Source organism: Streptomyces sp. NPDC001100 (genome assembly GCF_053598575.1).
In genome coordinates this window covers 1-54,578 of the sequence record NZ_JBSFKO010000037.1, presented here as the reverse complement: position 1 = coordinate 54,578, position 54,578 = coordinate 1, and the positions used below count along the sequence as shown (strand labels likewise).

General features: G+C 70.9%; 57 protein-coding genes and 1 pseudogene (1 of these 58 running past the window's edge). 26 read left to right on the top strand and 32 right to left on the bottom strand.

Annotation, left to right across the window (positions count from 1 at the left end):
• Positions 1-100, top strand: partial view of an XRE family transcriptional regulator gene (locus ACWDEW_RS38395; RefSeq protein WP_450519338.1) — the end only. Its footprint begins 1,496 nt before the window's first position; the window shows 100 of its 1,596 coding nt (coding positions 1,497-1,596); its start codon lies beyond the left edge, outside the window; its stop codon occupies positions 98-100.
• Between the two features lie 19 nt (positions 101-119).
• Here ACWDEW_RS38395 and ACWDEW_RS38390 read toward each other — a convergent pair whose 3' ends face one another.
• The 5 genes from ACWDEW_RS38390 to ACWDEW_RS38370 all read right to left on the bottom strand — a co-directional run bounded on the left by ACWDEW_RS38390 (position 120) and on the right by ACWDEW_RS38370 (position 4,897).
• Positions 120-740, bottom strand: coding sequence for a hypothetical protein (locus ACWDEW_RS38390; protein ID WP_450519336.1), 621 nt, complete (start codon positions 738-740; stop codon positions 120-122).
• The gene (locus ACWDEW_RS38385; RefSeq protein WP_450519430.1) at positions 737-1,306 is read right to left on the bottom strand and encodes an RNA polymerase sigma factor; all 570 of its coding nucleotides are present in this window, start codon (positions 1,304-1,306) and stop codon (positions 737-739) included. Before ACWDEW_RS38385 ends, ACWDEW_RS38390 begins: the two co-directional genes overlap by 4 nt.
• 97 nt (positions 1,307-1,403) lie before the next feature.
• Positions 1,404-3,932 carry an FtsX-like permease family protein gene (locus tag ACWDEW_RS38380; RefSeq protein ID WP_450519334.1) on the bottom strand — a complete coding sequence of 843 codons (2,529 nt, stop codon included), beginning with the start codon at positions 3,930-3,932 and terminating at the stop codon, positions 1,404-1,406.
• Between the two features lie 3 nt (positions 3,933-3,935).
• Positions 3,936-4,688, bottom strand: a complete 753-nt coding sequence (locus ACWDEW_RS38375; protein ID WP_450519332.1) for an ABC transporter ATP-binding protein — start codon at positions 4,686-4,688, stop codon at positions 3,936-3,938.
• The gene (locus ACWDEW_RS38370) at positions 4,685-4,897 is read right to left on the bottom strand and encodes a hypothetical protein (RefSeq protein ID WP_450519331.1); all 213 of its coding nucleotides are present in this window, start codon (positions 4,895-4,897) and stop codon (positions 4,685-4,687) included. The genes ACWDEW_RS38375 and ACWDEW_RS38370 overlap by 4 nt, the downstream gene beginning before the upstream one ends.
• Before the next feature lie 166 nt (positions 4,898-5,063).
• Here ACWDEW_RS38370 and ACWDEW_RS38365 point away from each other — a divergent pair, with 166 nt between their 5' ends.
• The 5 genes from ACWDEW_RS38365 to ACWDEW_RS38345 all read left to right on the top strand — a co-directional run bounded on the left by ACWDEW_RS38365 (position 5,064) and on the right by ACWDEW_RS38345 (position 9,676).
• Positions 5,064-6,359 carry a sensor histidine kinase gene (locus tag ACWDEW_RS38365; RefSeq protein WP_450519329.1) on the top strand — a complete coding sequence of 432 codons (1,296 nt, stop codon included), beginning with the start codon at positions 5,064-5,066 and terminating at the stop codon, positions 6,357-6,359.
• Positions 6,360-6,381: 22 nt separating this feature from the next.
• Positions 6,382-7,041, top strand: a complete 660-nt coding sequence (locus ACWDEW_RS38360) for a response regulator transcription factor (RefSeq protein WP_381246144.1) — start codon at positions 6,382-6,384, stop codon at positions 7,039-7,041.
• Positions 7,042-7,213: 172 nt separating this feature from the next.
• Positions 7,214-7,603, top strand: coding sequence for a hypothetical protein (locus ACWDEW_RS38355; RefSeq protein WP_450519327.1), 390 nt, complete (start codon positions 7,214-7,216; stop codon positions 7,601-7,603).
• 61 nt (positions 7,604-7,664) lie between these two features.
• Positions 7,665-8,309, top strand: coding sequence for a TOPRIM nucleotidyl transferase/hydrolase domain-containing protein (locus ACWDEW_RS38350; protein WP_450519325.1), 645 nt, complete (start codon positions 7,665-7,667; stop codon positions 8,307-8,309).
• A 530-nt stretch (positions 8,310-8,839) separates the two neighbouring features.
• Positions 8,840-9,676, top strand: a complete 837-nt coding sequence (locus tag ACWDEW_RS38345; RefSeq protein ID WP_450519323.1) for an alpha/beta fold hydrolase — start codon at positions 8,840-8,842, stop codon at positions 9,674-9,676.
• A gap of 276 nt (positions 9,677-9,952) precedes the next feature.
• Here ACWDEW_RS38345 and ACWDEW_RS38340 read toward each other — a convergent pair whose 3' ends face one another.
• Together ACWDEW_RS38340 and ACWDEW_RS38335 are read right to left on the bottom strand one after the other, a co-directional pair.
• Positions 9,953-10,138 carry a hypothetical protein gene (locus ACWDEW_RS38340; protein ID WP_450519321.1) on the bottom strand — a complete coding sequence of 62 codons (186 nt, stop codon included), beginning with the start codon at positions 10,136-10,138 and terminating at the stop codon, positions 9,953-9,955.
• A gap of 92 nt (positions 10,139-10,230) precedes the next feature.
• Positions 10,231-11,292, bottom strand: a complete 1,062-nt coding sequence (locus tag ACWDEW_RS38335; RefSeq protein WP_450519319.1) for a glycosyltransferase — start codon at positions 11,290-11,292, stop codon at positions 10,231-10,233.
• Between the two features lie 610 nt (positions 11,293-11,902).
• Here ACWDEW_RS38335 and ACWDEW_RS38330 point away from each other — a divergent pair.
• The 5 genes from ACWDEW_RS38330 to ACWDEW_RS38310 all read left to right on the top strand — a co-directional run bounded on the left by ACWDEW_RS38330 (position 11,903) and on the right by ACWDEW_RS38310 (position 15,392).
• Entirely contained in the window at positions 11,903-12,367 is a 465-nt protein-coding gene (locus ACWDEW_RS38330; protein ID WP_450519317.1) for a hypothetical protein, read from the top strand.
• 312 nt (positions 12,368-12,679) lie between these two features.
• Positions 12,680-12,820, top strand: a complete 141-nt coding sequence (locus tag ACWDEW_RS38325) for a hypothetical protein (protein WP_450519315.1) — start codon at positions 12,680-12,682, stop codon at positions 12,818-12,820.
• A gap of 58 nt (positions 12,821-12,878) precedes the next feature.
• Positions 12,879-13,058 (top strand): hypothetical protein, encoded by a 180-nt coding sequence (locus ACWDEW_RS38320; RefSeq protein ID WP_450519313.1) that lies wholly within the window; start codon positions 12,879-12,881, stop codon positions 13,056-13,058.
• 170 nt (positions 13,059-13,228) lie between these two features.
• Entirely contained in the window at positions 13,229-14,566 is a 1,338-nt protein-coding gene (locus tag ACWDEW_RS38315; RefSeq protein WP_450519312.1) for a lipase family protein, read from the top strand.
• A 463-nt stretch (positions 14,567-15,029) separates the two neighbouring features.
• Positions 15,030-15,392 carry a GMC oxidoreductase gene (locus tag ACWDEW_RS38310; RefSeq protein ID WP_450519310.1) on the top strand — a complete coding sequence of 121 codons (363 nt, stop codon included), beginning with the start codon at positions 15,030-15,032 and terminating at the stop codon, positions 15,390-15,392.
• 2 nt (positions 15,393-15,394) lie between these two features.
• Here the strand turns inward: ACWDEW_RS38310 and ACWDEW_RS38305 are convergent, their stop codons facing one another.
• The 6 genes from ACWDEW_RS38305 to ACWDEW_RS38280 form a co-directional block, all read right to left on the bottom strand.
• The gene (locus ACWDEW_RS38305; protein ID WP_450519308.1) at positions 15,395-16,588 is read right to left on the bottom strand and encodes a cytochrome P450; all 1,194 of its coding nucleotides are present in this window, start codon (positions 16,586-16,588) and stop codon (positions 15,395-15,397) included.
• On the bottom strand, positions 16,585-17,355 hold the full coding sequence (locus tag ACWDEW_RS38300; RefSeq protein WP_450519306.1) for a ferredoxin: 771 nt from the start codon (positions 17,353-17,355) through the stop codon (positions 16,585-16,587). The genes ACWDEW_RS38305 and ACWDEW_RS38300 overlap by 4 nt, the downstream gene beginning before the upstream one ends.
• 68 nt (positions 17,356-17,423) lie before the next feature.
• On the bottom strand, positions 17,424-18,419 hold the full coding sequence (locus tag ACWDEW_RS38295; RefSeq protein WP_450519304.1) for a 3-oxoacyl-ACP synthase III family protein: 996 nt from the start codon (positions 18,417-18,419) through the stop codon (positions 17,424-17,426).
• Positions 18,420-18,472: 53 nt separating this feature from the next.
• Positions 18,473-19,708, bottom strand: coding sequence for a beta-ketoacyl-[acyl-carrier-protein] synthase family protein (locus ACWDEW_RS38290; RefSeq protein WP_450519302.1), 1,236 nt, complete (start codon positions 19,706-19,708; stop codon positions 18,473-18,475).
• The gene (locus ACWDEW_RS38285; RefSeq protein WP_362980941.1) at positions 19,708-19,941 is read right to left on the bottom strand and encodes a phosphopantetheine-binding protein; all 234 of its coding nucleotides are present in this window, start codon (positions 19,939-19,941) and stop codon (positions 19,708-19,710) included. Before ACWDEW_RS38285 ends, ACWDEW_RS38290 begins: the two co-directional genes overlap by 1 nt.
• Before the next feature lie 152 nt (positions 19,942-20,093).
• Positions 20,094-21,182: a beta-ketoacyl-ACP synthase III gene (locus ACWDEW_RS38280; protein WP_450519300.1), complete on the bottom strand. Its 1,089-nt coding sequence runs from the start codon at positions 21,180-21,182 to the stop codon at positions 20,094-20,096.
• A gap of 278 nt (positions 21,183-21,460) precedes the next feature.
• Between ACWDEW_RS38280 and ACWDEW_RS38275 the strand changes: the two genes are divergently transcribed.
• Positions 21,461-21,799, top strand: a complete 339-nt coding sequence (locus tag ACWDEW_RS38275; RefSeq protein WP_450519298.1) for an antibiotic biosynthesis monooxygenase family protein — start codon at positions 21,461-21,463, stop codon at positions 21,797-21,799.
• A gap of 19 nt (positions 21,800-21,818) precedes the next feature.
• Here ACWDEW_RS38275 and ACWDEW_RS38270 read toward each other — a convergent pair whose 3' ends face one another.
• The gene (locus ACWDEW_RS38270; protein WP_450519296.1) at positions 21,819-23,357 is read right to left on the bottom strand and encodes a PH domain-containing protein; all 1,539 of its coding nucleotides are present in this window, start codon (positions 23,355-23,357) and stop codon (positions 21,819-21,821) included.
• 170 nt (positions 23,358-23,527) lie between these two features.
• On the opposite strand from ACWDEW_RS38270, the gene ACWDEW_RS38265 reads away from it, so the two are divergent.
• On the top strand, positions 23,528-24,652 hold the full coding sequence (locus ACWDEW_RS38265) for an acyltransferase family protein (protein ID WP_450519294.1): 1,125 nt from the start codon (positions 23,528-23,530) through the stop codon (positions 24,650-24,652).
• Positions 24,653-24,868: 216 nt separating this feature from the next.
• Positions 24,869-25,726, top strand: coding sequence for a calcium-binding protein (locus tag ACWDEW_RS38260; RefSeq protein ID WP_450519292.1), 858 nt, complete (start codon positions 24,869-24,871; stop codon positions 25,724-25,726).
• A 43-nt stretch (positions 25,727-25,769) separates the two neighbouring features.
• Here ACWDEW_RS38260 and ACWDEW_RS38255 read toward each other — a convergent pair whose 3' ends face one another.
• Entirely contained in the window at positions 25,770-26,132 is a 363-nt protein-coding gene (locus ACWDEW_RS38255; RefSeq protein WP_450519290.1) for a hypothetical protein, read from the bottom strand.
• 225 nt (positions 26,133-26,357) lie between these two features.
• On the opposite strand from ACWDEW_RS38255, the gene ACWDEW_RS38250 reads away from it, so the two are divergent.
• Positions 26,358-28,298, top strand: a complete 1,941-nt coding sequence (locus ACWDEW_RS38250) for a YncE family protein (RefSeq protein ID WP_450519288.1) — start codon at positions 26,358-26,360, stop codon at positions 28,296-28,298.
• A 116-nt stretch (positions 28,299-28,414) separates the two neighbouring features.
• Here the strand turns inward: ACWDEW_RS38250 and ACWDEW_RS38245 are convergent, their stop codons facing one another.
• Complete coding sequence (locus ACWDEW_RS38245) at positions 28,415-29,071, bottom strand: TetR/AcrR family transcriptional regulator (protein ID WP_450519287.1); 657 nt, start codon at positions 29,069-29,071, stop codon at positions 28,415-28,417.
• Positions 29,072-29,210: 139 nt separating this feature from the next.
• Between ACWDEW_RS38245 and ACWDEW_RS38240 the strand changes: the two genes are divergently transcribed.
• Together ACWDEW_RS38240 and ACWDEW_RS38235 are read left to right on the top strand one after the other, a co-directional pair.
• Entirely contained in the window at positions 29,211-30,779 is a 1,569-nt protein-coding gene (locus tag ACWDEW_RS38240) for an FAD-dependent monooxygenase (RefSeq protein WP_450519285.1), read from the top strand.
• Positions 30,780-30,789: 10 nt separating this feature from the next.
• Positions 30,790-31,164, top strand: coding sequence for a DUF6479 family protein (locus tag ACWDEW_RS38235; RefSeq protein ID WP_450519283.1), 375 nt, complete (start codon positions 30,790-30,792; stop codon positions 31,162-31,164).
• 31 nt (positions 31,165-31,195) lie between these two features.
• Here the strand turns inward: ACWDEW_RS38235 and ACWDEW_RS38230 are convergent, their stop codons facing one another.
• Positions 31,196-31,711 (bottom strand): DUF7144 family membrane protein, encoded by a 516-nt coding sequence (locus ACWDEW_RS38230; protein WP_450519281.1) that lies wholly within the window; start codon positions 31,709-31,711, stop codon positions 31,196-31,198.
• Positions 31,712-31,909: 198 nt separating this feature from the next.
• On the opposite strand from ACWDEW_RS38230, the gene ACWDEW_RS38225 reads away from it, so the two are divergent.
• Positions 31,910-32,398: a hypothetical protein gene (locus ACWDEW_RS38225; RefSeq protein ID WP_450519279.1), complete on the top strand. Its 489-nt coding sequence runs from the start codon at positions 31,910-31,912 to the stop codon at positions 32,396-32,398.
• A gap of 55 nt (positions 32,399-32,453) precedes the next feature.
• On the opposite strand, the gene ACWDEW_RS38220 is transcribed toward ACWDEW_RS38225, so the two are convergent.
• Both ACWDEW_RS38220 and ACWDEW_RS38215 read right to left on the bottom strand, forming a co-directional pair.
• Positions 32,454-33,149, bottom strand: coding sequence for a DUF6445 family protein (locus ACWDEW_RS38220; RefSeq protein WP_450519277.1), 696 nt, complete (start codon positions 33,147-33,149; stop codon positions 32,454-32,456).
• 127 nt (positions 33,150-33,276) lie between these two features.
• A complete protein-coding gene (locus tag ACWDEW_RS38215; RefSeq protein WP_450519275.1) occupies positions 33,277-33,804 on the bottom strand; it encodes a DUF1062 domain-containing protein in 528 nt (175 codons plus the stop codon).
• Between the two features lie 297 nt (positions 33,805-34,101).
• On the opposite strand from ACWDEW_RS38215, the gene ACWDEW_RS38210 reads away from it, so the two are divergent.
• Positions 34,102-34,575: a carboxymuconolactone decarboxylase family protein gene (locus ACWDEW_RS38210; RefSeq protein ID WP_450519273.1), complete on the top strand. Its 474-nt coding sequence runs from the start codon at positions 34,102-34,104 to the stop codon at positions 34,573-34,575.
• A 199-nt stretch (positions 34,576-34,774) separates the two neighbouring features.
• A complete protein-coding gene (locus ACWDEW_RS38205) occupies positions 34,775-35,503 on the top strand; it encodes a DUF4142 domain-containing protein (RefSeq protein WP_450519428.1) in 729 nt (242 codons plus the stop codon).
• Positions 35,504-35,520: 17 nt separating this feature from the next.
• Here ACWDEW_RS38205 and ACWDEW_RS38200 read toward each other — a convergent pair whose 3' ends face one another.
• Positions 35,521-37,182 (bottom strand): glycoside hydrolase family 13 protein, encoded by a 1,662-nt coding sequence (locus ACWDEW_RS38200; RefSeq protein WP_450519271.1) that lies wholly within the window; start codon positions 37,180-37,182, stop codon positions 35,521-35,523.
• Between the two features lie 160 nt (positions 37,183-37,342).
• Between ACWDEW_RS38200 and ACWDEW_RS38195 the strand changes: the two genes are divergently transcribed.
• Positions 37,343-38,293, top strand: a complete 951-nt coding sequence (locus ACWDEW_RS38195) for an LAETG motif-containing sortase-dependent surface protein (protein ID WP_450519269.1) — start codon at positions 37,343-37,345, stop codon at positions 38,291-38,293.
• Positions 38,294-38,385: 92 nt separating this feature from the next.
• On the opposite strand, the gene ACWDEW_RS38190 is transcribed toward ACWDEW_RS38195, so the two are convergent.
• The 4 genes from ACWDEW_RS38190 to ACWDEW_RS38175 form a co-directional block, all read right to left on the bottom strand.
• Positions 38,386-39,765: an AAA family ATPase gene (locus tag ACWDEW_RS38190; RefSeq protein ID WP_450519426.1), complete on the bottom strand. Its 1,380-nt coding sequence runs from the start codon at positions 39,763-39,765 to the stop codon at positions 38,386-38,388.
• A 176-nt stretch (positions 39,766-39,941) separates the two neighbouring features.
• On the bottom strand, positions 39,942-40,913 hold the full coding sequence (locus ACWDEW_RS38185; RefSeq protein WP_450519267.1) for a nucleoside hydrolase: 972 nt from the start codon (positions 40,911-40,913) through the stop codon (positions 39,942-39,944).
• A 42-nt stretch (positions 40,914-40,955) separates the two neighbouring features.
• On the bottom strand, positions 40,956-42,248 hold the full coding sequence (gene thrS, locus ACWDEW_RS38180; RefSeq protein WP_450519265.1) for a threonine--tRNA ligase: 1,293 nt from the start codon (positions 42,246-42,248) through the stop codon (positions 40,956-40,958).
• Between the two features lie 141 nt (positions 42,249-42,389).
• Entirely contained in the window at positions 42,390-43,085 is a 696-nt protein-coding gene (locus ACWDEW_RS38175; protein ID WP_450519264.1) for a type 1 glutamine amidotransferase domain-containing protein, read from the bottom strand.
• Positions 43,086-43,324: 239 nt separating this feature from the next.
• On the opposite strand from ACWDEW_RS38175, the gene ACWDEW_RS38170 reads away from it, so the two are divergent.
• Positions 43,325-44,107, top strand: a complete 783-nt coding sequence (locus tag ACWDEW_RS38170; protein WP_450519262.1) for a hypothetical protein — start codon at positions 43,325-43,327, stop codon at positions 44,105-44,107.
• A gap of 27 nt (positions 44,108-44,134) precedes the next feature.
• Here the strand turns inward: ACWDEW_RS38170 and ACWDEW_RS38165 are convergent, their stop codons facing one another.
• The 5 genes from ACWDEW_RS38165 to ACWDEW_RS38145 form a co-directional block, all read right to left on the bottom strand.
• Positions 44,135-44,869, bottom strand: coding sequence for a TIGR03943 family putative permease subunit (locus ACWDEW_RS38165; protein WP_450519424.1), 735 nt, complete (start codon positions 44,867-44,869; stop codon positions 44,135-44,137).
• On the bottom strand, positions 44,866-45,825 hold the full coding sequence (locus tag ACWDEW_RS38160) for a permease (RefSeq protein ID WP_450519422.1): 960 nt from the start codon (positions 45,823-45,825) through the stop codon (positions 44,866-44,868). Before ACWDEW_RS38160 ends, ACWDEW_RS38165 begins: the two co-directional genes overlap by 4 nt.
• A gap of 139 nt (positions 45,826-45,964) precedes the next feature.
• Positions 45,965-47,308 (bottom strand): helix-turn-helix domain-containing protein, encoded by a 1,344-nt coding sequence (locus ACWDEW_RS38155; RefSeq protein WP_450519260.1) that lies wholly within the window; start codon positions 47,306-47,308, stop codon positions 45,965-45,967.
• A gap of 48 nt (positions 47,309-47,356) precedes the next feature.
• Entirely contained in the window at positions 47,357-47,542 is a 186-nt protein-coding gene (locus ACWDEW_RS38150; protein ID WP_450519258.1) for a DUF397 domain-containing protein, read from the bottom strand.
• Positions 47,511-48,350 (bottom strand): helix-turn-helix domain-containing protein, encoded by an 840-nt coding sequence (locus ACWDEW_RS38145; protein ID WP_450519256.1) that lies wholly within the window; start codon positions 48,348-48,350, stop codon positions 47,511-47,513. Before ACWDEW_RS38145 ends, ACWDEW_RS38150 begins: the two co-directional genes overlap by 32 nt.
• 113 nt (positions 48,351-48,463) lie before the next feature.
• Between ACWDEW_RS38145 and ACWDEW_RS38140 the strand changes: the two genes are divergently transcribed.
• The gene (locus ACWDEW_RS38140) at positions 48,464-48,781 is read left to right on the top strand and encodes a DUF6401 family natural product biosynthesis protein (RefSeq protein WP_450519254.1); all 318 of its coding nucleotides are present in this window, start codon (positions 48,464-48,466) and stop codon (positions 48,779-48,781) included.
• Positions 48,782-49,025: 244 nt separating this feature from the next.
• On the opposite strand, the gene ACWDEW_RS38135 is transcribed toward ACWDEW_RS38140, so the two are convergent.
• Together ACWDEW_RS38135 and ACWDEW_RS38130 are read right to left on the bottom strand one after the other, a co-directional pair.
• A complete protein-coding gene (locus ACWDEW_RS38135; protein WP_450519252.1) occupies positions 49,026-49,628 on the bottom strand; it encodes a Uma2 family endonuclease in 603 nt (200 codons plus the stop codon).
• A 46-nt stretch (positions 49,629-49,674) separates the two neighbouring features.
• Complete coding sequence (locus ACWDEW_RS38130) at positions 49,675-50,472, bottom strand: membrane protein (RefSeq protein WP_450519250.1); 798 nt, start codon at positions 50,470-50,472, stop codon at positions 49,675-49,677.
• A gap of 281 nt (positions 50,473-50,753) precedes the next feature.
• Here ACWDEW_RS38130 and ACWDEW_RS38125 point away from each other — a divergent pair, with 281 nt between their 5' ends.
• The 3 genes from ACWDEW_RS38125 to ACWDEW_RS38115 all read left to right on the top strand — a co-directional run bounded on the left by ACWDEW_RS38125 (position 50,754) and on the right by ACWDEW_RS38115 (position 53,728).
• Positions 50,754-51,518: an NPP1 family protein gene (locus tag ACWDEW_RS38125; protein WP_450519248.1), complete on the top strand. Its 765-nt coding sequence runs from the start codon at positions 50,754-50,756 to the stop codon at positions 51,516-51,518.
• An 81-nt stretch (positions 51,519-51,599) separates the two neighbouring features.
• Positions 51,600-52,388, top strand: a complete 789-nt coding sequence (locus tag ACWDEW_RS38120) for an NPP1 family protein (RefSeq protein ID WP_450519246.1) — start codon at positions 51,600-51,602, stop codon at positions 52,386-52,388.
• A 98-nt stretch (positions 52,389-52,486) separates the two neighbouring features.
• Entirely contained in the window at positions 52,487-53,728 is a 1,242-nt protein-coding gene (locus tag ACWDEW_RS38115; protein ID WP_450519244.1) for an amidohydrolase, read from the top strand.
• On the opposite strand, the pseudogene ACWDEW_RS38110 reads toward ACWDEW_RS38115, so the two are convergent.
• A pseudogene (locus ACWDEW_RS38110) lies at positions 53,729-54,148 on the bottom strand (hypothetical protein); the annotation flags it as partial.
• Positions 54,149-54,578: the final 430 nt, after the last annotated feature.

Genomic DNA, 54,578 nt, shown 5'->3' with positions numbered 1-54,578 from the left:
CGCGATCCTGACCCGGGCCGACTTCCTTCCGGTGGCACGCACGGCCGCGGCCCGGTGGCTGGACATCCCCGGCCACCGGCGCGCGAGCGCACTGCGGTAGCCGGGACCGGGGCCGGTGGTCATTTCCCGTACGCCTCGCGGAACTTGGCGATGTCGTCGGCCGTGACGCCGTTCGCGCCGCACACGGGCACCACGCCGTCCTTGGCGGCCACGATGTAGCGCTCGCCGTTCGAGAACGTGAGCGCCTCCGGGCGGCTGGTGTCACTGTCGAGGACGACCGTGCGAGCGGTGCCGCCCTTCAGCCAGTGGTCGACGCGGAAGGTGACCACGGTGCCCTTGACGGACGTGACCGTTCCGATGAAGAGCGTCGGGTATCCGCGCAGGGTGTCGGGGGTCGGCGCCACGCACTTGGCGGAGCCGCCCGCGGCGGTGAGCCGCAGGGCCCCGGCGGCGGCCGAACTCCCGGCGCCTGCCTGATTGTTGGACGTACCACCGCCACCGCCGTTCGCCAATGCCCCCACCCCGATACCGCCGCCGAGCACGAGCAGCCCGACCGCCGCCACGAGTCCGAGGAGGTGCCGGCGGGGCCGTACCGAAGGCGCACCGGCGGTAAGAGGGGCTGTAGGTGTGACGGTGTTCAACGTGGCCTCCACGAGCTGATCGATGTCGGGCGCCGGAGCACTACGGGTCAGCGCGGGGTCCGCGGCCTTCAGCCGGGCCAGCAACTCGTCGTCGTTCACTGACCGCTCCTTCCTTCATCGCTCTTGTGTCCGGGCCGGTCGGCATTCTTTCGCCCCAGCCGGTCGGCGAGTCTCGCCTTCGCCCGGTGCAGCCGGATGCTCACCGCGTTGGGCGTCGACCCGGTCGCCTCCGCGATCTGCCGCGGTGCCAGCCCCTCCCACGCCCACAGCCGCACCACCTCACGGTCCGCCGCCCCGAGGGAGTCGAGCGCGGCATGCAGTTCGCTGTGCTCGGCGGCCTCCTCCGGTGCCCGCTGCTGGGTCCTGATCAGCCGCTCCACCAGCCGGAGCCTGCGCCCGTCGGCCCGGCGGGCGTTGGCGAGGCAACCCCGAGCCACCCCGTAGCACCAGGGAAGTACGTCGTCGGGGTCCGGCATGACGTCGTCACCGAGCCCGGGGACGTCGTCGAGGCGCCGCCACAGCACCAGCAGCGTCTCCGAGAGGACGTCCTCGGCCGTCTCGGTGCTCGCCCGCCGCAGCAGATACCGGTGCAGGGGTTCCACCACCACCCGCGCCAGCCCTTCGAAACGCGCCCGCCGCATCCGGCGCGTCTCCTGTTCCGTCATGGATTCCACGACCTGTCCTGTCCGGCTCCGGCCGGTTCCTTTCACCGCCGGGCCGGATCATCCCGTACTCACTTCACGCTCCCGTACCGCCCCTGGCTCACTGAGCGCGGATCGCGTCGGCCGGCGGGGTCCGCAGGGCCTGGCGGGTGGGGAGTTCGATGGTGAGGAAGGCCGTCGCCGTGACCGTGAGGGCAAGCGCGGGGAGCAGCCAGACGGGGCCTGCCGGCCAGGGGCGGCCGAGGAAGCCCTGGCCGAGGAGGGCGAGGGGCACCGCGGAGAGCAGCAGGGCGGCGGTGAGCGCGGTGGCGGCGGTGACCGCGGCCTCACGGCGCATCATGGCGCGGATCTGCCGGGGTGTGGTGCCGTTGAGGCGGAGGGCGCCGAGTTCGACCCGGCGCTGCGCGGTGGCCGCGACCAGTTTGTTGGCGATGCTCAGCAGGAGGTAGACGAGCAGCACCACGATGAGGGCGAGGTTGATCCACACCTCGGGCGGGGCGTCCGAAAGTCCGCCGGTGGAAGGGGAGTTGGCGGGCGCGAGGACCAGACCCGGGCGGTCGGCCGCGAGGGCGGTCAGGTGCCGGCGGGCCGCGGCCGTGCCGTCGGTGCGGATCAGGAGGGACTGGTCGAGCGCCGTCGTGGTGTGTCCGGCGGCGAGGTCGTGCGAGAGCACCACCGAGCCGAAGCCCAGGCCCCGCCCGTACTCGGCCACGACCCTCGCCTTCACGCGGGTGCCGTCACCGAGGACCAGGCTCACCGTACGGCCCACCGTCGCGGAGCGGCTGCGGGCGACATCGCTGCTGACGGCGACGGTCGCGCCGGTGAGCCGGTCGAGCCCGCCGTCCCGGACGTCGAGGTCGAGGACGCCCGCCGCGTCCGGGGTGAGGATCGTCGCGGAGCCGGACTCGCTCGCCTTGTCGCCGAACTGCTCGTACTCCCACACCACGGTCGTCGTGGTGACCGGCGCGGCGGCCCGCACCCCGGCCGTCTTCCGTACGGCAGCGGCCGTGCCGTCGGGCAGGCCGCCCAACCCCGGTGCGCCGAGCCGTAGTTGCGCCAGTGTTCCGGTGCTGGTGTCGTGCGCGGTGGCGGCCAGCACGGTGGTCTGGGTGAAGGTGTACGTCAGCACGAACACGACCGCCATGGCCAGCGTGGAGACGATGCCCGCGTTGCGCAGGGCGTAGGCGCGCAGGTTGGCCATCGCCAGCCAGGTCGACGCCGAACCGCCGTGCCGCGTCGCCCGGACCGCCGCACCGCCGATGCCCCGCACCAGCGCCGGACCCGTCAGGGCCAGGCCGATCGCCCCGACGATCCCGGCGATCGAGGTCGCCGTGGCGCCGATGACCGTGCGGGAGAACAACGGCAGCACCGACATCACCATCGCGACGGCCATCACGACGAGCCCGATCCGCGTCCGGGTCCGCGAGGGCTCGCGCGGCTCGCTGCGGGACTCGGCGACCGCCTCGGTGGCCGGCATCCGCGAGGTGCGCCAGGCCGAGCAGCGGGCCGACACCTGCACGGCGAGGACCAGCAGGACGATCGCCGCGAGAGCGGGCAACGGGCTGAAGGTGAGCGGGAGTTCGGGCGGTACGACCCCACGGTCGGCGAGCAGTCGCCGGAACTGTCCGGCGAGCAGATAGCCGAGTCCGACGCCGGGTCCCACGGCGACCGCCGCGACGACGGTGGACTGCGCGGCGGCCAGCCGCCGGATCTGCTTCGGGCTCGCCCCCACGGCCCGCATCAGCGCCAGGTCGCGGCGCTGCCCGCCGATCGACACGGCCAGGGCGCTCGCCATCACGAACCCGGTGATCAGCACCACGATCCCGGACAGCGAACCGGCCAGCAGCACCAGCAGCGAACGGGACGCCCCGGCCCCGGGCGCGGCCGTGTCGCCCCGCCCGGCCCCGGTGACGGTGAGCAGCCCGGTGCCCTTCAGCTTCGTACGCACCTCGGCGGCCACCCGCTCCTCGGCACCGGGCGCGGTCCGCAGCCCCACCAGGTCGACCCGGTCCGCGTGCTCGGAGAGTCGCAGGGCCGCCGTATCGGCGAAGTAGACGCCCGCGCCCGGCGCGTCGACCACCGCCGAGACCCGATAGCCCCTGGCCGGACGGGCGTTGACGACGACCTGGACCGTGTCGCCCGGCCCGATGCCCGCCGCCGCGGCGGTGGCGCTGTCCACGGCGACCCGGTCGGAGGCGGTCGGCGCGCTGCCGGTGACGCGCGGCGCACCGGCCAGCAGCCCGGTCGAGGACCAGCCGTGCCCCGCCACCTGCGGGTCCTTCACCGGTACGACCCGCCCGTGGGCGTCGAGGAGGGCGGCGGGAAAGCTCATGTCACCGACCGCTGCGGTGACGCCCGGCAACTCGCCCAGTTGGCGGACCAGTTGGGCCGAGACGCGGCGCCGCTCCGGGAGGGCGAGCGCGAGGTCGCCGGGCGGGTGGTACTCCTGGTCGGCGGCGACCACGACCGACGCGCCCGCGAGCCGGCCGGCGGGCAGGTGGGAGCGGAGGCCGGACTCGGCCAGGACACCGGTGGCGGTGAGCAGCGCGGCACCACCGAGGACCGCGCAGGCCACGGCGATCAGTGCGGTGATCCGGTGGCCGACCATCTGCAGCGCGAGACGGAACATGGCTCAGACCCTCCCCAACTCGACGAGGCGGCTTGCCAGTTCGGGGGCGGTCGGCGCCTTGAGGGCCTCGACCACCCGGCCGTCCGCCATCACCAGCACATGGTGGGCGCGCGCGGCGGCGGCCGGGTCGTGGGTGACCATCACCACCGTCTGGCGCAGATCGTTCACGAGGTCGCGCAGCAGGTCGAGGACTTCGTGGGCGCTGCGCAGATCGAGCGCGCCGGTCGGTTCGTCGGCGAACACGACGGCGGGCCGCGCCACCAACGCCCGTACTACGGCGGCCCGTTGCTGCTGACCGCCGGAGAGCTCGGCTGGGCGGTGGGACAACCGGTCGGCCAGCCCGACCCGCTCCACCAGCGTGCGCAGCCAGTCCCGGTCGGCACGGCGGCCCGCCAGCCGGAGCGGCAGCGTGATGTTGTCCTCGATCGAGAGGGAGGGGATCAGGTTGTAGGCCTGGAAAACGAACCCGACGCGCTCCCGCCGGAGTCGGGTGCGCCGGGTCTCGTTCAGTCCGGCGATCTCGTGACCGTCGATACGGACACTGCCCGACGTCGGCGAGTCGAGCCCGGCGGCACAGTGCATCAGCGTGCTCTTGCCGGAGCCCGAAGGGCCCATCACGGCGAGGAAGGTGCCGCGCTCCACGGTCAACGACACGTCGTCCAGGGCCCGTACACCTCCCGGGTAGGCCTTGCTGACGCCCTCCAGGGCGATGGCGGGGGCGTCCACGGCGGTCACAGCGGTACGGATGGTGTTCATCGCCGGCCCCGCAGGTTCCGTACGACGAGGGTGCCCGCGCACAGCACGGTGACCGCGCCGCACACCAGGTGCACCCAGGTGCCGGCGCCGCCGAAGGAGGCCGCCATGTTGGCGAGCGCGCTGGCCACCACCACGACCCAGAGCAGCGCGCGGGCGATGTCGCCGGCGCCGATCCGGTCGGCGGGATCGGGGATCGTCGTGTTCTGCATCGGGGCTGCTCCCGGGGTTTCGTACGGCTTCCGCTGTCGTCGTCGACGCTAGGGACCGGCACCCCTCCCGGCCGATCCCGCAGCCCACCGGATGCGGGGTACAGCAGGCTGTACTCCTACCGGTCCGCGCCCGCGCGGAGCTGCCGTACGGCATAGGGTCGTTCGCATGACAACGAGCACGAGCGAGGGCGGCGGGGCGGCCGGTGCCGGGGCGGCCGCCCCGCGCGAGAGCGTCCGGCACCTCGCGCTACGGGCCCTGAGCACCGCGGGCCAGTCCCTCGCCCAGCTCGCCTCCGGCCTCAACACGGCAGTGCTCGCGGGGCTGTTGCTGCTGTGGCTGGCCGTCACCGCCGCGACGAGTGTCGTAGGGGTCGGCCTGCTCATGGTGCCCGCGCTGCTGCGCGCCCTGCACGCGCTGGCCGGCCGGGAACGCGAGCGGCTCGCCCGCCGGGGTCCCGAGGTCGTCGCCCCGGAGCCGCCGCCCACCCGGCTGCGGCTCGCCCTCGCCGACGCCACCACCCACCGCGAACTGCGCTGGCTGGTACGGCACTCCACCCTGGGTCTGCTGCTCGGGCTGCTCGGCGTGCTGCTGCCGGTCCTCGCCGTGCGGGACACCGCGTTCCCGCTGTACTGGAGGTTCCTGCCCGCGAACACGACGGCCACCTCCCTGGGCGTCGGCAACGCGCACACCTGGGCGGACGCCCTCGCCGTGGCGCTGCTGGGCGTCGGCTGGATCGCGATCATCCTGGGGCTGACGCCCGGCATGGCCCGGCTCCAGTCGGACCCCGGACGAGGGCTCCTCGCGGCCGGTCCCGACGTCGATCTCTCCCTGCGGGTGGCGGAGTTGACCGCCACCCGGGCCGCCGCCCTCGACGCGCACGCCACCGAACTGCGGCGCATCGAGCGCTCGTTGCACGACGGCGCGCAGAACCGCCTCGTCTCCGTGGCCGTGTTGATCGGGGCGTCCCGCCGCATGGTCGCCCGCGACCCGGCCGGCGCCGACGAACTCCTCGAACGTGCCCAGTCCGCCGCCGAACAGGCCCTGGCCGAACTGCGGACGGTCGCACGCGGCATCCTGCCGCCCGTCCTGGCCGACCGGGGACTCGCGGGCGCGCTCTCCGGTCTCGCCGCGGACTGCGCGGTGCCGTGCCGGATCGACGTGGACGTGCCCGCGCGCTGTGCCGCGTCCGTCGAGGCGACCGCCTACTTCGTCGTCGCCGAGGCCCTCACCAACATCGCCAAGCACAGCGGCGCGCGGCACGCGACGGTCACGGCACGCGGGAGCGGCGGCAGGCTGATGCTGTCGGTCGAGGACGACGGGCGGGGTGGAGCCGACGAGGCAGACGGCTCCGGTCTGACCGGCATCCGCCGCCGGATCGCCGCCCACGACGGCGCCCTCACCCTGACCAGCCCGCCGGGCGGCCCGACCGTCCTGGCCGTGGATCTCCCCAGTGGCTCCTGACGTACATGAGAGGGACCGTGTCATGCGGATCGTGATCGCCGAGGACGACCCCCTGCTGCGCGAGGGGCTCGCGCTGCTGCTGCGCGCGGAGGGGCTGGACGTGGTGGCCACCGCCGGTACCCCCGACGAGGCGCTCGACGCCATCGACGTACACCGGCCGGACGTCGCCATCCTCGACGTACGGATGCCGCCGACGCACACCGACGAGGGCATCGTCGCCGCGGTCGAGGCCAGGCGCCGCCGCCCCGACCTGGCGGTACTGGTCCTCTCGGCCTACGTCGAGCAGAGCTTCGCCACCGAACTGCTCGGCGGCGGGGTGAACGGCCTCGGCTATCTCCTCAAGGAACGCGTGGGCCGCGTCGAGGAGTTCCTCGACGCACTGCACCGGGTGGCCGCCGGCGGCACCGCCATCGACCCCGAGGTCGTCGCCCAGCTCTTCACCCGCTCCCGCCAGGACACCCGCCTGGAGCGCCTCAGCCCCCGCGAACGCGACGTACTCGCCCTGATGGCCGAGGGGTTGGGCAACTCCGCCATCGCCGAACGGCTCGTCGTCACCGACGGCGCCGTCCACAAACACATCCGCAGCATCTTCGCCAAGCTCGACCTCTCCCCGACGGACCAGGTGGACCGCCGGGTCGCGGCCGTCCTGCGGTACTTGGAGGATCTGCGGCGACTGGTCTGAGGCTCCGGCGGGGAACGGCCCCGGTACAAGCAGAGAACGACGTCGATGAGCACTTCTGCGTCACCTGCACCGACAACGCGTTCGCTGTGCGGGTCGACCAGCACAGCGAAACGCGGGCCGATGGGAACATCCCCGCGCCGCCCCCGAACGCCGAACAGCGGAAGGGTTGTTGATGACCCGGTCGAGTCCCGACTGCATCGTGGTCACCCTGGTCGAGATCCAGGGAGGTCCGGCCACATGGGAGCGAGTCGAGCGGCACCTGGGTGAGCCGGCGTGGTCGTTCCGGACGCCGTCGGCGAAGGAACGCCGGACCGCCCGGCGGGCGTTCGGCGCCGATCCGGCGGACTCCCGCTTTCTCTGGGTCGATGTCCCGGTCACCGGTTCGCCCTGGCGCGCGGACCGGGAAGCGTCCTGGGCCGTGGCCGACGTGTGCCAGGCGACGCGGGTGGTCGTCTACGACCGTGTCCTCCGACGCGAGGAATCCGACCGGACGATACAGCCCGCGTGGCAGTCGTATGCGACGGCCTGGGAACACCTCGCGGGCTCACTGCCGGACGCGTAACCGGCCCGCCCTCCCGGAAAACCCCTACCGGATCGGCCGGGGCAGGACGGAGACTCATCTCATGGTCGGCATGGTGAGCACGGGGGAGATGGAGAGGTTCCGGGAGGCGGTCGCGGTGTGGGCGGCGGCCGGTGACCCCGGAGACGCGGCACGCGAGTTGGCTGCGGAACTCGGTGTCCGGGTCGCCGTACTGCTCGAAGGCCCCAGTGACGTCGCAGCCGTAGACGCACTCGCCACCGCCCGCGGCCGGGACCTGCCCGCCGAAGGGGTCTGCGTCCTGTCGATGGGCGGCGCGATGAACGTAGGCCGCTACGCCCGCCTCCTCGGCCCGTCCCCCTCCGGCCTGGGCCTACGCCTGACCGGCCTGTGCGACGAACGCGAACGCCCCTACTACACCCGGGCTTTCGACAGCGTGGGCGCGCCGCAGCAAACCTTCTTCGTCTGCGAGGCGGACCTGGAGGACGAACTGATCCGCGCACTGGGCCCGACCCGCGTCACCGAACTCATCGACGCGGAGGGCGACTTGCGCCCCCTGCGCACCTTCCTGAACCAGCCCGCCCAGCAAGACCGCACCGTCCAGCAGCAGTTGAGACGCTTCTTCGGCACGACGTCGGGCCGCAAGATCCACTACGGCCGGGTGCTGGTCGAGGCCCTCACCCCCGACCGCACCCCCACGCCCCTCGACGACCTGCTCAACACCCTTTAACCCGGGAGAGGTTGCCCCTGCCCCTGCCCATGCCCCTGATGCCGACACTGACGCTGACGCCGATCAGCAGGGCGAGCGCGGCGGTAGCCGAAGGGGCGTGGAAGCCGCCTCTGTATCGGCCGCCTGCGCACACGCGTCACCGCGGCCTTCGCCACCGCCTGCGCGGAACCGGTGGAGGGAGAACAGAGCTGGTACATCTTCGGACCCTGCGTGGTCCGGTGGCCGGCCGCGACGGAGACGGACCGAGGCCTGGGCGCGGCCCATCCCCGCTTTGACCTGTTCCTGGACACCCTCCTGCGCGGCCTGCCGACCCGCACCCCGGCCGAGCGCCTACACCCCGGCACTCCCCAGTAGCCGACCGGGCGCACCCCTCCCACCGCTTGGCATCCCGCACCCCCGCCCCTCCCTCGGCACACCAAACTCTCATCATGAGAGTTAACTTGCATAAAGAGAGTCAACCCCCTATCTTCATGAGAGCCAGCTCTCAGCAAGCACCAAAGCCCAAGCGAGCCAAGCGAAAAGGACTCACGATGCCCACCTCCGCCACGTCTTCCGCTCCCGTCCCCGCCCGCTCCGTCGCCCTCCCCGGCGGACTCACCGTCACCATCCAGGAGTTCGGCGAGAACACCGCGGGCACCGGCGTCCTGGTCCTGCACGGCGGCGCCGGCCCCCGCACGGTCGCCGGCCTCTCGAACGCCCTCTCCGAACACGTCTACGTCGTCACCCCGACCCACCCCGGCTTCGACGGCACCCCCCGCCCGGAACGCTTCGACACCGTCGCCGACCTGGCCATCGCCTACCTGGACCTGCTCGACACCCTGGACCTCAAGGACGTCATGGTGATCGGCAACTCCGTCGGCGGCTGGATCGCCGCGGAGATGGCCCTGCGCGACAACCAGGGCCGCATAGGCGCCCTGACCCTCCTGAACGCGGTCGGCATCCACGCCCACATGGTCGAGAACCGCGTCGTCGACCCCCGCCCCATGACCCCGGCCGACATCAGCCAACTCTCCTTCGCCAAGGCCGAGTTCCGCCCTGACTTCGCTTCCTTCACCCCGGAGCAGCGCGCCGCGGGAGCCGCCAACCAACAGACCCTGGCCGTGTACGGCGGCGAACACTTCACCTACGACCCGAAACTCCGCGCCCGCCTCCACCGCGTGACGGTCCCCGTCCTGGTCATCTGGGGCGAGGAAGACGGCATAGCCCCCCTCAAGTACGGCCGGGGCTACGCCGACTCCTTCCCCAACGCCCACTTCGTCCCGATCGCGGACGCGGCCCACTTCCCCCAGATCGAGCAACTGGGCGCGACGCTGGGAGCGATCGGCGACTTCGTGGACACGGTGATCAAGCCGGGGGCGACGGGCTGAGGGGGGGCTCAGCTGCACGGACAAGGCCCGGGTCGGTGACCTGGGCCTTTCTGCTCCACGCAACGACCAGCCGAGTTCGGCCGACAGCCACCGCATCGCGCGTCGTACCAGTCGTCGCGATATCAGGGCTCGTGCGTGGCCCTGTTCTGCCCTGCACCCGCAACCAGCGATCGGCCTCCCCTGAGTTCGGATCTCATACCGTCTGCCAATCCAGAGGGCTGGACCACAGAAAGTGGTCCAGCCCTCTGAACATGACGACAGTGGACGGTCTCCGGATCAGCGACTGGCCGCGTTGGCGTCGCGGCGTCGGCGGCGGACGGCCGCGGCGTAGGTTGTCAGGCCGCCCAGGACCAGGGTCAGGCTGGCTGCGATGATCAGGTGGGCGGTGGAGGATGCCCCGGTGGCGGCGAGAGACACGCCTCCGGCGACGATTCCGGTTCCGGTACCGCTGAGGTAGTTCATGATCGTTTTCCTCTCGGCGACCTGCCGGTCGCATCGGATCAGGTGTGTTCGGTGGATCAAGTTCTCGGGGCGCGTCGGTGCGGCGGTTCGGGTCACTTCCAGGCGGAGACGCGCGTGGCGTACGACTTCACGACCGAGGAGACGAACCAGTAGGCGCGCACCGTGGAGAAGACCAGGCCCGGCAGCATCAGTACGTCGACCAGGACGCCCTTCCAGCCGAGGTGGCGGGTACGGAAGGCGGCGTACGCGATCCAGAAGGCGACCAGGCACAACCAAACCGGGTCCATGACGAAGCCCGTGTGAGCGATCACGCCCGTCCAGGTGGCCAGCCAGCCCAGCGTGTAGAGGAAGCCGACGAAGCCGAACACCATGCTGGTGATGGAGAACCAGGTGTGCTTGGTCCAGCCGCGGCGCCGTAGGGTGTCGACCGTTCCCCGCCCCCAGCGTTCCCGCTGACCGATCAGCTCGCGCAGGGTCGGCATGAGGTCCGTGTAGGCGATGCAGTGCTGGTTGGCCGTGACCTTCCAGCCCGCTTCCTTCAACGCGAGCGTCGTCTCGTAGTCCTCCACGAGGTTGGCGTGGTCCTCCCAGAACACCTCGCCGCGCCAGCGCAGGATGCTCAGCAGCGCCTCGGTGCGGTAGAAGGAGCCGGCGCCCGACATGCTGTGGATACCGAGGCGGTAGCGGCCACGGGCGTAGCGCCCGTATTCCATGATCTGCATACCCAGCAGATAGCGCTGCCAGAGGTTCTTCCACAGTCCGGTGCGGCCGAGGCAGGTGGCGCTGAGTCCGCCCAGTCGCCGGTCGGAGGCCATGACGTTGCGCGCCCGTTCCAAAAATTTCGGGTGCAGGCTGGTGTCCGCGTCCATGACCAGCAGGTACTTTGCGGCCGATGCGAGTCCACCGGATGCACGGTTCAGCCAGTCGATGCCGTGGTTGAGGGCACCTGCCTTCTTGTGCGGGTTGTCCGGCAGATTGAAGACGACCGTGCGCGGCACACCGGGGCGGTCGGCGAATCGACGTGCGAACTCCTCGGTCCGGTCGGAGGAGTTGTTGACCACGACGACGATCAGGGCGGGTGGTGCGCTCTGAGCAGCCAGTGATTCCAGGGCAAGCAACACGCCTGCCTCCTCGTCCCGCGCGGGCAGGATCACGGCGGTCTCCAGCAACGGGGCCGCGCCCTGGGTGACCAGCCTTCGGCGGTGCGAGCCGTGTCCACGTCGACCTCTGCTGCGGTCGGAGCGGCCCTGACGGCGGCTTTCGTCAGTGGGCAGAAGGCCTGACAGGACCCTGACCGCTGAGCTTGGGCGTCCAGCGGTGATCATGTGGTCGGACATGGTGTGGTTGTTGCCCCCCGCGGCATGGGCGCCGCTTCTTTCCCCGACGGCCGTTGGGCCGCCCTGTTGCCTGCTGCTGCCCGGTACCGGTTCCCCCCGGCACGGAGCAAGCGCCACCACTGCGACGAGCGACGGCACGAGAGGCCATTGTTCAAGCACTGGTTACGGCCTCGGAAGAGTGATGGAGGGGCGTGCAGGAGCTTGGATGAGGGCAGTGGAGCGCAACAAGGATCGCGTAGTGGGGTTTGGGCGCGTATTTTCTCTGCGCGCTCCCTGCTCGCGGCCTGGAGCAGGAAGGAAACAGCGGGGAACCACGGTGAAAGCGACGAGGGTTGATGAGGCTTCGACCTGCCTGCCCGTCCAGGTCATCACTTGCGCCTCCCGCATACAGCGTGCCGAGGCCGACCTCGCGTGATCAGCTGGGCCCGTGGAGACCATCATCGCCAGTGGCATAGCCGTCCTGGGGACGCTGCTCGGGTCGGGGATCACTCTGGCGTTCCAGCAGCGCACCACCGACAGGAGTCACCAGTTCGCGCGCCGCGAGAAGCTTCGGCAGGAACGGCTCGATGCCTACTCCGTGTACGCCGGCGCACTGCTCAACTATCGGCGCTGCCTGGTCCATCTCTGGTTCTGCGAGCATGAGCAACCACCGCCGGAAGACCCGGACGCGGTGCGCATTCGTGCCTACGACCTGCGCTCCAACGCCCAAGAGGCCCTGTTCCGGGTGCAGATGCTCACGGACGACGAAGCCCTGAGCCGGGTCGCGGAGGACGTGCTCGCCGACATCACGGTGATACCCAAGGCCGACGGCAGGGACGAGTTCGACGCTCGGAGGGCGCGAACTCGCGCTGGCATCAGCCGACTTGTCAGCCGGGGCAAGCAACACCTGTGAGCCACCTGCCCCGAGAGGCAGGTAGTGCGCGGCCGGCGCTGGCAGGTCACTGCTTGGTCATCAGCTGGGCCCGGCCGTCGGTTGGGTCCCGGACGTGTTCTCCGGGCCGCCCCCGGACAGGTCGGGGATGCAACCATTCCCTACGGAGCTGGAACCCCCGGAAACCGGCCGCGCGCTTGCGACCATAGTCGTGGGCACTGACAACGTGCCCGAGGGTGATGTGTGCCAATGGCTCGGGCCGGCCAACCTTCCCCTCAACGAACGTCCCCCGGGTCAAAGACCCGGGGGACGTGTGTCGCCCCCTCCGGTGCCGTGATCAAGCTGGGCGCGGAGGGAGCCTTCGCGCTCCTCGACGGCCGCCCGCACCGCCAACCCGCGCTGCCCGCCCGCGTGTACGACTCGGTCGGCGCCGGGGACGCGCGGACACGGAGTTCGCGTATCAACTGGACCTGAACACCGGAAAGTTGAACCAGGTCGGCGCCTCCCGCCTCCGCCCCGGCTCGGGGCGGCGGTGCGCGCGCTGCCGCAGTCGCAGATCGTCTGCACCTCGACCCTGCCCTTCCGCGATCCCGCGGACCTCGAACCGGCGCGTGCGGCCGGGCGGTTGTGGGACATCGACAACGGCCACGACCTGATGGTCAGCGAGCCGGAAGCCGTCGCCGACCGTCTGAATCGGATCGCCGCGACTTGACAGTCAGTCACATTACCGAAACGTAACCTACCGACAGGTATCACGAGTAACTTACCCGCAGGTAAGTTCCAGGCGAACCACTTTCCGGCGGCGCCGGCGCACACACGTGGGACGCGTGTGTGCGCCACCGCGCCGCCGCTTCCTGACGGCCGCTCCACAGGAGGTTCGCCATGCCCGCACGCCAACGGCGCCTGCTCGGCGCCGCGTTCACCGTCGTCGCCTGCCTCGGGGCCCAGGCCCTGGTCATCGCGACCGCGACCGCCGCCACCGCCTCGGACGAGATCGTGTCCAGAGGTGTCACGATCCCCGCGTTCTACAACCCGCCCGCCACCCTGCCCGCCGCGAACGGCGCCCTCGTCCGCAGCGAGCCCCTCCCCCTCGCCCTCAGCCTGCCCGGCCTCGACGGCACCCTCCCCGGCACCGGTACCCGGCTGATGTACAAGTCCACCGACTCCAACGGGCAGCCCGTCGCCGTCACCGGCGCCTACATCGAACCCTCCGCCGACTGGTCCGGCAGCGGCCCGCGCCCCCTCGTCGCGGTCGCCCCCGGCACCGTCGGACAGGGCGACCAGTGCTCCGCCTCCATGGGCCTGGAACACCCCCTCGTCTTCACCAGCCAGACCGTCTCGGTCGGTTACGAGGACCTGTCGATCTACCGCCTGCTCGCCGAGGGCGTCGCCGTCGTCGTCACCGACTACGTGGGACTCGGTGCCACGGACCGGCTGCACACCTACGTCAACCGGATCGACGAGGCGCACGCGGTACTGGACGCCGTACGCGCCGCCCGTTCGCTCACCGGAACCTCGGTCACCGCGGACTCACCGGTCGGGCTCTACGGCTACAGCCAGGGCGGCGGCGCCACCGCCGCGGCCGCCGAACTCCAGTCCTCCTACGCCCCCGACGTCACCCTCTCCGGAACCTACGCCGGAGCCCCGCCCGCCGACCTGACCTCGGTCACCAAGGCCATCGACGGCAGCGAACTCGCCGGTGCGCTGGGCTGGTCGCTCAACGGCTTCCTCCAGTCCGACCCGGCGCTCAAGCCCCTGGCCGAGGCACACCTCAACGCCGCCGGGAAGGCCGCGCTCACCGACCTGTCGACCATGTGCGTCGGCGACGCGCTGCTCGGCTACGCCTATACGAAGAGCACCAGCTGGACCACGGACGGGCAGTCCCTCAGCGACATCATCGCCGCAACTCCCGCCTTCCAGGCCTACGTCGACGAACAGCGCATCGGCACGCTGAAACCGTCGGGGCCGGTCCGCCTCGCGACCGGCGTCAGCGACAACCTCGTCCCGCACGCCCAGGCCCGTCAACTCGCCGTCGACTGGTGCGCGAAGGGCGCCGACGTCACGTATAAGCCCGTCGTCCTGCCCAGTGTCGGCAGCGCGCTCGTCAATCACTTCGCACCCCTGCTCACCGACCAGGGCAACGCCATCTCCTGGCTCATCGACCGCCTCTCCGGCAGGCCGGCCACCTCCAACTGCTGGACCATGCCGGTACAGCTCTGAGACCTCAGCCCACCGGCAAGCGCTTCGCGATGTTCCGTACGACCTCGCCCGCCAACTCGGCCGACCTACCGCACAGTTGACTGCCTGCCCCGGTGCGTACACGGTGAGCCGGAACAGTTCGTTGGTCTCCTCGCCGACGGAGTCGGTGTACGTGCGGTGCGGGGTCCGTACGGTGCGACTGACCCCTACAAGTCCTCCCGTCTCTTCCGGGACGTCGCGCCGAGGGCCGACCTGACCCTGTTCAAGGTGCCGCTGCCCATCGACTGGGCCTATGTCCGGGGCGAGTTGGCGGGACTGTACGAACCGACGTACACCACCAGCGACATCGCGTTCGGCGTCGACAACGGCGGCAAGCACTCCATCGACGTCACCTATCTCGCGCAGGCGGAGTCCACCGGTCTGGTGCAGGTGGCGCCGCTGCACGTCGTCCGCGACCCTCGCGCTGGACGCCAACAAGAAGTGGGTGCTGTCCGTCGACCGCATCGACACCGGCGGCACGGTCCAGGAGCAGATCCGGATCACCGCGGACGCCGAACTCCAGGCACTGATCGCGGCCAAGATGCAGGACATCGCCACGGCGGGCGGCGGCTTCATGATCGACACCAACGCCGGGGCCCCCTCCACCTGGCACTCGCTGGGCGGCGTCCCGATGGGCGACGCCGTCGACCTCGCCGGCCGCGTCCTCGGTCACAAGGGCCTCCACGTCCTGGACGGCGCCCGCATCCCCGGCTCCACCGGCGCCTGCAACCCGTCCACGACGATCGCCGCGCTCGCCGAGCACAGCATGCGGACGATCGTGCAGCAGGACCTGGGGCGGGTTTTCTGACCTCAGCCCCAGGTCACCGGGAGCGCGCGCAGCCCGTACACGATGTTGTCCCGGTTGTAGGCGAGTCGACCGGCGGGGACGGCGAGCCGCAGGCCGGGCAGACGGCGGAGCAGGGTCGTCAGGACGGTCTGGAGTTCCACGCGGGCCAGGGTCTGGCCCAGGCACTGGTGGATGCCGTAGCCGAAGGCGACATGGCGGCGCGCGTCCCGGGTGAGGTCCAAGTCATCGGCGTGACCGAAGTGTTGGCGGTCCCGGTTGGCCGTGGACAGCATGCAGATCACACCGTCCCCGGCCGGGATCGTCACCCCGCCCACCCGCACGGTCTCGGTCGCCGCGCGCCCCAGGCCCAGGTGGATGATCGTGAGATGGCGCAGCAGCTCCTCCACGGCCCCACGGACCAGGCCCGGATCCGCGCGCAACAGGCCTGCCTGGTCGGGGCGTTGGAGCAGCGCGAGCACGCTGACGGCCGTCATGTTGGCCGTGGACTCGTGCCCGGTGACCAGCAGGAGGAAGCCGAGTGACGCGGTCTCCTGCGGGGTCAGGTCCTCGCGGGCGGCGAGCCGGCTGAGGATGTCGTCGGCGGGGCGGCTGCGCTTGTGCTCGGCCAACTCCGCGAGGTAGCCCATGAGTTGGGCGTGCGCCCGCTCCGCCTCCGGCCGGGTGGTCCGGTTGTCGAGGAGAGTCCGGCTGAGCGACTGGAACAGGTCGTGGTCCTCGTACGGCACCCCGAGCATCAGGCAGATGACCAGCGAGGGGATCGGCAGCGCGAAGTCCGCCACCAGGTCGGCCGAGGTGCGGCCCTCGGTCATGCGGTCCACGGCCCGGTCGACGATGTCCTGGATGCCCGGGCGCAGTTGCTCGATCCGCTTGACCAGGAAGTCCTTGCTGACCATGCGGCGCAGCCGGGCGTGCTCGGGGTCGTCCATGCGGATGAAACTCGGTTTGGCGGTGGCCAGTTCACGCTGCCCGGCGGAGAGGAAGGGGAACCCCGGTGTGCGTGCGTCGGCGCTGAACCGGGCGTCCGCCAGCACGGCACGGACCTCGTCGTAGCCGGTGACGAGCCAGCACGCGGTGCCGTCCGGCAGCACGGCACGGGTGACGGCGGCCTCGCGGGCGGCGTCGGTGTAGGCGGGCGGCGGGGAGAAGGGGCAGCTGCCGTAGGGGGCGGGGAGTTCGAGGGTGGTGGCGGTGGTCATGAGCGGGCCGGCTCCTCTTCGTCGACCAGCGTGATGGCGCCACTGGGGCACAGGTCGGCGGCGAACCGCACCTCGTCGGCGTAGCGCGCGTCCGGCTCCGGCACGAGCAGGGTGACCCGGCCGTCCCCCTCGTCCTGCTCGAACACCTCGGGCGCGGCGCCGACGCACTGGCCCGCGCTGCAACAGCGTTCGCGGTCCAGGCGGACGGTGAGCGTGGGCTGCTGGTCGGAGGGGGTGCGGAGGGTGTTGAGCGTGGCGCACATGGTGGCGGTCTGGCCCGCCAGGACGAGGAGCTCGACGAGTTGCCCGGGACTGAGGACTCGGGCGAGGCGGCCCCAAAGGACGTCGGGCAACGGGGAGTTGACGGCGAGCAGGTCGGCCGCCGCCAGGAGGTCGCCGTCCTCGCCCGCCCAGGCATGGGCGTCCAGGTCGGCGCTCGTCGCGTCGATCTCCGTGTCCGTGAGTCCGGCGTCCGCGGCCGGGGTGCGGTGCCGCCGGTGGACGTAGGGCGCGTCGAGGCGGTGGGCGACGCGCAGGACGATCAGCTCGCGTCTGCGGTGGCCGAGGGTGCCCTCGTGGGTGAGGACGCGGGCGAGGGAGAGCCAGGCGTGGGCGAGGACGGGGTGGTGGGCGAGGGTGCCGAAGAGGTTCTCCCGGCCGGGGCCGTCCCGGTGGGAGTCGGCGAGCAACGCCCGCAGGACCGGGGGCCATTCGGCGGGCGGGAGGGGAGGGATACGGGGAGTGCGGGGGACGCGGGTCGTGGTCAAGGCGCTTTCACCTTCGTATTCACCTTCGTACGGAGACACGGTGCCGTGGGCCGGGAAGTCGACGTGGTTCACCAGCGGGCGACGACCACTCCCGCGCTGGCCCCGCTCGCGAAGCCGAACATGCCGACCAGGTCGCCGCGTTGGAGCCGTCCGGCGTCGAGGGCGGCGGCCAGTTGCAGGGGGATGGTGTTGGTCGCCACGTTGCCGTGGGTGGGAAAGGTGGCCAGGACACGGCCCGGGTCCACGCCCACCCAGTCGCAGACGACCTTGGTGAACGGCACCGAGGGCTGGTGCACACAGACGAGGTCCAGGTCGTCGCCCGTGAGGTCCAACTCCCGCAGCGCGCCCCGCACTTTGTCCGGCAACCCGTCGAAGGAGCCCACCAACTGCGCCGAGTCGATGCGGAGATGGCCGAGTCTGCGGTGCTGGGCGTACGGGTTGGGCAGGGTCGCCGCCCGCCAGCCCCAGGAGTTGGCGAAGAACCGGGAGCCGAGGATGCCGGGCCGCTCGCCCGCCTCGACCAGGATCGCCGAGCCCATGTCGCCGGTGCTGAGGCTGGGCAGCGCGGTCGCCAGCTCGGCCGGGTCGTCGACCTGCCAGCGGCTCTCCCGGGTGCTGACCTCGGCGGTGGTCACCAGCACCCGGCGGTACCGACCGCCCCGGATGAACGCGTCGGCGACCTCCAGCGCGTTGAGGACTCCGTTGCAGGCGTTCTTCAGGTCGAACACCGGGCAGCCCAGGCCGAGTTTGTCGGCGACGACATGGGCGGTGGCGGGCTCCTCCATGTCGGCGAGGATGCCGGCGTAGAGGAGCAGGTCGATGCCGGCCGGGTCGGTGCCGGTGTCGTCGAAGAGGCGCCGGGCCGCGTGCGCGGCCAGGTCGGAGGGCTGCTCCAGGTCGTCGGCCACGGTGCGCTCGGCCAGCCCGTACATGCGCTGGAGCACCCCGCGCGCCAGCGGCACGGCGGGGCTGCCCGCCCGGAAGCGGTCCTCCACCGCGGCCACGCTCTGCCGTCCCTCGGGGATGTGGACGGTGGCGTGAACGATCGTGCTGTGAACGGTCATTGATCCTTCCTGTGGTGAGTCCCTCGGGGTCGTCGGTCCTCGGTCCCCGGTCGTCAGTGTTCGGCGGTGAACAGCAGCACCACGTTGTGCCCGCCGAACCCGAAGGAGTGGCTGACGGCGGCCCGGACGCGCTGCCGGCGGGGGAGGCCGGTCACGCAGTCCAGGTCGTAGGGGAGGTTGTCCGGGGCGAGGTTGGCGATCGGCGGCACGGTGGAGCGGTGCACGGTGAGGGCGGTGAGCGCGGCCTCGACCGCGCCGGCCGCGCCGAGACCGTGGCCCAGAACTCCCTTGGGCGCGGTGACACTTGGCCGGTGCGGCAGCACCCGCTGGATCAGCTCCGCCTCGGTCAGGTCGTTGAGCGGGGTCGAGGTGCCGTGCGCGTTGACGTGGTCGACGTCCCCGGGACCGAGCCCCGCTTCGGCGAGCGCGGCCCGCAGCGCGGCCTCGGCGTGAACTCCCCCTGGTGCGGGGGCCGTCGGGTGGAAGGCGTCGGAGGTCTGGCCGACGCCGGCGAGCCGGGCGTAGCGCCGCTGTCCACGGGCGCGGGCGTCCGCCTCCCGTTCCAGGACGAGCACGGCGGCGCCCTCGGCGATCACGAACCCGTCCCGGTCCGCCGCGAACGGCCGTGAGGCGGCGCCGGGTTCGTCGACGCGGGAGGACAGCGCGCCCATCCGTTGGAAGCCGGAGGTGATCACCGGGGTGACGGCCGCCTCCGCGCCGCCCGCCACCGCGATGTCGCACAGCCCGGCGAGCAGCAGCGCGCGTGCGGTGGCCAGGGCGCTGGCCCCGGAGGCGCAGGCACTCTCGGTCGCGAGCGAGGGGCCGTGGGCGCCGAGGTCCAACAGGACTTCTCCGGCGGCCATGTTGGAGATCAGCATGGGCACGAGCGCGGGCGACACCAGCTCCGGGCCGCCCTGGTGGTGGCGGAGGGTCTGGTCCTCCAGGTGGGCGGCCCCGGCCAGACCCGAGCCGATGACCACGGCGACCCGTGCCCCGTCCCATCCGGCGGGGTCGAGCCCGGCGTCGGCGACCGCCTCCCGCGCGGCCAGCACGGCCAGCTGGCTGAAGCGGCCCATGCGCCAGGCCTTGCCGCCGCCGATCCGGGCCTGTTCCGGTGTCATGAGGGGGATACGGCAGGACAAGTCGACGGCGCAGCCCTTGAGTTCGGGGTCGGTGGCGGCGGTGGAACGGCCGCTGAGAACCCCGTCCCAGGTCGCCGCACGGCCGACCCCGGCCGGGGTGATGAGCCCCAGGCCGGTGACGGAGACGGGTGCGCAGGGTGCTTTCATCACGCCCGCTTGGCGTTCAGCGTGGCGACGAGCTCACCCACGGTGCAGTGTCTGGCGGCCTCCTCCTCCGCCACCGGAACCCCCAGCTCTTCCTGGAGCGCCAGGGCGAGTTCGGCCAGCGCGAGCGAGTCGAGGTCGAGGCTCTCCAACGTGGCCTCCGGGCGGATGTACTCGGGGCTGACCTCGAACTTCTGGGTGAGTACGGCGGTCACGGCACTCTGGACGGGAGACATGGCGTTCCTTTCGACGAGTGAGCGGTGCTGCACAATCGGGGCGCTCGACCTGTTTCGCGGTACGCGGAGACGGCGAGCACCGGCGGACGGGGAACAGCGGGGCCGCCCGCGAACGGGCGAGGTCTCAGACGATCGGCATCACACGGCCGGCGTCACACGGCCGGGTCGGCACCGTCGGCGGTGCCGGCACTGCCGGTCCCGGGCACCTCCGGCAGCTCCGGCCAGACCAGGGCCGCCGAGCCCCAGGTGAGCCCGGCGCCGAAGGCCGTGAGCAACACCCGTTGCCCGGCGTGGAGTTCACCCCGCGCGGCGGCGTCGGCGAGGGCCAGCGGGATGGAGGCGGCGCCGGTGTTGCCGACCCGGGCGATGTTGGTGACATGCCGGTCGTCGGGCACGGGGACGCGGGCGCCGACGGCGGACAGGATCCGGGCGTTGGCCTGGTGGGCGCAGAACCGGTCGATGTCCTCGGCCGCCCAGTCCGCGCGCTTGAGCACGGTGTGGGCGGACTGCGTCATACGGGTCACCGCATGCTGGAAGACGTCGTGTCCCCGCATGCGGAAGTAGCGGTCGTCCGGGCCGAATTCGTCCGGTCGGGAGCGTTCCAGCGCACCGCCGCCGGGCACGTGGATCAGCTCGTCGCCCGAGCCGTCGCTGCCCAGGTCGAACGCCAGCACCGCGCCCGGCTCGTCCGGTGCCCCGCGCCGCAGCACGGCGGCCCCGGCGCCGTCGCCGAACAGGATTCCGGCGGAGCGGTCCTGCGGATCGAGGAGCGTGGAGTACACCTCGGCCGCGACCAGCAGGACCCGGTCGGCGCACCCCGAGGCCAGGGCGCCGACGGCGGCGGCGAGGCCGTAGACGAATCCGCTGCACGCGGCGGACACGTCCCAGGCGGCCGGTCCGCCGAGGCCGAGGCGGGTGGCGAGCCGGGGTGCCATGGCGGGCATCGGCCGGTCGGGGGTGGAGGTGGCGACGACGACGGCGTCGACGGGCGGCCGGCCTGCGGCCGAGAGGGCCCGGTCGGCGGCCTCCAGCGCGAGGTCGCCGGTGGTCACCCCCGGTGCCGCGCGCCGCCGTTCGCCGATGCCGGTGCGTCGGCGCACCCAGGCGTCGTCGACACCCCACGCGGCGGGCAGGGCGTCGTTCGCCACCGCGTCCGGGGGGACGTAACCGGCGATGCCCTCAAGGACGGCCGTCCGCGACGGCGTCAAGAGGGGGGCTGCGCTGGGCAGTCGGTGGGTCACACACGCCTCGTTCGTAAGTGATCTTGGACGAGCGAGCACGACTGTAGATCGGATCAAGATCGGGCCGGGAGCGTGACACGATGCGAACTGATGAGCCAAATCACCGTCCCCACCAGCAAAAACGCAGGTCGGCGGCCGAAGTGAGGAAACGTTACGGCCGTTATGCCGTCCACGGATCACCCGAAAGAGGACGGCCGGTGACCGCCGTTCGGCACACAACCGCCCCGGAGGACACGCCAGTTCACCGGGTCGGGTGACGGCGCTGGGACAATGGGCCCATGAGCATCGTCAAGATCAACGTACTCACCGTCCCCGAAGAGCAACGCGAGACGCTGGAGAAGCGGTTCGCGAACCGCGCCGGGACGGTGGACGGCTCGGACGGCTTCGAGTGGTTCGAGCTGCTGCGGCCCGTCGAGGGCACCGACACCTACCTCGTCTACACCCGCTGGCGCGCCGAGGAGGACTTCCAGAAGTGGATGTCCGGCATGGGCCAGGCCGCCCACCGCGGCACGCCCCAGGACGGATCCGCGCAGGGCGAACGCCCCAGGCCCGCCGCGACGGACGCCACGCTGTGGACCTTCGAGGTGGTCCAGCAGGCCGGCCCCAGGCAGGACTGAGGCCCACGGCGGCGGCGCGCTACGACGTCTCCCGCACCGCCGTCAGTTCGCGCAGGACGCGGGTGAGGTCGGCCGGTGCCGCCGCGAGGCGGACCGGGCGGCCCCCGTCGTCGAGTTCGGCGATGTGCCAGTCACTGGGGACGGTGTCGCCGTCGCCGCCCCGGGCCCGCCGTACGGCCTTGACGGTGAGCCGTTCCACCGGGATCCGGCGGGCCGCGAACCGGCCCGGACCCGGGGTCACCGCGGGCGGCCCGTCACCGAGGGCGATATGGGTGCCGAAGCCGTACGGGTTGTAGTCGGTGTGCTCCAGGAAGCGGGCGGACACGAACACCTCGCCGTCCAACTCGGGCAGCTCTGAGGCGCGTTCGGCCTCGTCGGCCGGGCGGACCCGGGTCTCGCGCCAGGCCCAGGCCAGGAGCGCGGCCGTGCCGAGGGTGCCCGCCGCCAGCCAGCCGATCGTGGTCGCGGAGGCCAGCAGGGTCGTCGGGTGGAGGTAGCAGAGCGGCACCAGCCACAGGGCCGTAGCGGCGAGGGGGAGCGCGAACGGCAGGGCGGAGGGCAGGACGTCGTCGGCGGGCAGTCGGCGTCCGCGCAGCCGCTGCAGGGTCAGCGCGCCGGGGTAGCCCGCGGCGAGGGCGGCGAAGGCCGCGATCACGGCCAGGTCCCCGGCGTCCTCGACATGCCGGTGCCACACGTACCGCGAGCCGGTGACCACCCTCACCTCGCCGCGCCAGAAGGTGAGTTGGACCTTGTCACCGGCGTGGAAGCCGTTGGCGGCCTCGACCGGGACCTCAAGGCGCGCCATCGGCCGGTTGTCGGTGAAGTACAGCCAGCTGAGCTTCCTGGGCCGGTTGGGGTCGGTCCGCGCGATCACCGCCGAGGTGTGGGTCAGACACTCCCGGCGGTCCGCGGCCGGGGTCGCGGCGGTGCACGGGGCGGCCGACCGCCACGCCCGCTCGTCGGCCGCGGTGTCCGACACGAACGCGGCGGCCACCCCCGCGCCCACCAGCAGCACCGCACACCAGACGACGGCCGGACCCGCCCAGCCGCTCCCGGCGGTGCGGTCGGAGATGACGGGGACGTCCGCCGACTCCCGGACGCCGGTCCCGTAGCGCCGGTGCAGCGCGCGGAGTGCGGTCAACTGTGCGTCGAATGCGGCGAGTTGGGTGGCACTGGCGGCCGGCAGGAGCAGCGTCGTGCTGTGCCCGTCCCGCAGCAGCACGCTGATACGGCGGCTCTGTCCGCCCCACGAGCTGTTGCCGCGCTCCAGCCGTACCCGCAGCTCGGCGACCTCGTGCCACGGCGCGCTCCAACTGCGCAGCAGCGTCCGGGACTTCAGGCCGTGCGCGTCGGCGCTCACCCGGGCGGTGACCAGGTACAGCGACACGAGACCGAGGAGCACGAGCGACCCGCCGCCGGTCAGCCACAGCACGTCCGGGCCCCCGTACACCGCGCCCAGCGCGGCCACGACGGCCCCCGCCGCCCCGAGTCCGACCCCGGACCACAGGCCACGCGCGGCGGGCATACGGCAGATCACCACGTCAGGGTCACCGGTCATAACCGGCACTCTCGCACCGCCCGCACGGCAAGCGCTTGTCCGTTCTCCGGCAACCTTCCGGCCTGCCACCCTGCCCGGGAAAGGCAAGAACACCCCCGCCTCTCCTGTGACGCGTACCACCTCTGCCCAGGAGGAGGTTTGCCGCGCCGGACAGCGGTGAGGCGGTCCGGATGCCGTACCGAAACACCACCGCGAAGGACGTCGTACAGGAAGGAACGGCGGCCCCGGCGCCGCGGGCGGGCGCCGGCCCCGAGCGGGCGGCCGGGCCGTCGGCAAGGCCGCGCGACCCGTTCTTCGACAACGCCAAATACCTGGCGATCGTCCTCGTCGCGATCGGCCACTCCTGGGAGCCGCTGCGCTCCGGCAGCCGCAGTGTCACCGCGCTGTACACGCTCGTGTACGCGGTGCACATGCCGGCGTTCATCGTCATCTCCGGCTATTTCTCCCGGAGTTTCCGCGCCACCCCGCCCCAGATCAGGCGGCTGCTGACGGGAGTCGTCGTGCCGTACGTCGTCTTCGAGACGGCGTACACGCTCTTCACCCGCTGGACGGACCACCAACCCGACCGCGCCGTCAGCCTGTTGGACCCGCTGTATCTGACGTGGTTCCTGGCGGCTCTGTTCGTCTGGCGCCTCACCACCCCGGTGTGGAACCACGTCCGCCACCCGCTGCCGCTCGCCCTGGCGATCGCGATGCTGGCGACGCTGTCCCCCTCCATCGGCGACGACCTCGATCTGCAACGCGTGCTGCAGTTCCTCCCGTACTTCGTGCTCGGTCTCTCCCTGAAGCCGGAGCACTTCCAGCTCGTACGGCGGCCGGAGGTACGGCAGTTGGCGCTCCCGGTGTTCGTGTGCGCGCTCGCGGTGGCCTACTGGTCGGTCCCGCGCTTCGACTACTCCTGGCTCTTCCACAACGCGAGCGCGGAGCAACTCGGCGCGCCCGGCTGGGAAGGACCCCTGATGACCCTGGCCCTCTTCGCCTGCTCGACGCTGCTGGTCGCCTGTTTCCTGGCCTGGGTGCCGCGCCGCCGCACCTGGTTCACCGCACTGGGCGCGGGCACGCTCTACGGCTATCTGCTGCACGGGTTTCTCGCGCAGGGCGCCAAGTCCTGGGGCTGGTACGGCCCTTCGTGGGTCCAGGGGCCGCTCGGCGAGCTCACGGTGACGGTGGTCGCCGCCGCCGCGGTGACCGCGCTGTGTACGCCGCCCGTCCGCCGGGCCTTCCGCTTCGCGATGGAACCGGAGATGCGGTGGGCGTTCCGCCGTGACGCGACGGAACTGGCCCGTGCCTCCTAGCGATGGTTGTCATTGATCAGCGGGCCATTGGATGAATTCGCGTTGAATCACGGCTGACGATTCATGCCGGGACGACACCCGCGCGAAAGGACGCACAACCAAGCCCGCGAAGGGCGGGTCGTACGCGGTGTCGGAATCCGAATTCCTCGGAATCCGCCAACTCCCCTTACGTTGCCCGGAGGTTGCGCGATGTCCTCTCGTTCTGTCAGTCGCCTCATGACCCTGGCCCTCGGTGGGGCCCTGGCCGCGCCGCTGCTTGTCGCCGGGACCGCGGGCGCGGTCACGGCCCCGGCCACCGCCGCGCTCGGCAACGGCGGCACCGAGGTCCTGTACACGGCCGCCGCCGGACAGACCAACAAGGCGGTCGTCACCGCGACGCACACGACCGGCACCGACAGGATCACGTACGTCATCGACGACGTCGTCACCATCAGGCCGGGCACCGGCTGCGCGTACCCCACTGCCTCGGACCACACCAAGGTCTCCTGCACGGTCACCATGCTGGACAGCCAAGACCCCTACCCCACTGTGCAGTTGACGCTCGGCGACGGCAACGACACCCTCACGTACCACAACAGGACGGCCCAGACGTACTACTTCGCCTCGGCCGACCTGGGCGCCGGCAACGACAAGTACACCGAGGACGGCGGCGTCGACGGCGACTACGTCTCGGGCGGCACCGGCAACGACACGATCACCCTCGGCAAGTACTCCGTGGGCTGGGGCGACAACGGCGACGACATCCTGCGCGGCGGCGTCGAGACCATCGCCCAGGGCGGCAACGGCAGCGACACCATCACCACCGTGGGCGCGGCGGCCGACGGCGGCGCGGGCAACGACCTCATCACCGGCGGCGCGGGCGGCCAGAGCCTGACCGGCGGCGCCGGCAACGACCGGATCAGCGGCGGCGCCGGCAACGACTTCATCTACGGCGGCACGGGCAACGACGTCCTCTACGGCAACGCCGGCGCCGACACGATCTACGGCAACTCCGGCAACGACACGCTGTGGGGCGGCACCGGCACGGACGTCCTGTCGGGCGGGCCGGGCCACAACTCCGTCCACCAGAACTGACGAGGTCTCCCAGGACGGGAGCCGCACCCGACGCGGGCCGCTCTCAGGACGTGAAGGTGACCACGGCCCGGGCCGGCGACCGCAGCGCGGACTGGAACGGCGTGGACCGCTCGACGGTGACGTCGACGCGGGTGCCGTCGGCGGCCGTCGAGTGGTACTCCCAGACGGGCATCCGCAGGGAGGTGCCGCACAGGCCGTCCGGCAGCGCCACCTCGCCGTCCGGGTCGCCCACGTCCCCTTTGATCCCGTACTTCTGGTCGAACAGGTCCTTCCCCTCCGGGAGGATGCCCGCGCGGTGCAGCTCGTCCCGCAGCAGCCAGGTCCCCCCGCCGCCCACGACCGCGAGCACGACCACCCCGATCCCCAGCCACACCGGCCTCCGTCGCGGCCCGGCCGCGGCACTCATCAACGCCCCTCGTCATGACGAGCCAGAACCTCCCAAACACTCCGCGTACACGACAACCGCATAACCCCTTTCCCACCTGTCACAGGCATGCCATACGCTGCGCATGGCAGCCGCGCCCCGCGCGTCACCGCGCCTCTCATCCGCGGTCACGTCCGGGCGTTGCGCGGCGCTCTCAACTCCCGGTCTCCTGACCGGTTTTCCTTGTGGGGGGAACAGCACGTGCGGATGCGCAGCATCTCCACCGCGACAGCGCTCGCGGTTCTTTTCGGCTCGGCGGCGCTCAGCGTCGTGGCGACGGGCACGGCCTCGGCGGCCACCGCCAGCGTGACCTCGCCCGGCGGGCTGGTCGCGGACGGCGCCCTCAAGCGGGTGTTCGTGGGCGACAGTTCGGCCGGCACGGTCGCGGCCACCGACTACTCGGGCAACGTCCTCGCCTCGGTCGGCGGCATCAGCGGGGTCACGGACCTCGCCGTGTCCGACGACGGGAGCACCGTCTACGCGGCGGCCCAGGGCACGCACGAGATCGTGGCGATCGACGCGGCCACCCTCGACGTGAAGGCGCGCTACGCGGTGGCCACCGACGTGGGCCCACGCTATGTCGCCTTCACCTCGGGCAAGCTCTGGTTCACCTACGGCGACCAGTGGGACAGCAACGTCGGGTCGGTCGACCCGGCCGTGGATCCGGCGAGCGGCACCGACCCGGTGACGCTCGGACAGAAGCCCGACGGCGTCTCGATCAACAACCCGGGCTTCCTCGACACCGCCGCGTCCCGGCCCGGCATCCTCGCCCTCGGCGAGACCGGTATCTCCACCGACTCGATGGCCGTCCTGGACGTCTCGGGGGCCACCCCCCAGAAGGTCGCCTACTACTTCGGCGACTACACGCTCAACAGCGGCATCTACGACATCGACCTGGTCCCCGGCGCCGACGAGGTGCTGATCAACGGCACGGTGCGGGACGCCTACGCGGACGGCAAGTTCAGCCAGGCGGGCACCTACCCGAGTGGCTGGCAGGCCGACATCGCCCCGGACGGCACGGTCGCGACGACCAGCGGCGGCACGATCACCACGTACCGGCCGAACGCCACGAAGGCGATCCGCACGTACAGCACGGGCGTCTACAGCACGGCCGACCTGACCTGGGCCCCGGACAACTCACGGATCTTCGCGCTGGTCGCGAAGTCCGGCGGCGGCTACGCGCTCAAGGCGCTGACCGACCCGGAGAAGAACGTCCCGACCCTCACGGTCAACGCCCCCTCCTCCGCGACGCGCGCCAAGAAGCTCACCGTCACCGGCAAGCTCTCGGCGACGGTGGCGCTGCCCGCCGGGGTGAAGCTGCAGGTCACGCGGACCGACCTGGAGTCCCCGAAGGGCAAGGCGCTGCCCGCCGTCACGGTGCAGGCGAACGGCACGTACTCCTTCGCGGACACTCCGCCGGCCGGTGGCACGGTCACCTACAAGGTGACCTACGCGGGCGACGCCGGGCACGCGGCCGTCAGCGCCTCCGACAAGGTCTCCGTCTCCCGCGCGGCCACCAGCCTGAGCCTGAACAACAACGGCAAGCTGTACGCGTACGGCGCCGACGTGAAGTTCACCGCGCACCTCGGCACGACCTACAAGAACCGCACGGTCTCGATCTACGCGGACCCCTTCGGCACCGACAAGCCGAACAAGCTGGTCAAGACGGGCAAGGTCAACTCCAGCGGCAACTTCACGGTGACCGTGGACATGACCCGCGACACCGCCGTCTCCGCGGTCTTCGCCGGTGACGCCCGCTACGCGTCCAAGACGGTGAAGGTCAACGCCTACGCCAAGGTCAAGATCTCCACCGCGATCACCAAGCACTACAAGACGGCGAAGATCGGCTCGACGTCGTACTACTGGTTCCACAAGAACTCGGCGCCGATCGTCACCACGACGATGACCTACTACCCCAACCGCCAGGAGCGGCTCGACCTGCAGGTCTACTACGAGGGCCACTGGTACGACTCCGACTCCGAGTACTTCGGCCTCGGCACGAACGGCAAGGTCGCGGTGAACCTCGGCGCACCCGGCCAGTCCGGCATCAAGGCCCGCGTCCGGGCCGCGTACATCAACGGTTCGTCCGGCGACAGCGTCAACTCGACGACGTACAGCGACTGGAAGTACCTCTACTTCTCCAACTAGCCGATTTCTGACGCCTGTTCACCAGCTGTAGGGCAGCCCCGTCGCGAGGACCATGGGTCCTCCGGCGGGGCTGCTCGTTTTTTCGGGGAGGGGGATCCGGATCCCCCTCCGGCCGCTCAGCCGCCCGCCGCCCCGGCCGGGAACACCGTGTCCAGGCCGGTCATGAGCTGGCCGTACGCACGCTCCGCCTCTGCCACGGCATCGTCGTACGCCTCGTCGGCGGTGCGACCGGAGGCCATCGCCCGCCAGTTCTCCACGCCGAGTTCCTGCTGTACGGCGATCAGGTGCGTGGCAGCGAGGCGTCTGGTGAACGGGGTGGAGCCCCCGGTGTCGGGGAGGGCTTCGGCGAGGGCGTCGATCTCCTGGCCGCGGTAGCGCTGCACCAGGCCGGTCTGGAGGCTCGGCGTGCCGTAGAGCAGGTCCATGAAGCCGAGCACGTCGGGATGGTCGTTCAGGCCGGTGATCGGGTCGCGGGCGGCGAGGCGGTCCAGGAAGTGGGCGCGCAGCGCTGCCGTGGGGGTCAGGGCCGGCGGGCGTTCGCGTACGACACGGGCCGCTTCGCCGAGGTGGTCGGCGAAGCGGTGCAGGACCAGGTCCTCCTTCGCCGGGAAGTACCGGAACAGGGTGGCTTTGGAGACCTCGGCCGCCGCCGCGACCTCGACGACCGACACCTCGTCGAACCCCTTCTCGCGGAAGAGGCGGAGGGCTTCCTGCGCGATGAGGTTCCGGGTGCGCTCTTTCTTGCGCTCACGGAGGCCCGGGAGTTCGTCCATGCGGGCCACACTACCAGACGATGAGACCGGGAATCAAATGAGACCGAAGACGGATTGAAGTCGGTACTTTTCTGAGACCCGGTTGCATTTTCTCGGTGTTCGGTGTTCTCTTGAGGCAACGACGACGAGAGGGATCGCGATGACCGACGACGTACTGGTCGTGGGCGCCGGGCCGACCGGCCTCACGCTCGCCATCGAGCTGGCCCGGCGCGGCGTGGGGGTGCGGATCGTGGACGCGGCGCCCGCCCCGCACCGGGAGTCCCGGGGCAAGGGCCTGCAGCCGCGCACGCTGGAGGTACTGGAGGACGTGGGCGTCACCGAGCGCGTTCTCGCCACCGGGACGACGCGACTCCCCTTCCGCAAGTACTTCGACGGCGCGCATGTGAACGACACCGACCCGTTCGCGGACGCCCTCCCCACGCCCGACGCGCCGTACGAGCGGGGGGTGCTCATAGGGCAGTGGCAGGTGGAGCAGATCCTGCGCGAGCGGCTCGCCGAGTTCGGGGTCCGCGTCCAACTCGGCACGGAGGTGTCCGAGTTCGAGCAGGACACGGACGGAGTCACGGCCGTCCTCGCCGACGGGGAGCGCATCCGGGCCGGCTACCTGGTGGGCTGCGACGGCGGGCGCAGCCGGATGCGCAAGGCGATGGGGGTGCGTTTCGACGGTACGACCGAGGAGACACAGTCGATGGTCGTCGGCGATGTGGAGGCCGAGGGGATCGGGCGGGACGCCTGGCATCAGTGGTTCGCGTCGGACGGCGGCGGGGTGATGCTGTGCCCCATGCCCGGCACGAACTCCTTCCAGTTCCAGGCGGGGCCCGAACTCGGCGCGGACGGCGAGCCCTTGCCACCCTCACTGGAGAGCTTCCAGCGGACCTTCGACCGGTACGCGCGGGTGCCCGGCATCACGCTGACGAACCCGACCTGGCTGTCCGTCTGGCGGGTCAACGTCCGCATGGTCGACCGGATGCGCGTCGGCCGGGTCCTGCTCGCCGGGGACGCGGCCCATGCCCATCCGATCGCGGGCGGACTCGGCATGAACACCGGCATCCAGGACGCCTACAACCTGGGCTGGAAGCTGGCCCTCGCGGCCACCGGGCAGGCCGGTCACGGACTCCTGGACACCTACGAGGAGGAGCGTCTTCCGGTGGCCGCCTGGACCCTGGGCGTCTCCACCGACCTGTACGCCCAGGTGCGCGAAGCGGTCAGAGAACCCGGCACCGGTGTCGAGGCCGCCGCCCCGCCGCCCATGGGCACCGGCTACCCGTGGAGTTCGCTCGCGGGTCCGGCCGACGGCTCCGTGGGTTCCGTGGGCTCCTTCAGCGATCCCGCCGTCCTGCGCCCGGGCGACCGCGCGCCCGACGCCCCCTGCCTCGACGCCTCGGGCCACCCGGTCCGGCTCTTCGAGGTGTACGCCGACCCGCGTTTCACGCTGCTCGGCTTCGGCGCCGAAGTCGCGGACGCGGTGGGCAAGTCGGCGGTCGAGCACGAGGGCCTGGTGCAGGCGTTCACGGTGGACGGCGGCACCCAGGGCGGCGCCGCGGCCGACCTGCACGACCACGAGGGGCATGCGCGGCGGGCGTACGGCGTGACGGATCCGGCGCTGGTGCTGATCCGCCCCGACAACCACGTTGCGCTGCTCACCCGGGACCCCGCCGAGGTCACCGACTACCTCGCGCGGATCGCCACATTCACTCCCAAAGAGTGATACTCGGAGTATGAGCACGGCAGCGTACGAACTGGTGGCCGCGTCGTCGCACAACACACTCGACGTGGCCGCAGCCTTTCTGGGTGGCCTGCTGATCGCAGGCGCGCTGGTCTGGGCCATACATTTCGGTATGAAGGTCCGGGACCAGGAACTTCCACGGCCGCTCCCCGAGGAGCAGCCCCACCTCCCCGCCACCGGTGCCGTCCACGAGATGCGCGAGATGCGGGAACCCGACGAGATGCCCGTCGCCTCGGAGGAGAAGGAACGGCTGATGCCGTACCAGCTCCATCACTCCGGAAGCCGGACGGGAAAGAACCAGAGCCGACAGCGCTGGCTGCCCGGAAGGAGCGGTTCCTTCGGCGGGGGCGGCATCGGACACGTCTGACCCGCCCGCTCGCCGGTCCAGCTGCTCGTCCTCAGTGGCGCGCCCCTGATGTCCTCGGGTCGTAGACCGCCAGTGCCCAGATGACGAAGACATCGACCGCGATCATGATGACCGACCAGACCGGGGCGTACGGCAGGAACATGAACTGGAGGATCGCGCCGAGGCTCGCGAGGACGATGCCGCAGACGCGGGCCCAGCTCATGCCCCTGAGGATGCCCCAGCCGGTGACCACACCCACGGCGCCCAGGCAGAGGAGGATCACGCCCCAGCCGGTGAGGTTGATGCTGTACACATAGCTGCCGACGCGGGTGTAGACGTCGTCCTTGGCGAGTGCGGAGATGCCCTGGAGGATGGCGATGACGCCGTTCATCAGCATCAGGACACCGGCGAAGACGGCACCGCCGGCCGCGAGACCACTGCCGGACGGGGGCCGGTCGTAGCCGCGGGCGCCGGAGGCCTGCCCGGCGTCGTTCCAGGCCGGGGGTTTCTCCTCGCCGCCGGTGGACGTCGAGTGCGGCTGCTGTGTGGAGTGCGGCTGCTGCGTCATGGCGGTGCCCCACCTCTCTGTGGTGTGCGGTCCGTAGTGGTTCGGTCTCTGTGTGCTGCGTGATGCTTCGACCATCCGGCCGAGGCGCGCCCTCCACCAGGGGGGTTACGCCGTCCGGGTGAGACCGACATGCGGGCGTGCGCCAACGGACCTTCACTTGGGGGAGAGCCCGGGGAAGCGGCGACTCATGGAGGCGACATGGCGTGGCACAGGGGTGGCACGGCACTGACGGCGGTCGTGGCCGCCGCCCTCACTGCCCTCACCGGCCTGACCGGCTGTTCCGACAACAGCAGCCCTTCCTCGGTCGCGAGCAGGGCGGCGTCCGCCGTCGCGTCCGTCGGCGCGCAGGCCACGGCCGCGATCGCGTCGGCGACCGCCGAGGCCGGCCGCCGGCTCGACGAGGTGAAGAACGGCGTCGACGCCAAGGACGCCGTACGCCTGGGCACGCCGACGACCGACTCGGACGGGCGCAGCACCGTCGGGGTCACGGCCGACAACACGGCGGGCTCGGCCAAGTCCTTCGCCGTGCAGGTCGAGTTCAAGGACACGGGCGGGAATCTGCTCGACACCGTGGTCGTCACCGTCTCCGACGTCCCGGCCGGAAAGTCCGGCACGGCGACCGCCCGCAGCAACCGCAAGCTGTCGGGCGACGTGAAGGCGGAGACCGGAACGGCGCTGCGCTACTGACCGCCGGGAGAAGGCGCCGTGCAGGTGTGTGTGTCTGTGGGGGGGTTCGGCCGGGTCAGGCCATCCAGAAGAAGACCGCGGTCATCCGCTTCTCCTCCAGCGTGCTGCCGTAGTAACCGGTGGCGCTGTGCACGAGGTTGGCGTGGTAGAGCAGCAGACTGTTGTACTTGTGCGGCACCCGCACGTCTTCCTCGAAGGCGTCCGGCGCCACGAACCGCGTCCCCAGTGCCTCGACGAGGTTGTTGTGCGGAGCCTGCACGACGTTGCCGCCCAGCCGCCCGCCAGGCAGATGCTGCCGATAGAAACTGGTCCCGCAGTCCTTCGGCACGGACGGGTTCAGATACAGCACGGCGGCGTACCGGCACAGCGACCGCGAGTCGGTGTGGGGCCGGGGCTCGCTCTCGCCCTCCCCCACGACCTGGATGCAGTTGTGGTTGAGCGTCCCGCCGCCGGGTGCCTTCTGCACCCACAACTCCTTGGCCCCGGTGGCCTGTTTCACCAGCCGCTCGATCCGCCCCAGCTCGGCCGGCTCAAGCCCCGGCATGGTCCGCAGCCCCGGCCAGGTCTCCGAGGTGTACGGATACCCCTTCACCCAGTCGTCCTTCGCGAGACACCGTTCCCGCACGGCGTCGACATCCGGAAGGACGTCGTTCAGCACCCAGTAGTCACGGCCCTTGGTGGGCTTGCGATAGGGCAGCACGGGGAGGGGCGCCTGCCGGGCCCGCTGGGGGTGTGGGGGGAGTGGTGGCATGGGGCCGAACGTATAGCGGGGGTTCGCCAATGCTGTGCCATGCACCGGTCAACATTCCGTCAACCAGGGCGACCCCCGCCCCCGCGCCCGCAGGACCCGCCGGACAGGCCCCACGGGCGCGGGAGTTTCAGCGCTTCAGCGTGAACGTGAAGGTGTCCGAGAGCCTGGTGTTCAGGCGGGCCGTCGAGACCAGGCCGCCCTCCGTGATCAGGGTTTCGACCTCGGCCCGGGGCAAGGCGCAGCCCTCCGCGATCAGGCGGACCGGGCGGACCGGGATCCGGGCTGCGAAGCGGACCTCGATGTCGATCACCTCGCGGTGCAGGTGGTCCGATCCGCCGGTGTCGAGGCGCCACGCGCCGGACCAGTCGAGGGCGATGCGGTTGCGGCGCTGCACGGCGGGCGTCTGGAGCAACTCCGCTGCCAGGGCAACGTCGTTGGCGTGCAGGCGGGCCAGCAGTTCCGGTCGTACGGAGCGGACGTTCGCCCGTTCCATGACCGTGAGTTTCGCCGTGTCCCCGCACGCCGTGCAGAGCACCAGGAGCCAGACGTCGAGCAGCTTGTGGTGGGCGTTGACGCGGAACTTGCCGCTCGCTTGGAAGTGTCCGGCCCCGCACGCATGGCAGCGGCGGCGGACGAGGGGGAGGCAGGTGGGCATGACAACCCAGGTTTCGAGCACAGGAGTACACCGGTTCCAGTGAGAAGACCGCAGCAAAAAGGAGCGCGGCGCAACAGCGCGACGCGCGACGATTCAGCACTCGGGGGGTCTCACACGGTGTACAACGGCACGTCCCTGCCCAGACGACTCGGTCGAGCAGCACGGTAGGGGCGGACGGCGGCGCCGCTCCACTGCTTTTCGCGCGCCGCTCCCCGTAGGTGTCACATTCGCGTCGCCCGTTTCGTCAGTCCTGTGCAAGCAACGGCAACGGAACAACGAAACGCAGAGGAGCCCACCATGGGTGCTCGACTCAACGCCTTCACCAGCCCGATCGCCGGCAAGGCCCTGAAGCACTTCATCGCGGCGGGCAAGGTCGTCGCCGACTCGCCGCTGCCCACCGCCACACAGGAACTGGTGAAGATCCGGGCGAGTCAGATCAACGGGTGCGGGTTCTGCACCGACATGCACACCAAGGACGCCGCGGCGGCCGGCGAGACGTCGGTACGGCTGAACCTCGTCGCGGTGTGGCGCGAGGCCACCGTGTTCACCGACGCGGAGCGAGCCGCGCTGGAGCTCACGGAGCAGGGCACCCGGATCGCGGACGCGGCCGGCGGGGTGAGCGACGAGGTGTGGGGGAACGCCGCGAAGTACTACGACGACGAGCAGTTGATGGCGCTCGTCTCGCTGATCGCCCTCATCAACAGCTTCAACCGCATGAACGTCATGCTCACGGTGCCGGCCGGCGACTACCAGCCCGGTCAGTTCAACTAGCCCCAACCCACCCGGAATCGGGGCGCCGAACCGGAGGCACCACCCGCCACTTGTGACGCGCCCCACTCGGGCTTTACCAAAACCAAAGACTTCGAACGCTTCTCGGATCCGTACTCACCACTGTCCGTACCGCCGACGGGCGGTCCACGACACAGGAGGTACGGTGCGCTTTTCGCGGAACGCGACGGGAACGATGGTTGTGGGCGGTGCCCTCAGCCTGACCCTCGTCGCCCTCGCCTATCCGGCAATGCTGGGCGTCAACACGGTCTCCAGCGCGCCCACACGTGTCATCGCCAACACGCAGTGGGGGCCGCTGACCGAGGCCGACCGCGACTTCGTGGTCAAGGTGCGCGCGGCAGGGCTGTGGGAGTACCCCGTCGGCCAGATAGGTCTGAAGAAGGGGGCGAGCCCGGCGGTCATCACCGCGAGCAAGCACCTGATCGACGGCCACGCGGCGCTGGACTCGACCGTCCGCAAGATCGCGCCGATGCTCAACATCACGATCCCGAACCAGCCGAGCCCGCAGCAGCAGGGCTTCATCAACACGCTGAACGGGGACAGCGGCAAGCAGTTCGACACCGACTTCGCCAACATCCTGCGCGTGACGCACGGTTCGATCTTCAACACGATCGCGAAGATCCGCTCCACGACGGAGAACACCCTCGTGCGGATCCTCGCCAACCAGGCCAACGCGACGGTCCTGGACCACATCACGGTGATGGAGGAGACCGGCCTGGTCAACTTCAGCCAGGTCCTCTTCCAGGAGACGACCCCGCCGAAGCTGCCGGCCACGGACCTGACGCCGCCGCCCCCGGCCGCGGGCCAGCCGGAGGTCGTCCTCACCCCGCCGGTGAACAGCACCACCCAACCGCCGGTCCTGCCGGGCGAGACCTCACCCAGCGCCAGCCAGACCCCGACCGTGGGGTGAGTGCGCCACAGAGCGCGCTACGCCCCCAGCCACACGGTCGTGTCCGGAGCCAGCAGCCCCAACTGCCCCTCGCCCGCCGCCGGTTCGCTGCTCAGCAGCACCTCTCCCGGCGGCAGGGCGACCGGCTCCGCCGACAGGTTGGTGACACACCGCCAGCCCTCGGAGCGCGTGAAGTGCAGTACTCCGGGCGGGCTCTCCGCATCCCAGGTCAGCGACTCCCCTTCGAGGAGCTTGCGGCGCAGCCGCAGGGCCTTGCGGTAGAACTCCAGGGTCGAGCCCTCGCTCCCGTCCTGTGCCTCGACGGCGTACGACGCGAAGCTCGCCGGCTGCGGCAGCCACGCGGGACCGGACCCGAAGCCGTACGACGGGCCGCTCGTGGTCCACGGCAGGGGTACCCGGCAGCCGTCGCGGCCCTTGTGGGTGTGCCCCTGTTGTTCCCAGATGGGGTCCTGGAGGACCTCGACGGGCAGGTCGGCGACCTCGGGCAGCCCGAGTTCCTCGCCCTGGTAGACGTACGACGAACCGGGCAGCGCCAGCATCAGCAGGGTCGCGGCGCGGGCGCGGCGCAGGCCGGCCGCCGTATCGACGGGTGGCGTGCGGCCGTCGGACAGCAGCCAGGTGTTCGGGTCCGTGCCCGTCGGCAGCATCAGGCGCGAGGCGTGGCGTACGACGTCGTGGTTGGACAGCACCCAGGTGGCCGACGCGCCTGCCGCGCGGGCCGTGGCGAGCGAGCCGGTGATCACCTCGCGCAGTTCGTCCGCGTCCCAACCGGCCTCCAGGTATTCGAAGTTGAAGGCCTGGCCGAGTTCGTCGGGGCGGGCGTAGAGGGCGCGGCGGGCGGCCGGTACCCAGGCCTCGGCGACCGCCATGCGGGGCGGGGTGTAGGTGTCGAAGACGCTGCGGCGCCAGTCTCGGTAGATCTCGTGGACCTCGTCGCGGTCGTAGTAGGGGTGGCTGCCGGGCGGGAGCGAGTCGAGGACGGCCTCGGCGTTCGCCGCGAGGGGGCCGATGTCGCGCAACGGCTCGCCGAGGTCCTTCACCAGCGCGTGGGCGACGTCGACGCGGAAACCGTCGACGCCCCGGTCGGACCAGAAGCGGAGCGTGGTGCGGAAGTCGGCGCGCACCTCCTCGTTGTCCCAGTTCAGGTCGGGCTGTTCGGGCGTGAAGAGGTGCAAGTACCACTGTCCGTCGGGGAGTTGCTTCCACGCGCTGCCGCCGAAGACGGACGGCCAGTCGGTGGGCGGGAGTTGGCCGCCGTCGCCGCGCCCGTCCCGGAACACATAGCGGTCGCGGGCGGCGGAACCGGGACCGGCGGCCAGCGCCTCCTGGAACCAACTGTGCAGGTGCGAGGTGTGGTTGGGCACGATGTCGACCATGACCTTCAGGCCCAGCCGGTGCGCCTCGGCGACCATCGCGTCGAAGTCGTCGAGGGTGCCCAGGCGCGGGTCGACGTCGCGGTAGTCGGCGACGTCGTAGCCGCCGTCGGCGAGTTCGGAGGGGTAGAAGGGGCTCAGCCAGAGGGCGTCGACACCCAGGGCGGCGAGGTGGGTGAGCCGCTCGGTGATGCCCCTCAGGTCCCCGAGTCCGTCACCGTCGGCGTCGGCGAAACTGCGCGGATAGACCTGGTACACAACGGCCTGACGCCACCAGTTCGGGTCACGGGAGGACAGGTCGGACACGTGGTCTCCTTATGAATTCCCTCTACACCAAGGCAAGTTGACAGTCATATTCCGGTGGACCCACGATGAGCACACGCTGTGGCGCATGTGACCAATGAGCCCAGTGTTTCTCGCGTTGATCCACACCCTCCACACCCTGTACACGCCAGATGGGATCAGTATGTCCATAGCCAGTCGTGTCACCGTGCGCCGCCTGTTGGGGACGGGCGCCGCCTCCCTCGCCCTCGCCGCGGCCTCCGTAGCCGCCGCGTCCGGCGCCTGGGCCACCGGGGGGCACGGCGGCGGCGGTGACGGCTGGGAGTCCGGCGGCCACTACAAGCCCGGCTCGGGCGCCGGCACGGTCACCGAGACCGAGGGCTGCCAGTTCTCGCTGGACGGCACCAGCTTCTTCCCCTCCGTCAAGGTCGACGACCAGAACCTGAAGCCCACCGACGACGGCAAGGTCCACATCAAGGTCCGCACCGCGGGCGACGCCTCCACCTGCACCGCCTCGCTGGCCTCGTACATCGCGCACGGTCCGACCTTCGCCACCTCCGGCCGGCAGGTCTTCGTCGACTTCGACACGGTCACCGTGAAGAAGGGCCAGACCGACTCGCTCGACATCGCGGTGCCCGACGAGGGCTGCTTCGCGCAGATCGACCTCTACCGCGGCGCGGTCAAGTTCGACGGCAACCCCGCCGCAGGCGACGGCTTCGTCCACGGCGACCTGCCCGCGGGACCGGACCACACCGTCATCAAGGACAAGCTGATCGCGGCCTGGAACGGCGGCACGAAGGACTGCACGACCACCGAGTCCCCGTCGCCGACGCCGTCCACCTCCGCGTCGGTCCCGCCGCCCGCCTCGGAGTCCACCCCGCCGGCCGACGAGTCCTCGACCCCGACCCCGAGCGCCTCCGAGTCGACCACTCCGTCCGACAACCCGACCCCGGTCGCCTCCGGTTCGAGCAGCGCCCCGGCGGCGGCCCCCTCGCCCAACGGCGGTGGCGGCGACCTCGCGGAGACCGGTGGCGGCGGCAACACGGGCACGATCGTCGGCGGCGCGGCGGCACTGCTGGCGGGCGGCGCGGCGATCGTGGTGGCCACGCGACGCCGTCGGGCTTCGCACTCGTAGCCGTACCTCTGTACCTCTTTGACTCTGCATCTCTGCGGACACCCCGCCGTTCACGACAGCCTCAGGGTTCGTGAGCGGCGGGGATCGTTCGTTCAGGGCAGCGGCGCCGTCGGCGTCGCACGGCCGTACAACTCGTCGAGGCCGATCAGCAGGACTCCGCCTCTTTCCGCCTCGGCTCGGAGGGCGTCGCTGAAGCCGGCGCCGCTGAAGCAGGCCAGCCCGCACCGCGTGGTGTCCATGCCCCGGCCGGCGAGGAGGTCTCTGGCCCGCCCCAGGCGTTCCAGATGGTTCACCCCCATGACGGTCCCCCACTTCGCCTCGCCCAGCAGCCCGACCGACGGTCTGCTCGCACCGGACCCCGGTTCGACGACGGCCACATCGATCTCGATCTGCCGGCGCGCCTTCGGGTCGGCCACCACCCCGCTGCCGACCTCGCCCAGCGACGTACTCAGCAGGGACCTGCCGGGTCCGAGCACGTACTCCCGGCACACCGCCTCGAAATGCGGTCCCGCCACCTGCGCGGCGAAGCGCTCCGCAGACTGTCCCCAGACCTCCACGGCCTGTCCGCTCTCCAGCCGTGCCCACGCCGGACGCATGACCGCCTCATAGAAGTTGATCAGCGGTTCGGTGATGCGGTACTGCGACTTCCCGGCCCGGAAGATGTCCGCCTCGCGCGCCAACAGGTGGCTGTCCTCAAGGACGTTGAGCGGATGCGAGATGTCGACGGACTTGCGGCCGATGTAGCCGGCGATGCCGCCTCGTGTGCTGTTGCCCTGGGCCACCGCGGCGAGGACCGAGTGGTACAGCGCGGTGTCACGGATGTCGGCCTCCTCGGCGAGCAGGTAGCGCGCCTCGCGGAAGAGCGGACTGAACGGCGAGAGGACGGTCCGGCACACCCAGTCGTCGAAGTCCTCCAGCCCGGCGGGGACGTCGTCCGCCAGGAACTGGCGACGGTACGCGGGCGTGCCTCCGACCACCGCGTGCAGTCGGGCGGCCAGGGCCGGATCGTCGGCGACACTCCAGAAGTCCGCCGCGGCCCGGTATCCGAAGGGGCGTACGACGAGTTCGAGCTGGGCCCTGCCGCGCAGCGGCGCGGTGCTGGCGAGCAGCCCTCCCATGACGGACATCGCCGAACCGCACAGGAGCAGCCTCATACCGCTCTCCTCCACCTGGAAGCGGTCGATCGCACGCTGGATGAGCGAGGGAAGCTCCGGCGCCACCTTCGCCAGGTACGGAAACTCGTCGACGACCACGAGGAACGGACTGTCCCCACGCCCTGGGACACCGAGACCGAAGAGATACGAGATCGCGTCGTCCCAGGTCGCGAAGGAGAAAGGCACCGGAGAACCCTGGTGCTCGGCCAGGGCGGCACTGAACTGCCGGAGCGATTCGGCCTCGGTCCCGGCGGTGGCCCCGAAGTAGAACCCCCCGCACTGCTCTACGAGCGCCCGCAGGAGATACGTCTTCCCCATACGCCGTCGGCCACTGACGATGCCGAGCATGGCATGCGGCAGCGGCCGGCTCACGAAAGCGCTGAGCGCGTCCCATTCGGCACCGCGATCGAAGAGGCGCGACGGCTTGTCCGGCCTTGCGTGATGCTGCACGCACCCTCCAAAGAGTTAGGGATACACCCCTAAGGACTATATCCCTAACCTGCCGACCGCCCCTCCACCGTCGCCAGCCACAGCTTCACGTACCGCTCCACATCCACGTCCAACCCCACGTCCACCAGGGCCTGTTCGCGGGCCCCGTCGTGGATCTCGGACTCGCCGTGGCGGGGGCGCCGGTCGACGACGGTCTGGCCGCGCCCAGGTCCCGGCGCGAGGGAGACCTCGACCGGCAGCAGTCGGGTGGTGAGGCCGGCCGGGTCGGCGACCGCGCAGACCGCGCCCGCGTCGCCGAGGCCGCCGGTGGGGGTGGGGTCGCCGGAGGCGGCCGGGTCGCGGTGGGCGAGGAGGTCGCCCGCCAGCTTGAGGCGCGGCTCCGTGCTCTCCCGCAGGCGCTGGACGTCCGCGGCCGGGACCTGGACGCGCTCGAAAACGTCCAGGCCGTACATCGTGATCGGCACCCCGGCCGTGAGCAGGATCGCCGCCGCCTCCGGGTCGTGCCACACGTTGAACTCCGCGACGGGCGTGGCGTTTCCGACCGCCACCGCGCCGCCCATGAACACGATCCGCTCGATGTTGCGGGTGACCTCGGGGAACGTCCGCAGCAGCAGCGCGATGTTCGTCAGCGGGGCGGTGGGGATCAGGGTGACCGGGCTCGGCGAGGCGAGGATCTCGCGGCGCAGCAGCGTCACCGCGTCCACGTCGGCGGGCCTGCGCGCCGACGCGGGCAGGCCCATGTCGCCCATGCCGTCCTGCCCGTGGACGTGCGCGGCCGACCGGGCCGGTTCGATCAGCGGCCGGGCGGCGCCGCGCGCGACCGGGATGTCACCGGCACCGGCGTGGTCCAGGACGATCAGGGTGTTCCGTACGACCTGGTCCACGTCCGTGTTCCCGGCCACGCAGGTGACCGCCCGCAGGTCCAGGTCCGGGTGCCGGACGGCGAACAGCAGCGCCAGGGCGTCGTCGACCCCCGTGTCGCAGTCGATGATCACGGGGATGGGCTGACCGGCCACGGCAGGGTCCTCTCGACACAAGGGTGCTGTTCGGTTGCGACCTTACGCATCCGCCCACAGTTCGGCGCCGCGCGCCCCGACCCGCGCGGTGACGCGGTGCAGCAGGTCGGCGGGCGGCAGCGGTTCGACCCGGCGGCCGTCCCGCAGTCGTACGGCGACCAGGCCCGCGTCGGCCTCCCGTTCGCCGATCACCGCCTGGTACGGGACCAGTCGCGCCGCCCGGATCCGGGCACCGAGGCTGCCCTCGGCGGCGACCTCGGCACGCAGTCCGTGGGCGCGGGCCTGCTCGGCGAGGTCGTAGGCCTGCTGCTCCTGCGCCTCCGACACCGGGAGGACGACCAGCTGCACGGGCGCCAGCCACGCCGGGAAGGCACCGCCGTGCTCCTCCACCAGATGCGCCACCGCCCGTTCCACGCTCCCGATGACACTGCGGTGCACCATGACCGGCCGGTGTTTCGCGCCGTCGGGGCCGATGTAGTGGAGGTCGAAGCGTTCGGGCTGGTGGAAGTCGATCTGGACGGTGGAGAGGGTGGCCTCGCGGCCGGCCGCGTCCTCGATCTGGACGTCGATCTTCGGGCCGTAGAAGGCGGCCTCGCCCTCGGCGGCCTCGTAGGCCACCCCGGACGCGTCGAGGACTTCCCGCAGCATCGCGGTCGCCCGGCTCCAAAGGGCCGGATCCGCAACGTACTTGCCGCCCCCGCCGGAGACGCCCTCGCCCGGCAGCGACAGCCGGTAGCGGGAGGCGCGGATGCCGAGGTCGGCGTAGGCGCGGGCGATGAGGGCGAGGGCGGCGCGGGCCTCCTCGACGGCCTGGTCGAGGGTGCAGAAGATGTGCGCGTCGTTGAGCTGGATGGCGCGGACGCGGGTCAGGCCGCCGAGGACGCCGGAGAGTTCGGAGCGGTACATGCCGCCCACCTCGGCGATGCGGAGGGGCAGTTCGCGGTAGCTGTGGGAGCGGGAACGGTAGATGAGCGCGTGGTGGGGACAGAGGCTCGGCCGCAACACGACTTCCTCCCCGCCCAGTTGCATGGGCGGGAACATGTCGTCGCTGTAGTGCGACCAGTGCCCGGAGATCTCGTACAGCTCCCGTTTGCCGAGAACGGGCGAGTACACGTGCCGGTACCCGGCCGCACACTCCAACTCTCTTACGTACTCCTCCAGTTGGTGCCGTACGACGGCTCCGTCGGGCAACCAGTACGGCAGTCCCGCGCCCATCAGGGGGTCGGTGTCGAAGAGGCCGAGCTCGCGGCCGAGACGTCGGTGGTCGTACATGGTGAACTCCTCGCGAAAGAAAGAACCGAGAGGCGAGCACCACGTGACGAAGCCCCGGGGCACTCGCCCCGGGGCTTCGACTTGGTCAGCAGTCAGCGCGCCGGGACACTCTCCGGCGTCGTCGTCACAGCCGACACGAACGGCTTGGCGCGCTTCATGCGGCAGACCGTAGCAGTCGTACGACCGCTGCCGCCACGGAATTGATCAGGCGAGCTTCTTGAGCAGCTCGTCCGCGACCGGTGCGGAGGACGCCGGGTTCTGGCCGGTGACGAGGTTGCCGTCGACCACGACGTACGGCGCCCACGGCTCGCCCTGCTGGAAGTCCGCGCCGAGCTCCACCAGCCGGTCCTGGAGCAGCCACTTCACCTTGTCGGCGAGGCCGCCCTGGGTCTCCTCGTCGTTGGTGAAGCCGGTGAGGCGGCGGCCGGCGAAGGCGTTGGTGCCGTCCTCCTTGACGGCCGGGAGGAGCGCGGCCGGGCCGTGGCAGACCACGCCGAGCGGCTTGCCGGAGGCGAGGGCCAGGGTGAGCAGGTGACCGGAGTCGGCGTCGACGGCGAGGTCCTCCATCGGGCCGTGGCCGCCCGGGTAGTAGACGGCGGCGTAGTCGGCGAGGTCGACCTCGGTCAGCTTGACCGGGTGCTGGAACTCGGGGCTCGACGCGAGCACGGCGGCGACGCGGTCGGCGTTCTCCTGACCACCGTTGTAGTCGGGGGCGAGGCTGCCCCGGTCGACGGGCGGTACGACACCGCCGGGCGTCGCGACGACGACCTCGTGACCGGCCGCCTTGAACGCCTCGAACGGGGTGACGGCCTCCTCGGCCCAGTAGCCGGTGGGGTGCTGGGTGCCGTCGGCCAGGGTGAGGTGGTCGGCGCCGGTCAGCACGAAGAGGATCTTCGACATGGGGGGTCTCCTGGGCGGTGGTCGATGAGGTGCCTTCGACAGTAGGCGGGGCGCGGACGGACGGCCAATGAGGAACCGAATGGCCGGTATTGGATTCCCGATGGCCCACGGCGAGCCCGGCAGTCACCCGGACGGCCCGGCGCGCTGGTGGGCGGGCGCGGGCGATGGTGCCGTGGGAGCACACGCCGACATCCGCACCACGCATCCACGCCACGCGTCCGCCCCAGGAGGGACCCTCGATGACCCGTTCCCCGGCCCGTGTCCTCCTCCTCGCCTCGGCCCTGTCGGCGGGCACCCTGCTCACGGCCGCGGGCTGCGCGAACGAGGCCGCCCTGCACAAGGTGACGAGCGCGCCCTCCCCCTCGGCCGTACGAACCCCGGCGGCGCACGCGTCCCCGGCGGCGGCCCCCGTCCTCACCCAGGCGCAGGCACAGACCGCGCTGATCGCGGACACGGACCTGGGCGCCCCCTGGACCCCGACCCAGGGCACGGCGACCTGGCGCGACAGCCTCCTCAAGGCGAAGACCGCCGACCCCGACTGCCAGCGTCTCCTCGACGCGCTCTACGCCGACGAACTCCTCGGCACCCCCGCCACCACCCAGGCGGTCATCGGCCTCGACGACACCGACGACGAGGCCCAACTCCACTACCAGGTGGCCGCGTTCAGGTCCGCCGACGTGGACCGCACCCTGGCCTGGCTGAAGACGCTCCCGCAGAAGTGCGCGAATTTCACGGCGACCACCACCCGCTCCGGCCCCCAGACGGTGACCGTCACAGAGGCCACCCTCCCGAACGTCGGCGACGCCCGCGAGGGCCTCCACCTCACCCTCACCGGCACCACCCCGGAGGGCGACCAGTCCACCCTCACCCTGGACACCGCCGCCGTCCGCATCGGCGACGACACGATCACCCTCACCAACGGCGGCCTCGCGAACGTGCCGCCGGACGCGATGAGCCGGGCACTGGAGATCGGGGCTCAGCGGCTTACGGATGTGCAGCGGCAGGGGCGGGTGCAGATCTGAAGACCGGCAACGGTCACCGCTTACCGTTTACCGCTTCTCGTACGGGTCGGCCGGCTCCTTCACCTGCTTGACGGTCGTGGCGTCGAGCAGTGGGGGCCACGCCCCGTCCGTGCCGAGTCTGCCCTTGGGGAGCCAGGTGCCGGTGACCGTGACCCAGGTGTCGGTCCGGGGGGCGTCGGTGACCTCGGTTCCTCTGATCTCGACCTTGCTGGTCGTGGCGTCGGCCGCGCAGCAGGTGACGACCAGGCGGGTGACGTACCAGGTGCCGTTCGAGCCGTGGGTGACGAAGCCCGTCATACGGACCGTGCGGCCCTTGAGGGAGTGGCCGGTGTCGTAGATCGCCCGTGAGCTGTACTGGGCCACCGAGATGTCCAGCACCTTGGCGGCGGGCAGCGCGGGGAAGGTGCCCACGCCCTGTGCCGCGAGTTGTGCCTGTTCGCGGCCCGCGCTGTACGAACCGAGCGCGGGGGGCGGGAAGAGGAGCAGCGCGAGGGCGGGAAGGGTGAGGAGCCAGGCGATGCGCGGGCCGTGGGAGTGGGAATGCCCCTCCGCCTCTTCCTCGTGCTCCTCCTCATGGTCCCGGTGGCTCATCGCCCTGACCGCCGCCGCGACCCCCAACACCACCAGCAGCGAACCGGAGATCACCAGATACGGCCGCAACGCCGCCTGCACATACCGCAGATACAGGTCGCTGAAGAGGGAGATCCGCAGCACCGCACCGCCCGTCAGCAGGAGCAGGACCGCCGAGCCGTAGCGCCTCACAGCAACCACCAGCCCACGAGCGTGCTGCTCGTCACGGCGACCAGCCAGGTCGTCGAGGAGAAGCGGAACGCGAAGGAACGGCCGAACGTGCCCGCCTGGAGCGCGATCAGCTTCAGGTCGACCATCGGGCCCACCACCATGAACGCCAGTTTCGCCGCCGGTGAGAAGCCACTGAGGGAGGCGGCCACGAAAGCGTCGGCCTCGCTGCACACGCACAGCACCACGGCCAGGAGTGCCAGCAACAGCAGCGACAGCCAGGACGAGCCCGTGAAGATGTCCAGGATCGAGCGCGGTACGGCGATGTTGAAGGTCGCCGCCGCTGCCGCGCCCAGCACCAGGAACCCGCCGGCGTGCAGGAAGTCGTGTTGCAGGCCCGCGACGAACGCCTTCATGCCCGCGGGCGAAGACGCGGTGGTCTGCGTGCGCTTCGGGAGTCGTAGCCACTCCTCCCTGCCGAAGCGCGCCCACAGCCAGCCCATCACCACCGCCGTCGCGAGGGACGCGACCAGGCGGCCGAGCACCATCTTCGGCTGACCCGGGAACGCGATCGAAGTGGCCACCAGGACAACCGGGTTGATCGCGGGGGCGGAGAGAAGGAAGGCGAGGGCCGTGGCCGGGGCGACTCCCCGTCTCATCAGGCTGCTCGCCACCGGTACCGACGCGCACTCACACCCCGGGAGTACGACTCCTGCCGCGCCCGCGATCGGGACGGCGAGGGCCTGGTTGCGGGGGAGGAGGCGGGTGAACACCCGCTCCGGGACGAACGCGCCGATCGCCGCCGAGACCACCGTGCCCAGGAGCAAGAAGGGGACGCCCTGCACCGCCACCGCCGTGAAGACCGTCCACCAGGCCGCCACGGGCGGGGTGTAGAGGTCGATCGCCAGCATCGGGCCGAGGACGGAGACCACGGTGGCGATCGCGATCAGTGCCGCTCCGCCGAGTACCGCGTAGACCATGGCGCGTACGGCCAGGCGCAGGCCGTCGACCACGGTCCGTTCGTTCTGCACGCGCCTGTCTCATCCCGTTTCGCACGATTACGCCTCGTACTCGTACGTGGCACGGTAACCGTCGGCGCTGTGCGGTATCCCCGATTTGTCAAAGAGGAGGCTGTGCGGGCGCCGGGCCGAGGGTCGTCGTTCCGGGGGCCGTACGGTGCCCGAGGCCGGTGCGGTAGGCGTCGAGTGCCGCCTCCACCCGGCCGGTACGGCGGAGCAGATCGCCCAGCATCCGGCAGAGGTCGGCCAAGTCGCCCGCCGCGCCCGCGCGTTCCAGAAGGCTGAGCGCGCGGACGTAGTGCTCCTCGGCCGCCTCCGTGTCGCGAGCGTCCTCGGCGATGATGCCGAGGAGGCGGTGGGCGGCGGCGGAGTGCAGGGCGCCGCGTTCGGAGCTGAGGTCGTTGAGGACGCCGTGGAGGAGGGTGGCGGCCTCCTCGGACTTGCCGCGCTTGTGCAGGACGTCCGCCAGTTCCACCGCGACCTGGCTGCTGTACAGCGCCGCCCGCTTGGCCGTCAGCATGGCCAGCGCCTGCCTCAACTCGACCTCGGCGCGCTCCAGTTCGCCGTCCTGGGCGTAGACGTAGCCGCGCATCCAGTGGCAGTTGGCGAGTTCGGTACGGAACTGGAGCTGGCGGTACAGATCGGCGGCCTTCGCGAGCGAGGCGTCGGCCTCCGCGACCTTGCCCTCCGCTATCAGCGTCCGCGCCACCGAACGGTGCATGCGTGCCAGCAGCGCCGGGTCCGCCACCTGCGGCGCGAGCGCGAGCGCCAGCTCCGCCGCCTGGGCCGCCCTCGCGTGCGCCCCCATGTCCATGTACGGCCCTATCGCGCTCGCGTAGAGGAGCAGGAGCGCGTCGGGGTCGTGCAGGCCACCGCGGTTCAGCTCGTCGAGGGTGGATTCCAACAGGTAGACGGCGTAACGCAGTTCACCGGTGAGGTAGTGCGCGACGGCACGACCGCGGATGGCGGGGACGCGGGCGGGAAGGGGTTCGTCGGCGAGACGCTGCTCGGCGCGCTCGAAGTGCAGGCGGGCGGCGGTGAGATCACCGGTGTCGAGACCGCACTCGCCCAGTCCGAGCAACGCGATGGCTTCCTCGTCCACCAGCCCGTGCGACTCCGCCTCCGCGAGCAGCTCGGCGTACTGCTCCGCCGCCTCCTCCGACTCCCCTGTCGCCAGGGTGCGTTGGGCGCCGGTCAGCCGCAGGCGCAGCTCGGTGGCGAGGTGGGCGGGACGGCCGGTGGCCAGCTCGTCGTAGGCGACGCCGAGCCGTTCCGCGAGGTGGCGCAGCGCGTCGTCGGAGGGACGGACCCGGCCGGCCTCAAGGGTGGAGATGTACGCCGGTGTGTAGGCGGGCTCGGCCAACTGCCGTTGGGTGAGCCCGCGTTCGTGCCGCAACTGCTGGACCCTGCGCCCGATGACTTCCGGGTCGTCCCGTCTCACCATGCATTAATCATGCCAGTAAGCCGAGTTACAGACTGGCCAGTAACTCAGTTACATGGAGAGTGAGTTGATGAAGTCCTCGAAGCGGCGACGGGAAACAGTGAGGACGGCTCCGCCGGGGTTCTTCGAGTCACGGATTGCGATGTGGGGAGTGCGGTCAGCGACCTCTACGCAATCGCCGCCGCTGCTACCGCTGTAACTGGACTTACGCCACGTCGTCTGTCGGCCGGTCTCCATAGCGTTCCTCCATCACGCGAGCGATCAGGTCGGCCGACTCCTCCACAGAGAGGGCACCAGCCTGAAGGCGAGCATAACCGACCGAACGTTCCCTGATCACTTGCGGATTGGCGGTCATGTGACCCTGGTCGTAGCCCTCGGAGTAGTAGATGTCCGGGTCGTCGTCGAAGCGAAGGAGGTTGAAGGAACCCATCGTCCCGGTGTGCCCACCCACGGAGAACGGCAGCACCTGGATGTTCACCCAGGGGTTGTCGCGGTAACTCACCAGCCGGGCCAGTTGCTTGCGCATGACCTCACGACCGCCGACCTCGCGGAACAGTACGGCCTCATCGAGGATGACCCACACTGCGGACGGATGCTTCTTGTCCAGAATGCGTTGCCGCTCCATCCGAGCCGCGACCATCTCCTCGATCTTGTCCGGGTGGTCGACTGCCACCAGCGCTGCCGCGTACTCCGGCGTCTGGAGCAGGCCGTACACCACCTGGCACTGATACGTCGAGATGTACGCGGCCTTCGCCTCCATGTCCGCGTACGCCTGGAACCAGTTGGGGAGTTGGCTCCGCAGAACCATGCCGATCATGCGGGTGAAGGACCCGTCCGTGATGAACGCGGCGTCAAGGCGCTCGGCGAAGTTCCGGGTCGGGACCTTCTGTGCCGTCTCGATCTGCCCGATGAGCGAGCCGGTGCAGTAGAGGATCTTGCCGAGACCCTCCAGCGTGAGGCCCGCCGCTTCCCTCAAGCGACGGCACTCGTAGCCGAAGTAGTCCAACGGGGATGCGCTCGGGTCGAGTTGGCGAACGTGGACCATGCGACAGGCACCTCCGATTGGTTACGGCCTGTCGCCGAGCGTAATCATTCCGTCGTATCGCGGTGACGGGAATCACGTAACTCACCCACACCGGGCTGTCGTACGGTGGAGAAATGTCCCCTTTGGCCAAGATCAGCAGCGCTTACGGGCCCCGCTTCGCGGAGTTCGCCTTCGAGCCTGCCTTCACGGCCGCGGTGGACCAGCATGTCGCCGAGCTGCGGGAACGCCTCTCGGCGGGCGGCCCGGATCTGGCACCGCCCGCCCCGGACCACGGTGACCTCACCGACTACGCGCTCGGGTTTCTGGACGCGCTCGCGGAGCTGGACTGGCGGGAGCCGGTCGGACACGACTACGCGGTGTGCAGGCTGACGGCCATCAGCTGGCTGGTGCACCGGCACGGGCTGCTGCCGGAGCAGCGCCGGGGTGACTGAAAACGGGTTTCCGTTGGCTCAACTCCCCCTGAAGCCCTTCCCGTTGCGCACCCCAACCCCTTAAGTTAGGCACGCATTAAGCGTGCTTAACTCATCGCTGTTGCCGTCGCCGTCACTGTCGTTGCGAGGTTGGTATGTCCGCGCGTTACGTCAGAGGATTCTGCGCCGCCGTCATCGCCGTAGCCGCCCTGATCGGCGCGGCAGCGGCAAGCCCGGCCAAGGCGGCGGACCGCCCGCCGGTGTCTCACTCGGGCGCGAGCATCATGTCCTTGCGCGAGTAGAGCGGCAGGCCACTCGTGTCGAGCTTCCAAGTGCCCAGCTCGGTGGTGATGGCGAGCGGGGTCCCGTACGGCTGCTTGTGCAGACGGTTGCCGTAGACGGGGAGCCCGCCGCCAGTGTCGATTTCCCACTGGTACGTCCAGGTGCCGTCCCGAGGGTCCAGGATGAGGTAGTGCGGGATGCCCATCGCCGGGTAGTCACGGCTCTTGACGTCGTAGTCAGTGCCAGGGTTCGACGGGGAAACGATCTCGATGGCCAGAAGGATCTCGCGCGCGTCCAGCGGATCGTCCGTCTCCATGGCCGAGCGGGGAACCACCAGAAGATCGGGGATGCGCAGTGTGCCGTGAGACGCGTCACCCGTGTCCGTGGCCTCCACTGCGATTATTCCGGGCGGTAGCTGTCCGGCCAGTTGATCGCGCACGTCCACGGCTGTGAGCTGGTGCCGGGGACGGGGGCTCATCATCATGACGAACGTCCCGCCGCTGATCTCGGGATAGGTGAAGCCCGGCGGCGGCGTGAAGTGATCCCTCAACTCGCGCAGATGTTGGTAGATGGTCTGCTGGGTCATACCGCCATCTCCTTCGCGACAGTACGACCCAGCGTAGCCGGAACTCTCACATGTCCGACGACCCCGGCATCTCCCTGCCCATGTCCGTCCGCTCCCGCACCGGCTGGTTCCCCATCGCGTCCGCGCGGCCCGCCTGGTACGCCGTGAGGCTGCCCTTCGCGTTGGTCGTCTCGCGCTCCGCCGCCATCAGCATCCGCTCCATACGCTGCCGCATCGGCCCGATCATGCCGCCGCCGACACCGACGATCATGATTCCGGCGACGGTGGCGAGGGCCGCGTAGAGGACGGGCTGGGTGACCGTCGTCGCGATGCCGGCCTGGCCGAGCGCGGCGATCACGCCGAGCGCCACGATGCAGGCCCAGACGATCGTCGCGAGCATCCTGCCGTACGACATCGACGACAGCGCGCTGCCGACGATCCCGCGCACCGCGTTCGCGATGGCCATCGCCACGACGATCAGCACCACCGCCACGATGCCGCGCGGCAGCCAGGCGACGATGCCGTTGATCATCGTGGAGACCGGGTTGGTGCCGAAGACGCCGAGCGCGAGCTGGAGGGTGATCAGCATCAGCGCGTAGTACACGATCTTGCAGACGATGCCGGTCATGTCGTACTTGGAGTCCCGCAACATCCGTTCCGTACCGGCCCGTTCGGAGAGCTTCTCCGAGCCGACCTTGCGCAGCACGCGGTCCAGGACGCGGGCGATCAGCTTCGACACGAACCAGCCGATGGCCAGGATGACCAGGAAGCCGATGAGTTGGGGCACGAACTGCGCGACCTTCGACCAGGCGTCGTTCAGCCCCTGGGTGAAGTCGATGGCGAGGGTGGATTCAGGGACAGCCATGAGCGGCACTTCCTTCGGTGGGTACTACCAGCCCCTTGTCACCAACCAGTGCAGCAGCGCGGCGGAAGCGTGGCCGCGTGGGCTGAGCCGTACGGGTGAGCGGCGCCCGGTCCGGTCGATCCCTCGCTGTGGGGACGTGTTCGCCAGTTCGGTGAAATGCCTCCCTCCGTTTGATAGAAAGCCCTTCCATCGAGTGCTCCGCTTCTGTCAATCTCTGTTCGCCCACCCTGGATGTCATGTCCGGGGCGAGCGTGGACATGGACCGTCGACTGGAGCCCCCGATGTCCCGAACCAGCACCCACCGCCTCGGCCGAGCCGCCGCGGTCGTGGGCAGCGCCGTCGCCCTCACCGTCGCCCTGCCGTTCACCGCCTCCGCGGGCGTTCTGCAGAACCTGCCGGAGAACGCGACCACGTACGAGAAGAACTTCGAGCCGCTGTACGACTACGACACGGACTCCTGCTACCCCGCCGCCGCCATCGACCCCGACGGCAATCTCAACGGCGGTCTGAAGCCGACCGGTTCCGTCACCGGCAGCTGCCGCACCGGTCACCTCGACCACGCCAACACCTACTCACGCACCAAGTGCAACAACGGCTGGTGCGGAACCATCTACGCCAGCTACTTCGAGAAGGACGAGGCCTCCCCGGGCATCGGCCACCGCCACGACTGGGAATGCATCGTCGTCTGGGTCAAGCAGGGCGACTCCACCCCGTCGTACCTGTCCGCCTCCCAGCACGGCAACTTCGAGACCGAGGCGGTCGCCGACGTGCCGATGAGCAGCCAGCGCGTCCAGGTCGTCTACCACAAGGACGGCCTGAGCACCCACGACTTCCGGTTCGCCAAGTGGGGCGAGACCCCGGAGAACGACGACGGCGCCTGGCACCAGGAGAACCTGCTCACCTGGGAGAACATGGCGTCCAACCTCCGCGGCATCCTGAACGCCTCCGACTGGGGCGACGCCAACTTCCCGCTCCAGGACGCGAAGTTCGACGACCACCTCAACAAGGCCCTGCCGAGCGGCATCACGTTCGACCCGTACGCCTGACCGGCCGGCCCCTCTCGTCACACGGGGACCCGCGATCCCCACGGGTCCCCGCCCCCACCGAGCAAGGGAACACGCCCGCACATGTTCATCGCAGCAAGCACGAGCACCGGGACCACCAAGAGATCCCGGACCGCCAGGGCCGCCCTGGTGGTCGGCACCGCCACCGCACTCGCCGTCGGCCTGGCCGGCAGCGCCGACGCGGCGATCCTGACCCCCCTGCCCTGGAACGCGAGCACCTTCCAGAACAAGTACATGCCGCTCTTCGACTACGACTCCGACGGCTGCTTCCCGGCGGCGGCCGTCGACGCGAGCGGCAGGCTCAACGGCGGCCTCAACAACAGCGGGTCGATCACCGGCGGCTGCCGGACCGACCACCTGGGCAAGGCCAACACGTATGCGCAGTCCCTGTGCAAGAACGGCTGGTGCGCGTACGTCTACGGGCTCTACTTCGAGAAGGACCAGACCCTCAACGGCGCCGACGCCTTCGGGCACCGTCACGACTGGGAGTCCGTCGTCGTCTTCCAGAAGCAGGGCGACGAGCGGCCCAGCTACCTGGCCGCCTCCCGGCACGGCGGCTACAGCACCCACCCGATCAACGAGGTGCCCATGAGCGGCAACCACGTCGAGATCGTCTACCACAAGGACGGCGCGAGCACCCACGCCTTCCGGTTCGCCAAGTGGGGCGAGACGCCGGTGGCCTGGGGCAACGGCACCTGGGACACACCGGCGCTGGTCACCATGGAGAACATGGACAAGACGCCCCGCGACGCCCTGTGGAACTCGACCTGGGGCAAGGCCAACTTCCCGCTCACCAACAACCTGGTGAGCAACATCAACAAGGCCCGTCCGTCGGCGGTCCCGGCGTTCTGACCGCGTCCCGCACCACGGCCGCCCCCAGGCGATCACCTACTTCATCGCCTGGGGGACATGCCATGTGATCACCCTCGCGACCGCCCTACGCTGACGCCATGACGTCTGCCGCCGCGCGCACCGCACTGGACCTCACCGCCGGCCTCCCGGTCCCCGACCTGGAGGACTTCTACCGGGACCTGCACCGCCACCCCGAGCTCTCCGGCCGCGAGCACCGCACCGCCGCCAAGCTCACCGAACGCCTCACCAAGGCGGGCTACGACACCGTCGAGGGCATCGGCGGCACCGGTGTCGCCGCGGTGCTGCGCAACGGCGAAGGACCGACCGTGCTGCTGCGCGCCGACATGGACGCGCTGCCGGTGCAGGAGGAGACGGGGCTGCCGTACGCCTCCACCGTGGACGGGGCGATGCACGCCTGCGGGCACGACCTGCACGTGACCTGGCTGACGGGCGCCGCCGAGGCGCTGGCCGCCGGGCGGGACACCTGGTCGGGGACGCTGGTGCTGGTGGGGCAGCCCGCCGAGGAGACGGGCGGGGGCGCGGCGGCGATGGTCGCCGACGGCCTGTACGAGCGCGTCCCGCGCCCGGACGCGGCGCTCGCCCAGCACGCGGCACCGGGCCCCGCCGGGTTCTACCCGCACGTGCCCGGCCTGATCATGTCGGCCTCCACGGACATCGACATCGTGGTCCACGGGCTCGGCGGCCACGGCTCCCGCCCCGAGGCGACGGTCGACCCGGTCGTCACGGCCGCCTACCTGGTCACCCGGCTCCAGACGGTCGTCTCCCGCGAGATCGCGGCCCGCGACTCCGGCGTCCTGACCGTGGGCCGCATCGAGGCCGGCACCCGGCACAACATCATCCCGACCACCGCCCGGATCTCCCTCAACCTGCGCACCCAGTCCGCCGACGTACGGGACCGGATGATCGCCGCGATCCGCCGTATCGCGTCCGGCGAGTGCATCGCCGCCGGCTGCCCGCGCGAGCCCGAGGTGACCATCGGGACCAGCCTCCCCACGATGGTCAACGACGCGGACACCGACCGCCGGATCGCCGCCGTCCACACCGAGGTCCTCGGCGCGGGCACGGTCTTCGACCCCGGCCCGGCCACCGGCAGCGAGGACTTCCCCCACCTCGTCCCGGACGGGGTGCCGTACTCCTACTGGTTCGTGACGAGCACCCCGGCGGCCACCTGGGACGCGGCCCCCGGCACCGACCTGATGGAGAAGTTCCACGCCGTGCCGAGCAACCACAGCCCGAACTTCGCGCCCGATCTTGTGACGGTCGTGCCGGGTGTACGGACCCTGGTGTCGGGGGCGTTGGAGATCCTGACGGTCGGCTGACTATCCCTGCGGCTGGAGTTGGAGCAGCTGCTTGCGCACGTGATCCAGGGCGCCCGCGCGGCGGCCCGGGACACGTGCTCTCAACTCGGCGAGCGCGAGGCCGAGTTCGCGAGCGGTCGCGGGGTCGTGGATCTGCCCCCACTGGTGATGAGCACGGTCGACCGCCGCTTCAACGGCGGGCACACCGGGCAACTGTCCCGCCGCCAGCCGCGCGGACGCCACTGCGAGCCAGGCCCGGCAACTGCGCACCGGGTCCCCGGCCAGCATCGCGAGATCGGCCCGCACCTCCGTCCAGTGCAGCGCCTGCTCCGAGCCCCGCCCGTGCGCCCGCACGGCGGCCTGCTCGTGCTCGGCGGCGAGGGCGTCGGCGGCGGGGTGACGGCCGGCTTGGACGGCGGTGGCGATGGCGGTGTGGGGGTCGCTGTCCCAGTCGGGGTCACTGCCCCAGTCGGGGGCGGCGTCCTTCAGGCTCGGGGCAGTGTCCCTTGGGCTGCGGCCGACATCTTCTCGACTCCCGCCGGCACCCTTCGGGCTCGGGGCGACACCCTTCAGGCTTCGACCGACATCTTCTCGACTCCCGCCGGCGCCCATTGGGCTCGGGGCGACACCCTCCGGGCTTCGGTCGGCATCTTCTTGGCTCCCGCCGGCATCCGTTGGGCTTCGACCAGCGTCCTTTTGACTGCGACCGGAATCCAATTGACTGCGGCTGCCGTCCAATTGGCTGCGGCCGGCGTCCATTTGGGTGCCGTCGGTGTCCTTCCGACTCCGGGCGCCTTCCCGACTCCGGTCATTTTCCAGCCCGTCCGGCGTTTGAGGACGAGGCCCCTTCAGGGCCGACGGGGGTCTGGGG

Excerpts from the sequence above, each read along its gene's own strand:
- ACWDEW_RS38115 (WP_450519244.1), top strand. The coding sequence starts at position 52,487 with ATGACGTCTGCCGCCGCGCGCACCGCACTGGACCTCACCGCCGGCCTC.
- ACWDEW_RS38140 (WP_450519254.1), top strand. The coding sequence starts at position 48,464 with ATGTCCCCTTTGGCCAAGATCAGCAGCGCTTACGGGCCCCGCTTCGCG.
- ACWDEW_RS38285 (WP_362980941.1), bottom strand. The coding sequence starts at position 19,941 with ATGTCTCCCGTCCAGAGTGCCGTGACCGCCGTACTCACCCAGAAGTTC.
- ACWDEW_RS38305 (WP_450519308.1), bottom strand. The coding sequence starts at position 16,588 with ATGACCACCGCCACCACCCTCGAACTCCCCGCCCCCTACGGCAGCTGC.
- ACWDEW_RS38245 (WP_450519287.1), bottom strand. The coding sequence starts at position 29,071 with ATGGACGAACTCCCGGGCCTCCGTGAGCGCAAGAAAGAGCGCACCCGG.
- ACWDEW_RS38210 (WP_450519273.1), top strand. The coding sequence starts at position 34,102 with ATGGGTGCTCGACTCAACGCCTTCACCAGCCCGATCGCCGGCAAGGCC.
- ACWDEW_RS38160 (WP_450519422.1), bottom strand. The coding sequence starts at position 45,825 with ATGGTCTACGCGGTACTCGGCGGAGCGGCACTGATCGCGATCGCCACC.
- ACWDEW_RS38385 (WP_450519430.1), bottom strand. The coding sequence starts at position 1,306 with ATGACGGAACAGGAGACGCGCCGGATGCGGCGGGCGCGTTTCGAAGGG.
- ACWDEW_RS38215 (WP_450519275.1), bottom strand. The coding sequence starts at position 33,804 with ATGCCCACCTGCCTCCCCCTCGTCCGCCGCCGCTGCCATGCGTGCGGG.
- ACWDEW_RS38270 (WP_450519296.1), bottom strand. The coding sequence starts at position 23,357 with ATGACCGGTGACCCTGACGTGGTGATCTGCCGTATGCCCGCCGCGCGT.
- ACWDEW_RS38240 (WP_450519285.1), top strand. The coding sequence starts at position 29,211 with ATGACCGACGACGTACTGGTCGTGGGCGCCGGGCCGACCGGCCTCACG.
- ACWDEW_RS38175 (WP_450519264.1), bottom strand. The coding sequence starts at position 43,085 with ATGTCGAAGATCCTCTTCGTGCTGACCGGCGCCGACCACCTCACCCTG.
- ACWDEW_RS38235 (WP_450519283.1), top strand. The coding sequence starts at position 30,790 with ATGAGCACGGCAGCGTACGAACTGGTGGCCGCGTCGTCGCACAACACA.
- ACWDEW_RS38370 (WP_450519331.1), bottom strand. The coding sequence starts at position 4,897 with ATGCAGAACACGACGATCCCCGATCCCGCCGACCGGATCGGCGCCGGC.
- ACWDEW_RS38260 (WP_450519292.1), top strand. The coding sequence starts at position 24,869 with ATGACCCTGGCCCTCGGTGGGGCCCTGGCCGCGCCGCTGCTTGTCGCC.
- ACWDEW_RS38255 (WP_450519290.1), bottom strand. The coding sequence starts at position 26,132 with ATGAGTGCCGCGGCCGGGCCGCGACGGAGGCCGGTGTGGCTGGGGATC.
- ACWDEW_RS38145 (WP_450519256.1), bottom strand. The coding sequence starts at position 48,350 with ATGGTCCACGTTCGCCAACTCGACCCGAGCGCATCCCCGTTGGACTAC.
- ACWDEW_RS38220 (WP_450519277.1), bottom strand. The coding sequence starts at position 33,149 with ATGCCACCACTCCCCCCACACCCCCAGCGGGCCCGGCAGGCGCCCCTC.
- ACWDEW_RS38315 (WP_450519312.1), top strand. The coding sequence starts at position 13,229 with ATGCCCGCACGCCAACGGCGCCTGCTCGGCGCCGCGTTCACCGTCGTC.
- ACWDEW_RS38290 (WP_450519302.1), bottom strand. The coding sequence starts at position 19,708 with ATGAAAGCACCCTGCGCACCCGTCTCCGTCACCGGCCTGGGGCTCATC.
- ACWDEW_RS38265 (WP_450519294.1), top strand. The coding sequence starts at position 23,528 with ATGCCGTACCGAAACACCACCGCGAAGGACGTCGTACAGGAAGGAACG.
- ACWDEW_RS38380 (WP_450519334.1), bottom strand. The coding sequence starts at position 3,932 with ATGTTCCGTCTCGCGCTGCAGATGGTCGGCCACCGGATCACCGCACTG.
- ACWDEW_RS38135 (WP_450519252.1), bottom strand. The coding sequence starts at position 49,628 with ATGACCCAGCAGACCATCTACCAACATCTGCGCGAGTTGAGGGATCAC.
- ACWDEW_RS38365 (WP_450519329.1), top strand. The coding sequence starts at position 5,064 with ATGACAACGAGCACGAGCGAGGGCGGCGGGGCGGCCGGTGCCGGGGCG.
- ACWDEW_RS38150 (WP_450519258.1), bottom strand. The coding sequence starts at position 47,542 with ATGGAGACCGGCCGACAGACGACGTGGCGTAAGTCCAGTTACAGCGGT.
- ACWDEW_RS38275 (WP_450519298.1), top strand. The coding sequence starts at position 21,461 with ATGAGCATCGTCAAGATCAACGTACTCACCGTCCCCGAAGAGCAACGC.
- ACWDEW_RS38350 (WP_450519325.1), top strand. The coding sequence starts at position 7,665 with ATGGTCGGCATGGTGAGCACGGGGGAGATGGAGAGGTTCCGGGAGGCG.
- ACWDEW_RS38355 (WP_450519327.1), top strand. The coding sequence starts at position 7,214 with ATGACCCGGTCGAGTCCCGACTGCATCGTGGTCACCCTGGTCGAGATC.
- ACWDEW_RS38345 (WP_450519323.1), top strand. The coding sequence starts at position 8,840 with ATGCCCACCTCCGCCACGTCTTCCGCTCCCGTCCCCGCCCGCTCCGTC.
- ACWDEW_RS38120 (WP_450519246.1), top strand. The coding sequence starts at position 51,600 with ATGTTCATCGCAGCAAGCACGAGCACCGGGACCACCAAGAGATCCCGG.
- ACWDEW_RS38295 (WP_450519304.1), bottom strand. The coding sequence starts at position 18,419 with ATGACCGTTCACAGCACGATCGTTCACGCCACCGTCCACATCCCCGAG.
- ACWDEW_RS38155 (WP_450519260.1), bottom strand. The coding sequence starts at position 47,308 with ATGGTGAGACGGGACGACCCGGAAGTCATCGGGCGCAGGGTCCAGCAG.
- ACWDEW_RS38250 (WP_450519288.1), top strand. The coding sequence starts at position 26,358 with ATGCGCAGCATCTCCACCGCGACAGCGCTCGCGGTTCTTTTCGGCTCG.
- ACWDEW_RS38225 (WP_450519279.1), top strand. The coding sequence starts at position 31,910 with ATGGCGTGGCACAGGGGTGGCACGGCACTGACGGCGGTCGTGGCCGCC.
- ACWDEW_RS38170 (WP_450519262.1), top strand. The coding sequence starts at position 43,325 with ATGACCCGTTCCCCGGCCCGTGTCCTCCTCCTCGCCTCGGCCCTGTCG.
- ACWDEW_RS38195 (WP_450519269.1), top strand. The coding sequence starts at position 37,343 with ATGTCCATAGCCAGTCGTGTCACCGTGCGCCGCCTGTTGGGGACGGGC.
- ACWDEW_RS38375 (WP_450519332.1), bottom strand. The coding sequence starts at position 4,688 with ATGAACACCATCCGTACCGCTGTGACCGCCGTGGACGCCCCCGCCATC.
- ACWDEW_RS38340 (WP_450519321.1), bottom strand. The coding sequence starts at position 10,138 with ATGAACTACCTCAGCGGTACCGGAACCGGAATCGTCGCCGGAGGCGTG.
- ACWDEW_RS38125 (WP_450519248.1), top strand. The coding sequence starts at position 50,754 with ATGTCCCGAACCAGCACCCACCGCCTCGGCCGAGCCGCCGCGGTCGTG.
- ACWDEW_RS38130 (WP_450519250.1), bottom strand. The coding sequence starts at position 50,472 with ATGGCTGTCCCTGAATCCACCCTCGCCATCGACTTCACCCAGGGGCTG.
- ACWDEW_RS38190 (WP_450519426.1), bottom strand. The coding sequence starts at position 39,765 with ATGGGGAAGACGTATCTCCTGCGGGCGCTCGTAGAGCAGTGCGGGGGG.
- ACWDEW_RS38360 (WP_381246144.1), top strand. The coding sequence starts at position 6,382 with ATGCGGATCGTGATCGCCGAGGACGACCCCCTGCTGCGCGAGGGGCTC.
- ACWDEW_RS38230 (WP_450519281.1), bottom strand. The coding sequence starts at position 31,711 with ATGACGCAGCAGCCGCACTCCACACAGCAGCCGCACTCGACGTCCACC.